Genomic DNA, 57671 nt, shown 5'->3' on the forward strand with positions numbered 1-57671 from the left:
CCCGGCCGGGCGTTTGTGGGGCAGGCGCTAGTTTTCCAGCAGTGCCCGGCGCAGGGTGTCCAGGCCTACCGAACCCAGCCGCAGGGCACGGGTGTGGAAGGTCCGGGCGTCGTAGGCGTCGCCTTCGCGGCTGCGCACTTCGTCGCGGATCTGCTCCCAGAGGCGCTGGCCCAGCTTGTAGGCCGGTGCCTGTCCGGGCCAGCCGAGGTACCGGGTGAACTCGAAGTTCAGCTGGCCTTCGGAGATGGCGATGTTCTGCTTCAGGAAGTCGTAGCCCTTCTCCGGGGTCCAGGTGCCGGTTCCCCAGCGCTCGGGGACCTCCAGCTCCAGGTGGACGCCGATGTCGAAGACCACGCGTGCGGCGCGCATGCGCTGGGCATCCAGCATGCCCATCCGGTCTCCGGGATCGGAGAGGTAGCCCAGTTCCTCCATCAGCCGCTCGGCATACAGGGCCCAGCCCTCGCCGTGTCCGGAGACCCAGCAGACGTTGCGGCGCCAGCTGTTGAGGGTGTCGCTGGCGGCGGTTGCCGTGGCGATCTGCAGGTGGTGGCCCGGAACGCCCTCGTGGTAAACCGTGGTGGTTTCCTTCCACGTGGTGAAGGTGTCTTCGCCCTCGGGGACGGACCACCACATGCGGCCGGGGCGGGAGAAGTCCTCCGACGGGCCGGTGTAGTAGATGCCGCCCTCGTTGGTCGGCGCGATCATGCACTCGAGCCGGCGCATGGGGCCGGTGATCTCGAAGTGCGTTTCGGAGAGCTCGTTGACGGCGCGGTCGGAGAGTTCCTGCATCCAGGCCTGCAGCTCGGCGGTGCCGTGCAGCTGGCGCTCGGGGTCGGCGTCGAGCAGGTCCATTGCCTCGCGGACGGAGGCGCCTTCCTTGATCTGGTTGGCCACCTTCTCCTGCTCGGCGATGATGCGGTCCAGTTCGGCCACGCCCCAGGCATAGGTTTCTTCCAGGTCAACGGCGGAACCGAGGAACTGGCGGGAGAACAGTGCGTAGCGCTCTGCTCCCACGGCGTCCTTTTCCGGGGCTGCGGGCAGCAGCTCGGTTTCCAGGAAGCTGACCAGCGAACGGTAGGCGGCGCGGGCGGCGTCGGAGTTTTCCTTCAGGGACGCCTGCAGCTGCTCGGGCAGCGCAGCGCCGTCCGGAAGGGCGGCACCGGAGGTGAAGGAATCGAAGAAGCCGCCGTCTTCGGCGTACTTCGAGGCCTGTTCCATGACGATTTTGACCTGGCGGCGGGCAGCTACCCGGTCCTGCTCGGCGCCGTGGCGCAGCGAGGTGATGTACCCGGCGACGGCGTCGGGAACGTTGTGCAGGCGGCCGGAGATGTGTTCCCAGGCTTGAACGGTGTCCGTGGGCATGAGGTCGAAAATGGCGCGGATGTCCTGCGCCGGGGAGGCGATGTTGTTCAGGTCGGCCAGGTCCCAGCCGGATTCGTGGATCTCCAGGGCCAGGCCCAGGCGTTCACGCATGGCATCCAGGGTGACGCGGTCCACGTCGTCCACCGGCTGCAGGTCCTCGAGGCGCTCGAGGGTCTCGCGCATTGCCTCGGCCATGGATTCAAGGCCGGCGGGGGAGTAGTCGGCGTACTCGGTTTCGTGGCCCGGAATGCCCAGCGTGGTGGCAAATGACGGATCCAGCGTGAGCAGATTCTGCGTGAAAGCTTCGGCGACGGCGTCAATCGCAGTGGGGGTGCGCGAACCGGCGTTGGACAGGGTATCTGATGAGTTTGTCTGTTCAGTCACACGTCCGAGCGTAGCGCCTCAGCGGAAACTGCGCCGCCACGAGCCTGGTCCGGGGGTGGGCTGCAGGCTCAGCGCACGGCGCCGTGTCCACGCCCTGCGGGTGCGTGCCGGGTCCTTTTCCGGGAACGTTCCAGAGGACAGGCCCGCCTCCGGGGAAGAGGCCCCAAGGCCAATAACGACGGCGGTGAGCGCGGCCAGCTCCTCCTCCGTCGGGTTGCCGGAGAGGACCTGCAGGAACGGCTCGGCCGGAGCGGCCGCAGCGGCAGGTTCGGGGTCGAAATCGAAGACGCTCACAGCGGAATGTTTCCGTGCTTCTTGTGCGGCAGCGCAGCGCGTTTGTCGCGCATTGCCCGCAGTCCGCGGATCAGCTGCAGCCGGGTTTCGGAGGGGGCTATGACCGCGTCCACGTAACCGAGTTCGGCTGACTGGTACGGGTTGAGCAGTTCCTCTTCGTAGGCGGTGATGTAGTCCTGCCGCACTTCCTCGACGTCGCGGCCTTCGGCGGCTGCGGCGGCCAGCTGGCTGCGGTAGAGAATGTTCACCGCGCCCTGGGCGCCCATGACGCCGATCTGGGCGGTGGGCCAGGCCAGGTTCAGGTCTGCGCCGAGCTTCTTGGAGCCCATGACGATGTACGCGCCGCCGTAGGCCTTACGGGTGATCACCGTGAGCTTCGGAACCGTGGCCTCAGCGTAGGCGTAGAGGAGCTTGGCGCCGCGGCGGATGATGCCCTGGAACTCCTGGTCCTTGCCGGGCAGGAAGCCGGGCACGTCAACGAAGGTCAGGATAGGGATGTTGAACGCGTCGCAGTGCCGGACAAACCGGGCTGCCTTTTCCGAGGCGGCAATGTCCAGGGTGCCGGCGAACTGCAGCGGCTGGTTGGCCACCACGCCTACTGTGTGCCCCTCCAGGCGGCCGTAGCCAATGATCACGTTGGGGGCGTAGAGAGCCTGCATCTCGAGGAAGTGGGCGTCGTCCACCACCTGCTCGATGACGGTCCGCATGTCATACGGCTGGTTGGCCGAGTCGGGGATGAGCGCGTCCAGGGCCAGATCGCCGTCGTTGATGTCTTCGTCCTGGTCGAAGGGCGCCAGCGGAGCTTCGGCCAGGTTGTTGCTGGGCAGGAAATCCAGGAGTTCGCGGACAAAGTCCACGGCGTCTTCTTCATCCGTTGCCAGGTAGGTGGAGGTGCCGGTGGTGGCGTTGTGCTGGCGCGCGCCGCCCAGGGTCTCCATGTCCACGTCCTCGCCGGTGACGGTCTTGATCACGTCGGGCCCGGTGATGAACATGTGCGAGGTCTTGTCCACCATCACCACGTAGTCGGTGAGGGCGGGGGAGTAGGCGGCGCCGCCGGCGGAGGGACCCATGATCAGGGAGATCTGGGGTACGACGCCGGAGGCATGGACATTGTTGCGGAAGATATCGGCGAACATCGCCAGGGACGCAACACCCTCCTGGATGCGGGCGCCTCCGCCGTCCAGGATGCCGACGACGGGACATCCGTTGCGGAGCGCGAACTCCTGGACCTTGACGATCTTCTCGCCGTTGACCTGGCTCAGGGAGCCGCCGTAGACGGTGAAGTCCTGGCTGTAGACCGCTACGGGTCGCCCGTCGACGGTGCCGTAGCCGGAGACCAGACCGTCGCCGAGGGGCTTCTTCTTCTCCATGCCGAACGCGGTGGAACGGTGTACGGCCAGGGCGTCGAATTCAACAAACGAGCCTTCATCCAGCAGCAGGTCGATGCGCTCGCGGGCGGTGTGCTTTCCCCGGGCGTGCTGCTTTTCAACAGCTGCCTCCCCGGAAGGAACCCGGGCCTGGGCCTGGCGGCGCCGGAAGTCGGCGATCTTCCCGGCGGTCGTCTGCAGATCGATGTCCTGGTCGATGCTCATTTACTCTCCGGTGCTGGGTCTGACGGATGGCAGGCGGATCGCCACCCCGAGGGCCGCACGGCGGGTTCAGTAGGTTTCTTACAAGCGTGCGGGCGATTCACCCAGTCTAGTGAGCACCAACACGCATCCCCGGTGTAGGAAACCTACAATTTGTGTCTGCGTGCCTTGGCTTGCCCAAGAGCTGTCTGCGGGTTGATGGCTGGATGCCGGCGGAGCACCGCAAAAACCTTCGGACGACTCGGATCGGTGCGCCAGGCGGCTGTGTCACCCAGACCGCCCTTGCTGACACGGGAATCGAAGGTTCCTCCTCGTCCACCGGACTGATGGCTCTTGCCCTCGGGGCGCTGGTTGCCGGTGCCGCGGCCCTGGTGCTGACAATGCGTCCGCGGGGAAACCACAGCTAGTCCACAAGGGTGCTGCACCCGCGGATGTTACTCACCAGTAACATTTTCTCCGCGGGTGCATTACCCTGTCCGTATGACTTCGAACACAGCATCCTCTTCCCCGCGTTCGCTGGCCGGACGCACGATCCTGATGTCCGGCGGCAGCAGGGGAATCGGTTTGGCCATTGCCCTTCGGGCCGCTGCGGACGGCGCCAACGTCGCGATGCTCGCCAAGACCGGTGAGCCGCATCCCAAACTGGAGGGCACGGTATACACCGCGGCAGAACAACTGGAGGCTGCCGGCGGCAAGGCTCTGCCGATCATCGGCGACGTGCGGCGTGACGAAGACGTTGCCAGTGCCGTTGCTGCCACCGTGGAGCAGTTCGGGGGAATCGACATTGTGCTGAACAATGCGTCCGCGATCGACCTGCGCAACACCGGCGACGTGACCATGAAGAGCTACGACCTCATGCAGGACATCAACGCCCGCGGCACGTTCCTGCTGTCCAAGACTGCGCTCCCGGCCCTGCGCGAGTCGGACAACGCGCACATCCTCACTCTTTCCCCGCCGCTGAACATGGACCCGAAGTGGGCCGGCAGCTACCTGGCCTACACCATGGCCAAGTACGGCATGTCCCTGACAACCCTGGGCCTGGCAGCAGAATTGAAGCAGGACGGAATCGGCGTGAACTCGCTGTGGCCGTGCACTTCGATCGACACCGCTGCCATCCGGAATATGCCCGGCGGTTCCGAACTGGCACGGGTGTCCCGCAGCGCAGACATCATGGCCGACGCCGCGCACGCAATCCTGACGCGCTCCGGCCGCGATGCCAGCGGCAACTTCTATACGGATGAAGAAGTGCTGCGCCAGGAAGGTGTCACGGACTTCACGAAATACAGTCTTGGTGCCCCCGAAGACCAGCTGATGGCCGATTTCTTCCTCTAAGCTGCCTGGCTGCCAGCGGGTCCCCGGAGGAGCGGGGGAGGAGGCGCGTAAGATCGGAAATATGCACCTGCACTACTCCAGCATGGAGCGCCCGCCCCTGGAGCCGGAGCGTCTCCGTGCAAGCCTCGTAGCTCCCGCCGGCCCGCTGGCACGCCTGGATGTCGTAGCGGAAACCGGCTCCACCAATACTGACCTCGCTGACTCCGCACGGCTGGTGCCCTCCGAGTATCCGGACTTGTCCGTGCTGACCGCTGAGCTCCAGACGGCGGGCCGCGGACGGCTGGGACGATCCTGGCAGGCCCCGGAGCGCTCTTCGCTGTTTGTCAGTGTGCTGCTGCGTCCGGTCAACCCTGCTGGACGGCCGCTGCCCACGCAGTCCTACGGGTGGCTGTCCCTTCTGGCAGCACTGTCGCTGACCAAGAGCGTGGCAGCGCGAACCGGCGTCGAACCGCGCCTTAAATGGCCCAACGACGTCTTGGTTGACGGACGGAAACTCGCAGGGATCCTGGCCCAGCTTGTCCCGGACAGCTCGGGCAACCCGCCCGCCGTCGTAGTCGGTACGGGCTTGAATGTCTCGCTAACGGACGAGGACCAGCCGGTTCCCACTGCCACGAGCCTGCTGATGGAGTACGCCTCCACCACCGACCGGAACGTCCTGCTGCAGGATTTCCTGCTCCAGTTGAACCTGGATTACCGCGCGTTCTGTGCCGTGGACGGCGACGCCCTGGCGCCCTGGTCCGGCGGTGGTTCCCTGCGGGAAAACATCGCCGAGCGAATGGTGACCCTGGGGCAGACGGTGCGCGCGCACCTGCCCGGCGGCGGGGAGCTGGTTGGCCGTGCCGCCGAACTGGCTGCCGACGGCGGACTGGTGGTCGTTGATTCTGAAGCCGGATTCCGGCAGACAGTTACTGCCGCCGACATCATCCACCTGCGGCCGTTGGAAGCATGAGCAGGCGATTCACCGGATCCCGGTGCGGATGAGGCTTCAGCCCGGCGAACAAGTGATCGTTTCAGCACGGCCGCACGCGGGGCCGCTGGCTGGTCCCGTGCTGCTCGCCGCAGCTGTGTGTGCCGCGGGCGGGTTCGTGCTCGGGTACCTGGGACGGGACAGTGCTCCGGCTGAACTGGTTGACTGGGCGCCGGTGCTGGGTCCCGCCGTCGTCCTGCTCGTTCTCCTGGTCCTGCTGCGCTTTTCCCTCCCGGCCGTGCTGCGCTGGAACGCGACCCGATACGTGCTGACCAACCGCAGGATGATCCACCGCCGCGGAGTGCTGAGGCGGCGGGAACACGACCTCCCCCTTGCCTCGGTCTACCAGCTGGAAGCGAGGCAGGGGATACTGCAACGCATGCAGCGTGCCGGAACCCTGCGCATAGACCTGGGAAGGGGGCGGGTCATCGATTACCCGTCGGTTCCCGAAGTCCACCGGTTCAAGTCGATTGTGTTGGCCACCATAGAAGACCTGCCCATGACCGTAATGTTTGATGGTGTAGATATTGAAGGAAGCGCGGTCTACGACGAGGAATGGAGCACCGATGAGTGAGCAGGGCCAGGACGCACCGGACGGTGCCGCCGAGCCCGAGCCGCTGACACTGTCGATGAACGCAGTGCCGATGCCGGAGAAACCCGTGATCCCTGCATCACCCGGTTCCATTGACCGCGAAGATGTCCGCCGGCTCGAAGCGCAGCTGATCGGCGGGCCCCGCACGCTCAAGCGGCGCGAAGCCGCAGCGGGGGCAGGCGTGTCCCTGCTTTCGGCACGCAAACTCTGGCGTGCGATGGGTTTCCCCAACCTCGACGACGACGCCGTGTTCTTCACCGAAGCGGACAAGGATGCGCTGAGCACCGTGATCGAGCTGGTCCGCGAGGAACGGCTGACGGAGGAAGCAGCGATCTCCATCATGCGTTCGATTGGCCAGATGACCGACCGGATGGTGGTGTGGCAGATCGAAGCGCTGGTCGAGGAAATGGTGGTCCAGCGCGGAATTACCGACGCCGAGGCACGCAAGCGGCTTGTTGCCGCGATGCCGGACCTGATCGAACCGCTGGAAAAGACCCTGGTCTACGCCTGGAAGCGGCAGCTGAACGCTGCCATCCAGCGGCTGGCACTGCGGGCCGAAGCCGGTCTTGCCAGCCACGAATCGGACACCACGGATGACAATCCGCTGCCGCTGGCCCGCGCCGTCGGCTTTGCCGACCTGGTTTCCTACACCAGCCTGTCGCGGCAGATGAATGAGAAGACCCTGGCGCAGATGGTGCAGCGTTTTGAGCACAAATGCTCCGAGATCATCTCCGTCGGCGGCGGCCGGCTGGTCAAGACCATCGGCGATGAAGTGCTTTTCAACGCGGAGACTCCGGAGGCGGGGGCCGAGATTTCGCTGGCCCTGGCCAAGGCGTTCACGGAGGACGAGCTGCTGCCTTCTGCCCGGGTTGCCATGGTGTGGGGCCGGGTGCTTTCCAGGCTGGGTGACATTTACGGGCCAACCGTGAACCTGGCATCCCGCCTGACGTCGCTGGCCGAACCCGGCACCGTGCTGACTGACGCGTCAACGGCCGCAGCGCTGCGCAACAATGACCGTTTTATCCTCATCCCGCATTCGCCGCGCAACGTCCGCGGCTTCGGCGAGATCCATCCGGTGACGCTCGCCCGGGGGACGGGCCCGGGCCTGGTCCTGGACTAAGGCTTCCGGCTCCATCCGCCTTGCTCAGGCCGGGGGGTCTCCAGCGGGAATTCGACAGCACCCTTAACTTTTTGGGCAGGAACCTTAGCAATATGCGACACTAGGTCCGTCTGCCTGCCGTTCTGCTGCCGTGCGACTGGACACCGCACATCAAAGGCGCCTGGAACCGGCACGGATTTGGGGAACGCAACGGGGGGAAGCACGTGTCAGCATTGAGGGGGGCTGTGCCTGCGCGTCTGCGTGCGCACCGAAAAGCCATCTCTGCCGGCGCCGCTGTGGCAGCCGCAGGAGCATTGGTGGCCACTGCCATCCTGTACCCCGGTTTTGCCCGCGCGGACGTTGATCTCAACGACGGCGGCGTTTGGGTTACCAACCAGACCCAGGGCATGGTCGGCCACCTGAACTATCCGTCCCGCATGCTCGACGGCGCGTACGCGGCCAACAGCGACCGTTTCAACGTCACGCAGCACGAAGGCACCGTCTTCCACGCCAACACGGACCAGTCCAAGGTCTCGCCGGTGGACGTGGCCAATGTGGCCCGCGGCACCGAAGTTCAGCTCCCGCCGTCGGCCGTGCTCAGCCAGGGTGGAAGCGCCGTTGCCGTGACGGACCCGGCTGCAGGAAACGTCTGGCTGACCAGTACCGGTTCCCTTCCCTTCTTCAGCGACACCGAGCTGGAACCCGCAGTGCAAAACGCACCCGGAGCCGCTGCGGACGTTTCCCCCGAGGGCACCGCCGTGGTCGCCGACCCGCGCGGCGGACGCATCTACAGCTACCAGGTGGGGCAGGACGGAAGCTACGGCGATCCGTCGGTGACCGAAGCCCAGGAGCTCAAGGGATTCGGCGACGTCCAGGTGGCTGCGGTGGGCAGCAAGCCGGTGGTGTTCGACGCCGAATCGGGAACCCTGGTGCTGCCCGGCGGCCGCACCGTGGAGTTTGAGGACACCCGCGGCGCCCAGCTGCAGGATTCGGGTCCCGAATCGGACGTCGTCGCGCTGGCCACCGCCACCGCACTTATCGAGCAGCCGCTGAACGGCTCAGAGGCAACGATCACCCGGATCGACGGATCCGGGACTCCCGCCCCGCCGGTGCTGGTGGACGGCTGCGTTCACGCCGCCTGGGCCGGCGCCGGAACCTATCTGCGGAACTGCGCGCAGGAAGCGGACAACCTCCGCGAGGAAATCCCCGGAATCGGTGCCTCCTCCGACCTGGTGTTCCGCGTTAACCGCTCCGTCGTAGTCCTGAATGACATCAACGGCGGCAACGTATGGCTTGTCCTGGAAAACATGCAGCTGGTGGACAACTGGGGCGACGTGATCCCGCCGAAACAGGATTCCAGCGACGATGAAGAGGAATCCGCCAGCGAGAACCCGGTCAATACCCTCCCGGACCGTACCGGGGAGAACCGGCCGCCGGTCGCCTCCGACGACCGCTTCGGTGTGCGGGCAGGCAGGACCACCATCCTGAACGTCCTGGACAATGACACCGACCCGGACGGTGACCTGCTGACCGTCAAGCCAACAGGCGAGCAGCCCGCGGCCGGTGTAGTCCAGGAAATCTACAACGGCGCCGGACTCCAGGTGGTGGTTCCCGCGGAAGCCTCCGGCACGAGCACCTTCAGCTATGAAGTCAGCGACGGGCGGGGCGGAACCGCAGCGGCCACGGCTACGGTCCAGGTCCGCAGCGCGGGGGAGAACGCTCCGCCCGAGCCGCGCCGCTCCACCCGGATCCTGGTGGAACAGGGCAAGTCCGTCAGCCAGAACATCCTGAACGACTGGATGGACCCGGACGGGGATGACCTGGTTCTTCTCTCCGCAGAACCAACCGCCGACGGCGACCAGGTGCGCAGCCGCTCCGACGGGCTGCTGACTTTCCGCGACATTGGCAAGACGCAGGGCGTCAAGGACGTAGCCGTCACCGTCTCGGACGGCACGGAAACGGCTGCCGGGACCATCACTTTCGACGTCCGCCCCGCAGGCGTCCTTCCGCCGGTGACCAACTTCGACCACTTCACCGCAACCGTCGGCGAAGCCGTGACCCTGTACCCGCTGCAGAATGACCTGGATCCGGCCGGCGGCCAGCTCAGCCTGGCCCGCGTGGACCCGGAGCAGGAGGACGGCTCGGTGCTGGTGCCGAACTACGAAACGGGAGCTGTTTCCTTCACTCCCGCGGCGGCGTCGACCTATTACCTTCAATACCTGGTGACCAACGGGCCGCAGAGCGCATCCGGGCTGATCCGCGTGGATGCCGCCGAATCCGGACGGCAGGGGGCGCCGGTTGCGGTCCGCGACGTCGCGCTGCTGCCCCGGGGCGGAAGCGTGCTCGTGGACGTGCTGGGCAACGACACCGATCCCACCGGCGGGGTGCTGGTAGTCCAGTCGGTCAACACCGGCGCCAGTTCGCCGCTGGACGTCGAGGTGCTGGACCACAACATCCTGCAGATCCATGACGTGCGCGGAATGCAGGCGCAGGGAGCCATCCGCTACACGGTTTCCAACGGCTCGGCCAGCGCCAGCGGGGAGGTGAGCGTGCTCCCGGTGGAACCCCCGGAAACCCTGCTCCCGCCCGCCGCTTCCGCTGATACCGCAACGGTGCGGGTGGGCGACGTGGTGGACATCGCGGTGCTTGAAAATGACACCTCGCCCACCGGCGACGAACTGACCCTCAGCCCGGTGCTCCCGCAGGGTGTGGATCCCGCGGACGGGCAGCTGTTCGTCTCGGAGAACACGCTGCGCTTCGTCGCCGGAGAAACCGCCAAGACCGTCTACGCCATCTACGAAGTCCGTGACTCCACCGGCCAGAGCGACTCGGCCCAGGTGCGGATCAATATCCTGCCGCGTGACGATGACAAGAACACCCCGCCGGTTCCACGCAACCTGGAAGGCCGGGCGATCGCCGGGACCACCGTCCGCATTCCGGTGCCCCTGAACGGCCTCGACGCGGACGGCGATTCGGTGTTCCTGGATGGCATCGCCGCCGCGCCGGCCCTGGGCGCCGCAGTTCCGGGTCCTGACTACATTGACTACACCGCCTCCGCTTCGGGCGCCGGAACCGACTCGTTTACGTACACCGTGCGGGACCGGCTGGGACTGGTGAACTCCGGGACGGTGCGGGTGGGCATTGCTCCGGCTGCGGAAGCGAACCAGAAGCCGGTGGCGGTGAACGACGCCGTCAGCGTGCGCCCGGGCCGTGAGGTGGCCGTTCCGGTCCTGGCCAACGACTCAGACCCCGACGGCGACCCGCTCTCACTGGACCCTGACGGCGTGAGCGCCCAGGAACCGTCCATGGAAGCCCGCGCCGACGGACCCCGGGTGCGCTTCACCGTGCCCGACGAAGCCGGAACCTACAACGTCCGTTACGCCGTGAAGGACAACCGGGGAGGAGCCGCGAACGGCAACGTCGCCGTTGTCTCGGACCCCAATGCCGAACTGCTGGCGCCGATCGCCCGCGATGACCGCGTTGAGGTTGCCGAAATCCGGGGCCGTACGGCGGTTGACGCTGCGGTGCTCGAAAACGATGAGGATCCCGACGGCGTCGCCGAGGACCTCCAGGTGTCAGTGGACCCCTCCCGCACCACCGCCTCAGTTGCAGGGGACAGCGTGCGGGTGGAACTTACCGAGGAAGCGCAGGCCATTCCCTACACCGTCCAGGACATGGACGGCGGGACGGCGACGGCGGTGCTGTGGGTCCCCGGGCTGAGCGCGCAGTATCCCACCCTTCGCAGCTCCGCGGTCCAGGAGGTGCAGGCGGGGGACACCCTTGACCTGGAACTGGGGAACCTGGTGGAGGTGCGCGAGGGCAGGACGCCCCGCATTACCGAGACCGCGAAAGTGAGCGCCATCGGCTCCTCCAACCGGGATACGTGGGTCACGGACGAGGATACGCTCGCCTACACGGCGGACGAGGATTACGCAGGCCTGGGGGCGATCACCTTCGAGGTCACCGACGGCTCGGGTCCGGATGATCCTGAGGGGCTGAAGGCCACGCTCACCGTCTTGATCAAGGTGACTCCGCTGCCGGAACAGAACCTTCCGCCGGTGATGAGTCCCGGATCGCTGGAGGCCGCCAAGGGAGAAGACTCGGTGAGGCTGGACCTGGCACCACTCGCGTCGGACCCGAACCCGGAGGACGCCGGGCGACTCGAGTTCGCCCTGGCCGGACCGGTTCCGGAAGGCTTCGAAGCACGGCTCTCCGGAACCGTCCTGGAGGTCTCCGCTGCTGAGGGCGCCGCCGTTGGAACCCTGGGCCAGCTTGCCGTTTCCGTCACGGACGGACGCAGCGAACCGGTGCCCGGACGCGTTGACCTGACAGTGCTTGCCTCAACCCGCCCGCTGCCGGTCGCCGCAGACGATTCCGTGGACGACGCCGTGCAGGGCAAGCCCGTCACAGTGGACGTCCTGGCCAATGACGACAATCCGTTCCCGGAAACACCCCTGCGGATCCTGGAGGCGTCCGCGGACGGCAACGGTACGGCACAGGTCAGCGGCGACTCGATCGTGGTGACGCCCAACGCGGACTTCGTGGGAAGCATGAGCGTGCAGTACCGGGTGGAGGACAAGACCCGGCAGGCGGACCGGCAGGCTTCCGCGCAGATCCGGCTTTCCGTGCAGGGACGCCCGGACGCGCCGTCCACGCCGGTGGTGGAGAGCACCCGCAGCCGCACGGTTGTCCTTTCCTGGGACCCGCCGGCCGCCAACGGTTCACCGATCACCGGCTACACAGTCACCGGCAGCAGCGGCTTCAGCCAGGCCTGCCCTGCCACCACCTGCACCCTGGCGGGACTGACGAACAACGTTGAGTACACGTTCGCCGTGACGGCCACGAATGCCAACGGCACTTCCGACCCGTCACCCCAGTCAGCCCCGGCCCGGCCGGACACCCAGCCTGCCCAGCCGGCCCCGCCGGTCCTCGCCTTCGGAGACCGGCAGCTGGATATCTCCTGGACCGCACCGGCGAATGACGGTTCTCCCATCGAGAGCTACGACCTGCAGATCTCCCCGGCCCCGCCCGGCGGCACCGCGCAGAAAACCGTGCCCGCCTCCATGACCCGCACCACCTGGACCGGCCTGGCCAACGGCACCAGCTACCGGGTGCGGGTCCAGGCCCGCAACGCTGCCCCGGAGCCGTCCGGGTTCAGCGACTACTCGGCACCGGAGATACCAGCCGGCGTGCCGGGGGCGCCCGGAACACCCACCACCGCCAAAGCCACTTCGGTGGGCGTGCAGAGCCAGCTCACCGTGGACTGGTCCGACGCCGCACCCAACGGTGCGGAGGTGACCGCCTACCAGCTGCGCGAATACCGCGGCTCCACGCTGGTACGGACCCTGGAAGCCGGCGCCGCCTCCACCATGACCGTCCGGGTGGATAACTCCGAGCAGGACTACTCCTACTCCGCCCGCGCCTACAACAAGGCCGGCTGGAGCGATTGGGGCGCAACCTCGGCGCCCCGCCGCGCCGTCGGATCTCCCGATGCCCCGGCCGCGCCGGCACTGGCAGCGTCGCGCACCGGAGCGGAGGGACGGGCCGTGACCATTACCTTCACCCCGCTTGCTGCCGGTGCCCGCAACGGAGCCCGGGCCGAGGAAATCAGCTACCGGGCCAGCTTCAGCGACGGCCGTTCCATGACGGTCAGCAACGGCCAGGAAATCGGCGGCTTCAGCAACGGTGCCACGATCACTGCGCGGCTGACCGCCGTCGTGAATTCCGACGGTTCCTCCTATGACAGTGCTGCCTCCGCGCCATCCGGCGGCGTGAAGGTCTACGGCAGCCCGGGCACGCCCTCGGCGTCGGGCTCCAACGGCGGGCAGGGCAGCCGCACAGCCAAACTGTCCTGGAACCCGCCCAACCAGAACGCGCACGACGTCGCGCAGGTCCAGATTTCCGTCGACGGCGGCGGCTGGGAGAACGTGGGAGTTTCCGGCAGCCGCGACGTTGGCAACGGGTACAACCAGACGGTGAGCATCCGGGTACGGGTGCTGAACTCGCAGGGGACCGCCGGCGGCATCGCAGAAGCCTCAGCCCGCACCGGCGGGGAGCCGCCGCCGGAAACCTGGACCCTCACCGTGGGCAACCAGCTCGACAGCGGTGACCGGCGCACCTGCATGGACCCCGTTGGTTCCACGAACTTCACCGATCCTGGGTGCAGGGGCGAGCACTGGGCCTACCTCAACGACCGGATCGACACCCGGTGCTACATCGTGCGCGGCGGGGGAGAGATCTGGTACCGCCAGCACTCCGGCCGCCCGGAAAACGACGGCCTGCACATCAAGGGCATCCACACCAGCTTCGGCAACAACCCGCCCGGCAGGATGGGCCAGTGCTGACCGGCGCCTCGACTACTTCATCCGCACCACCTAGGGGAAACACCACCATGTCCATGACCGAAGAACAGGCCGCCTGGTTCGCCGAGACCTTCGCCAAGCTGGTCACCAACGTTGGCCAGGCAGTGCTGGGAAAGCCGCAGGCCGTGCGGCTGATCCTCACCTCCATGCTGGCCGAGGGGCACGTGCTGCTCGAAGACGCCCCCGGCACGGGCAAGACCATGCTCGCCCGCGCCCTGGCCGCCACGGTGCAGGGAACCACGTCCCGCATCCAGTTCACTCCCGACCTGCTGCCGTCTGACGTCACCGGCATCACCATCTACGACCAGAAGACGCAGGCCTTCGAATTCCACCGCGGACCGATCTTCGCGAACGTGGTCCTGGCCGACGAAATCAACCGCGCCTCGCCCAAGACCCAGTCAGCGCTGCTGGAGGTCATGGAAGAATCGCGCGTCACCGTGGACGGCACCACCTATACGCAGGAACGTCCCTTTATGGTGATCGCCACGCAGAACCCGATCGAGCAGGCCGGTACCTACCGCCTGCCCGAGGCGCAGCTGGACCGTTTCCTGATCAAGACGTCCATGGGCTATCCGGACCATGCGGCCACCGTTGAACTCCTGGCCGGATCCGCTACCCGTGACCGGTCGGCCGCGCTGACCGCCGTCATCACCTCCGCCGCCGTGCGGGACATGGCGGACCTGGCCGCGACCGTGCATACCGACACTTCCGTGCTTGAATACATCGCCCACCTGGCTGCAGCCACGCGCGATGCTCCTGAAACCCGCCTGGGCGTCAGCGTGCGCGGTGCCCTGGCCATGGTCCGGGCCGCCAAGGTATGGGCTGCGGCCGAGGGCCGGAACTATGTGCTGCCCGACGACGTGCTCACGCTGGCACCGAGCGTCTTCACCCACCGCCTGGTGATGGATCCCGAAGCCGAGTTCGCCGGCGCCACGGCTTCCGCCGTGCTGGACCAGGTTCTTGGCTCCATTGCCGCGCCGCAGCAGCGCGTCAACGCCTAGGACTGACCGCATGCCCAGTTTCCCCCGGCTTCCCGCTGCCGTTCCCCGTGCCCTGAAGGCAGCCTTCTCCAGCGTCACGGCGCTGGGCTGGACCGTGGCAGCCCTGGCCGGGGCATGCTGGCTGACCGGGGGACTGCTGGGCTGGCGGGAAGCCCTGATTGCAGCGCTGGCGCTGTCGCTGGTGCTGGGGGCAGGCCTTGTGTTCGTCCTGGGCCGGCAGGCCTATTCGGTGCGCCTTGATCTAACCCGCACCCGGGTGGCCGTGGGGGACGACGCCGTCGGGTCCCTGACCGTGGGCAACCCCGGTGCGCGGCTGCTGCTCCCGGCCCTGCTGGAACTTCCCGTGGGCGCCGCGACTGCCGTGTTCGAGCTGCCCCGCATGGCGCCGGGTGCTGAACATGAGGAACTGTTCCGGATCCCCACCCAAAAGCGCGCAGTGATTGTGGTGGGTCCGGTCGAATCGGTTCGCCGGGATCCCTTTGGCCTGCTTGGCCGCCGGCTGCGCTGGACGGACCCGGTGGACCTGTTCGTCCATCCGCGGACCGTGAACCTGCAGGGCTCGGCCACCGGCTTCATCAAGGACCTGGAAGGCCTCCCCACGCGGGTCCTGAGCACTGCCGACGTGTCCTTCCACGCGCTGCGGGAGTACGTGCCCGGGGACGACCGCCGGCACATCCACTGGAAAACCACGGCACGGACCGGCACGCTGATGGTGCGGCAGTTCGAGGAGACCCGGCGCTCCCACCTGGCCGTCGCTCTCTCCGGGCGCCGGGCGGACTACGGCAGCGACGAGGAATTTGAACTGGCGGTCTCCGTTGCCGGATCGCTGGGCCTGCAGGCACTGCGCGAGCAGCGTGACCTAAGCGTGCTGACCCAGGACGGCGTGATGCGCAGCGGGAGCGGAACGATCCTCCTGGACGGCCTGACCCGTCTTGAAAGCGCAGACCGCCGGCAGGGGACACGGGAGCTGGCAGGCCTCACCGCCGACGCCGTGCCCAACGCCTCCGTGGTCATCCTGGTCACCGGTTCGGTTCCAGGCGCCGGGGAACTGCGTTCCGCGGCGGCTGCCATTCCTCCGGGCATCCGCACCCTTGCTGTCCAGTGCACCGAAGCCGTCGCCCCGGGCCGCCGGGACATCGCCGACCTGACGGTGCTGACCTGCGGCAACCTGGATGACCTTCCCGCGCTGATCCGGAAGGGTACGGCGTGAGCACTGAAACACCCCTGCGGCCCCGTGAACGCAACCGGCCGCGCAGCAGCAAACCAGCCGCGGCGGAGCTGCTACGCCCCGAGGCGCTGCGGCGGATCCTCGAAGCGGCGGCGCTGGCGCTGCTGCTGACCGCCGGTGTGCTGGGCTTCGGCCCGAGCTTTGGCGCAGACCCCCGTTATCTGGTCGCCGGACTGGGCGGGGTAGTCCTGGGTCTTGGCCTGGCCGCGGCTGCTGCCGCCCGCCGGTGGGGCATGTGGGCTACCGCAGGAGCCGCCGGCGGCACTTACCTCGTCCTCGGGTCCGCGCTGGCGGCACCGGTGGAAGCAGCGGGCGGTGTACTGCCAACCCTTGGCTCGCTGCGGGTGCTGGTCCTTGGCCTTGTCTTCGCATGGAAAGACCTGCTGACCGTCGCTCCGCCGGTGGGAACGGCAGGCGGCATGCTGGTGGTGCCGTTCCTGCTCAGCCTGCTGGCCGGGCTCACCGCCGGCCTGCTGTCCTGGCGGGCCCGCGGCGCGTACTGGCCGGCGCTTCCTGTTCTTGCCCTCTTCGCTGCCGGCATTGCCTTCGGTACCAAGGACGTTCCGCTGCCGGGCCTGCGGGCGCTCCTGCTCGCCGCCGGGCTGCTGGTTTTCCTGTCCTACCGCCGGACCCGGGCGCAGTCAGCTTCCGCTGCTCCGCAGGCTGCCCTGAGTTCGGCGCCGGCCCGGGCCGCCAGGCTGCGCCGGCGGATTTACGGTGCGGGAGTCATTGCCGCGGCGGCAGTGCTCTCGCTGGCAGCGGCACCGCTGCTCGGGACGGACCTGGACCGCAGGGTCCTCCGCGACACCGTGGAGCCGCCCGTAGACCTCTTCAACTTTCCGAGCCCCCTCACCGACTTCCGCCGCTATGTGAAGGACAACGCGGACACCACGCTGTTCACCGTGCAGGGGCTGCCGGAGGGCCAGCGGGTCCGTCTCGCGGCGATGGATGCCTATGACGGCGTTGTTTACAACGTCAGCGGCCAGGCCGCAGGCGGGTTCGCCAGGGTAGGTGACGCGGGCACGCTTGGCGGCGGTCCTGCGGACGGAGCGGCGACCCTGCAGTTCGAGATCCGTGACTACAACGGGGCCTGGCTGCCTTCCGGCGGGGATGCCCGGGCCCTGCGTCCGGCAGGGGACCGGGCACGGGAAATAGCAGCCGGGCTGTATCACGACGCCGGGACCGGCACGATGCTCTCCACCTCCGGTGTGCGGTCCGGAGACAGCTATGAGACGGCCGTGGTGTTCCCGGAGGAATACGATGACGCACAGCTTGCTCAGTACGGTTTTGCCCAGACCGCAATGCCGCGCCTGCAGCAGGACCCGCCGATTATCGGCGCCAAGGCAGCGGAGTTCGCCGGCGAGGAAACCACCCCCATCCAGCGTGTCCGGCAGCTGCAGCAAATCCTCGCCACGGAGGGGTACTTCAGCAACGGCAAGGACGGACAGACTCCGTCGCTGCCCGGACACGGCGCCGCCCGGATGGTCAGCCTGCTCGACGCCGAGCAGATGGTCGGCGACGACGAACAGTACGCCGTTGCCATGGCACTGATGGCACGGAAGCTGGGAATCCCGGCACGTGTGGTGATGGGTTTCTACCCGGACTGGGATGAGCTCGAGGGAACGCCGGGGAAGATCGACATCACCGGCGACGATGTCCACGCGTGGGTGGAAGTTGAGTTCGAACGGGTCGGCTGGGTGCCGTTCTTCCCCACCCCGGACGAAGACAATGAACCTGTTCCGCCCCAGCAGCAGCCCAAGTCCACGCCCAAGCCGCAGGTTCTCCAGCCCCCGCCCCCGCCCCAGGAACCGGCTGAACTGCCGCCGGACACGGCAGCAGATCCGCAGGATGCCGAGGACAAGGACGAGGATCTCTGGAAGAGCGTCTCCGGGTTCCTGCGCATCCTGGGACTGGCGTCATTGCCCCTGGTCATCCTGTTCGGACCGCTGCTGTTGATCCTGGCGTTCAAGCGCAGGCTGCGCATCAAACGGCGCACCTCGGGAGGCACCGCCCAACGGGTGGCGGGAGGCTGGCGGGAAGTACTGGGCGCCGCAGCGGACCTGGGGGTGACGGTCAGCGGCCGGCGCACACGCCGGCAGGACGCCGCCGCCCTGGGCCGGGCCTTCCCGCTGGGGGCGGACGCCACTGCCGCATTGGCCCGCCGGGCCGACGCCGGCGTCTTCGGCCCCGGTGACCCCACCGAGGAAGAGGTGGGCGCCTACTGGGAGGACGTTGAAAGGGTCCGTGCGTCCCTTACCGGCACGGCCGGCTTCTGGCAGCGCCAGCGCGCCCGGTATTCGCTGCGTTCCCTCCGCCTTGAACGCCGGCTTGCATCCCGGTCCGGCACGGTCCGCGGACGGTCCGGAGGACTGCTCCGGCGCCTGCGGGGCGAAGCGGCAAAAGTGACCCGCCGCACCGGCGCTGCTCAAGACCCCCGGGGTCCGTTAGGGTAATGAAGAGAACAGGTAAGACAGATCACTACAGTGAGCAGCTTCCGGATAGGGCGTGAATGAACTCCGACGAAAACACAGCTGAGCCCCTGGAACTGGAAGCGGTCTTTGGCTACGCCTCGGACCGCGGACTGCGGCGGGAGCTGAATGAAGACTCGCTGATCGCGGCCGACCCGGTGTTTGCCGTGGCAGACGGCATGGGCGGGCACGAAGCCGGCGAGATCGCCAGCAGCATCTGCGTCCGCACACTGGGAGACTCGCGGCTGGTGGGCGAACACCTGCCCGAGGTTCCCGCGGCCGAGATCGAGGAACTGCTGGCCAAGGCAGACCGCCAGATCCGTGAAGCCACCGGCGGCCGGGCAGGTACCACCCTCACCGGTGCCGTGCTGGTGCAGGAAGAATCCCGCCCGTACTGGCTGGTCTTCAATGTAGGCGACTCACGTACCTACCGGCTCTCCAACGGGGCGCTGGAACAAATCACAGTTGACCACAGCGAAGTGCAGGAACTGGTTGACCTGGGCCAGATCACCCCGGACGAGGCACTGGTCCACCCCCGCCGCCACGTCGTCACCCGCGCCCTGGGCACGGGCAATGACACCAATGCCGACTTCTGGCTGATCCCTGTAGAACCGGGGGACCGGCTGATGGTTTGCTCCGACGGTCTCACCGGTGAAGTCAGCGACGGGCACATCTTCCAAATCCTCTCCTCCGTGAGCAACCCCCAGGACGCCTGTGCGGCCCTGGTACAGGCGGCCCTGCGGGCCGGCGGCCGGGACAATGTCACCGTGCTGGTCATCGATGCGCACTCCGGGTCGGCGAACCCCGATTCCGGAGCGATTACGCTGCCCGGACTTGCCTCGCCGAACTCCGCGGGCAGCACTCAGGCAACCGACGCGGCGGAGCCGGCAGAAAACGGACAGTGATCAGCTGATGGACGGACTGCGGTATCGGCAGCACCCCGGGGCGGCCTGGCTGGTGCTGGTACGCGGCACCCGGGTGGTGCTCCTGCCGGCGGAGACCAGCCAGCAGCGGCTGGATGAAGTCTGGGCGTCTCTGCAGGGCAGCGCACCGCTCGAGGAAGTTTTCGACGCCGTCACGGGCGGGCTTGCGGGTTCACTGAGCCGGCTGCCCTCATTTGGGCTGGTCTCGGTGGAGAGCCAGGTGACCGTCCTGCTGCGCGGCCCGCTGGAGCTGGAGATAGACGGAGTTCCGGCTGCCTCCGGGAGCAATCTGCGTACCTGGAGTGAGCAGGTCTTCCCCGCCGCCGGCACGCTGGTGCTGCGCTCGGCGGCGGACCACGGACAGGATCCGGCGTCGCCGCTGCTGCTGCTGCGCGAGGGCATGGCAGCCGTGCAGGGCATCGAGATCGACCTGGCTGCTGTGCCCGGTGCCGCATCGCCCCGGCCAGCCGCGGCAGTCCCCGGAGAAGCCGCAGCCGTGGACATTCCGCCCGCTCCGGTGGGACCGCCGCCCGTTCCGGCCGAACCAGCACCGGTCTCACCGCCGGCTCCGGCTGAACCGCCAGCCCCGGCCGAACCGCCAGCCCCGGCCGAAACCATCGCGCCGGCTGCCGGTCCCGACCTCAGTGCAGCTGTTCCCTGGCTGAACCTCACACCTCCTCCGCTGTCCCCAGACGCCGCGGCGCTGACCCGGGAGCCTGAACCCGAAACCACCCCGGACAGCGGCGAACCCACAGAGACCCTTCCGCCCGTGGACCATGACGGCCATACGGTCATGGGGTTCAGGCCCCAGCCCGGCACGGCCCTTCCGGGAACACCGCTGCCAGGCACGCCGGCATCGACTCCGGCGGCCGCACCTGCTGCGGAAGCCCTGCCGGCGGAGGAGGACGATGACGGCGAGACTATCCGTTCCGCTCCGGCGGGACCGCGTCCCGGCGCCTCGTCAGCGGGATCGGCACCAGGCTCCGATACCGGGCCCACCGTACTTGCCCGCACCTGCCGCCAGGGCCACGTGAACCCTCCGACTGCTGCGGCCTGCCGTTTCTGCGCAGCGGAACTTTCCGGGGATCCGCAGCCGGCAGTCCGGCCCAGCCTGGGGATCATGCGGCTCTCCACCGGTGCCGTGTATGAGCTGGACCGGAACATCATCATCGGACGCCAGCCATCGGCGTCGCGCGTGGCCGGAGCGGCGCTGCCCAGGATGGTGCAGGTGCCCAGCGACAGCGGAGATATTTCCCGCTCCCACGCCGAGGTCCGGCTGGAAGGCTGGCACGTGATGCTCCGGGACCTGTTCTCCACGAACGGGACTGTGCTGATCCGCGAAGGCGCCCTGCCCCGCCGCCTCGCGCAGGGTGAAGCGGCCATCCTCCTGGACGGCGACGTCGCGGAACTGGGTGACGGCGTCACGCTTCGCTTCGAAGGGCTGGCATGACAAAGCGGCCGCCCGCGCCGCCGCCCAGCATTCCCGGTTTCAGTTTCCTGGAACATCTGGGTTCCGGCGGCTTCGCAGATGTCTACCTTTACGAACAGGACCGGCCACGCCGCCGCGTGGCAGTGAAGGTCCTGCTGTCCGACCTGCGCGGCGACGCCTCGCGCTCCGGGTTCGAGGCGGAGGCGAACCTCATGGCGCAGCTTTCCTCCCACCCGTACATCGTCACGATCTACGAGGCGGACACCACGGCCGAGGGCCGTTCCTACCTGGCCATGGAATACTGCTCCCGTCCCAGCCTCGACGCCAGGTACCGCCAGGGCGGACTCCCGCTGGCTGAAGTCCTGGCCGTTGGGGTCCAGGTGGCATCGGCCGTTGAAACCGCGCACAGGGCTGGAATCGCCCACCGTGACATCAAACCGGCGAACATCCTCACCACGGACTACAACCGGCCCGCGCTCACGGACTTCGGCATTTCCGGGACGATGGACAGCGACGAGGACGGCGATGTGGGAATGTCCATCCCCTGGTCGCCTCCCGAAGCACTCTCCGGAGCCCGCGTGGACGGCATCCGAGCCGATGTGTACTCCCTGGGCGCCACTCTGTATACGCTGCTGGCCGGCAGGTCCCCGTACCTGCGTCCCGGGCGGAGCAACGCCCCGCGGGACCTGGTGGACCGGATCATTTCTGAACAGCTCACCCCAACCGGGCGCAGCGACGTACCGGAGTCCCTGGAACTGGCCCTTGCCACAGCCATGGCCAAGAGCCCCGAGTCCCGGTATTCCTCCGCTTACGCCTTCGCGCTGGCGCTGCAGCGGATCCAGGCGGAGCTGAACCTGTCCGTCACGGAGTTCGCGGTGCTGGACGACGCCGGGCGCCAGGCACCTGAACAGGACGACGGCGAACGCACCCGGGTGCGGCGGATCGTCTCGATTGATCCGGCAGCAACCACGTTCCCGCCGACTCTGCGACACGGCGGGAACCTTGTTGCGCCCCTGCACGAGGCCGCCGGGGACACCGCTGACGGGACCGTGCTGCGTGCACCGGCTGCGCTGCCTGCCGGTGCGCCCCGGGGTAACGCCGGAGCGGACGCTGCCGGAACACAAACAGCGGCCCCGTCCGGGACGGCCCTGCCGGTCGGAACCCGGACACACGCAGGAACGGGCAGCGCGCCCTCCCAAACCGCGGGGGGAGAGCCAGTCCCCAATGATCCCGGCGCCGGGGTACCTGTTGCCGGAAGCCGCGGCCGCGCCCTGCGGGGACGCCTGATCGCCGGACTTGCCGGGGCCGCGCTGGTGGCTGCCGTGGCGGCAGCACTGGTTTTGGCACCGGACCCGGCACCGCCCCGGGACGCGGCGCAGCGGTCCCAGCCGCCGTCGAACGCCCTGGGCGGGCTGGAAGGTTCCGTGGCACCGCCGTCGGACCTCACCGGCGTGCAGGAGGCCGGCAATGCCGTGTTCCGGTGGGAGAACCCCGAGCCGCAGGAAGGGGACATCTACCTTTGGCGAAGCGTCACCGCCACGAGCAAGGGCGAATTGGTCCGCACGTCTGCGGCCGAGGCCGTCATACCCTCAGCAGGGTCACAAACCTGCATTGAGGTTCAGGTAGCCCGGGCCAACGGAAGGGCCTCGGAACCGGCAGCAGTGTGCACCGGATAAGGCGCGCGCCGCGCTGCAGGTGCGCTGGCGCAGGGATGTGCTGAGGATGGGACATAATAAGCCGTTGAGGAGCGCCAATGCCGGGCTGCTCAGGCAAGGCTTCCGCTGCAGGGGATGCGCCGGGGCCGCTACGAAGGAGAGGGATCTTGGGGGATCTGGCGATCGATTTTAGCGGGGAATGGTACGAACCCGATGACGGAACAGTGTTCCGGATTGGGCGCGAGGGCGACCTCGCCATTGATGACAACCCGTACCTTCACCGGCAGTTCCTGACGATTTCCCAGGAACACGGAATCTGGTGGCTAACCAACATCGGAAGCCGGATCTCAGCGACCATCTCCGATTCGAAGGGCGGCATGCAGGCCTGGGTGTCGCCGGGTGCCCGCATCCCGCTGGTGTTCGAGCAGACCCGTGTCATCTTTACCGCCGGTCCCACCACCTATGAATTCGACGCCCACCTCAAGACGCCTGCGTTCCGGCCTGACCCGCTGGACGGATCGGGATCGGGGGAGACCACCATCGGCCCGGTAATGTTCACCGAGTCGCAGCGCGCGGTGATCGTAGCGCTTGCCGAGCCCATGCTGCGCCGCGACGGCACGGGCTACAGCGCACTGCCCACCTCAGCGGATGCTGCGGCCCGGCTGGGATGGTCCCAGACACGGTTCAACCGCAAGCTGGACAACGTGTGCGACAAGCTGGACCGGGTGGGAGTCGCGGGGCTTCGGGGCGGGCCTGGAAAGCTGGCGGTGAACCGCAGGGCCCGGCTGGTGGAGCACGCCGTGACATCCCAGCTGGTGACGTCGGCGGACCTCGTCCTGCTGGACCAGGTCTCCGCTGACCCTGAGGCCTAAAGCGAGAGCTGTTCCCACCCCGGGCACGCGGAGAGAAATGACGCTAGGAACGAAGAGGCAATGGTGACCAACCCGAATCTTGTGAACGCCACGGCAGGCCAGCGGCTGGCAGCCCGTGCGGTGGACAGCGTGCCACTGGTGGTTCTCGCGCTGGTCGCAGTGCTGGTTCCGGGCCGGCTGGCCGTTGGGCTGTGCGCTGCCGGCGCTGCGGCATACCTGGCCTGGACCTGGCTGTGGGAAGCAGGCAGCGGGCAGACTCCAGGTAACCGGGTCCTGGGGCTTCGGACCGTAAATGAAGACGGCCTGGCTCCGGGCTTTGCTGCCGTCCTGGTACGGAACCTGCTCCTTGCCGTCTCAGCCCTCACAGTGGTGGGCCCCTGGATCATGACGGTCTCCAACCTCTGGGACCATCCCACCCGCCGCCAGGGCTGGCATGACAAGGCCGCCCGTACACTCGTGGTCGACATCCGGGCCGGCCGCGATCCGCTTCTGACCGGCGGACGCTGGGCCGGTGCAGCAGCCCCGGCACCGGTCCCGGCCGCCGCACCAGCCCCGACCGCCGCGCCAGCCACCGGGTGGGTGCCTGGACCTTCGACGCCGGCGCCTGCCGCACCGGCTGGGCCACCAGCTCCGATCAGCAGTGTGCCCGGAGTAGGCGCAGCCGCAACGCAGACAGCGGTGAGCAGTCCTGCACCGGAAGAGGAAGAAGACGTTGAACTGACCCGTATCGTCTCCCGCGGGCAGGGGACCGGCTGCCGCCTGGTGTTCGACGACGGCGCGGCTGTCCGGGTCACCGGCACCGCGCTGCTGGGCCGCAACCCCGCGCCGGCCATCGGTGAGAAGGTGAGCCAGCTGATCGACTTCGCGGATATGGGGCGGTCCGTGTCCAAGACCCACCTGCACCTGCAGTCAGACGGTTCAACCGGGCTGTGGATCACTGACCGGGGCTCCACCAACGGCAGCTCGATCGTGGCCCCGGACGGCCGGCACGAAGCCCTCGCGGCGCACAGCCCCGTGCTCGCGCCGTCGGGCAGCACCGTGTACTTCGGTGACCGGCACTTCACCGTCGGCTAGCCCTAGGCGGGACGTACCACCGCCCCTGACGGGACGCTTCGCCGCCCCTTAGCGTTACAGATCCTGCCCTCCTCCTCGCAAGCTCGGAGAGGGGCCCTGGATCTTCCACTAACTCGGTCGTTCCTCGCTCGGCGATGCGGGGCTACACGAAACGTCCCGTCAGGGGCGCCGCGGCTCGGGAGCCAGCTCGACGGCCAGACGGGCGTAGGCCTCCAGCGGGTGCGGTTCGCCCGGAACCGGTTCCAGCGAATACCGCACACCCAGGGACTGGGCCGGTGCGGCGCCGATGAGCTCCGCACGGGGACCGGCGGAGGCCAGCACGGATGAAGCTTGCCGTCCGGCGAGGGCCTCCGGGCCGAAGAGGGCTGCACCGGGAACAGCAGTCCCGGTGAACCGGGCCGGGCGCAGCAGATCGCGGTATCCGAGGCCGTAGGCCAGCACTGCCGTCCGTGCCCGGGCACGGTGCATGGCCGCGAGGAAGGTGTCCAGCCCAGCGTCATCGAGAGGGGCCCGGGCGCCGGCCAGCAATTCGACGCTCTCCACCACACCGGAACGGGTGCGCTCCACGGTGACGACGGCGATAGATCCTGCCGCCAACCCCGGACTGCCGGGGGCGCCGGGTGCGGAACCCAGGACAACCAGACGGCTGGGCAGCGGCGCACGCCCGTAGCAGTAGTCGGAGAAGGCAGCGGCGTCCCATGTTTCGCTTACCGGTTCATACAGTCCCCAGCCCACGGGCGATGATCCGGTGACAGCTTCAAAGACGCGTTCGGTGAACGCTCCCGCCCGGGTAGACAGCGACGCCGGGTGCAGGACGCTGGCACGGACGTGGAAGTAGGCGCCGGGGCTCCGTTCGGCAGCCAGGAAGTCATCCGCCACGGATCCGGCGGGCTGCAGGGTGCCGCCGTCCCACACCTGGGCCTGGCCGGTCACGGCGTCGAAGAACCCGCCGTCGGAGCCGGTTGCCATCCAGGACGCGCTGTCACCGTCAAAGAGGGCGGACAGCGGAAGCGTGAGGGAAGAAGCGGAAGGAGTCAGCAGCACAAAGCGGCGGCCGGACTCGACCGCTCCGGCGTGGGCGCGGGCGAGCCAGGGACTCAGGGCGGCTACCGGCTGGTCACAGAAAACCATCGCGGTGGACGTGGTGAGGAAGTCGTACGCAGAGTCGTGCATCAGGACCGCACCCCGTCAGGCATCAGGACTACGCCGCCGGTCAGCCGAGCCAACGCGTGGCTGAACGCATCAGCCAGCCTGCCGCCGTCGGGCACCCCGCCGGTGGCATAGACCTCGAGCCACCACAACGGTGCAGCGGATCCGGTTGCCTCGGCAGTGAAGAACCCCGGAATGGCGGACCCGGCCGGTGCGCTGACCTCCGCGCCGGGGTGCAGCCGCAGGATCTCTCCCGGCAGCTGAATGAGGCGGGGGAGTTCGATGGCCAGCGGCACACGCTCGCCGTCCAGTATTTCAAGGACCTCCCCGGCAGCGGCTTCCCGCATGCTCTGCTCCGGCATGGTTTCGGCCAGGGCCTGGACCACGGTGCGGCGGTCCGGTTCGCCGGTGCTGACCACCACCCACCGCGCGCTCACTGGCCACCCACGGGTGCCACAGCGCTGGCCGGATCATTGAGGAACAGCTGGAGCATCTGCACCGGACGTCCGGGCTGGATCAGCTGGGCCCGGCCTGGCGGCAGCGTGCGGGCGCGGACACCGTTGATGAGGCCGCCCTCGGTCCGGTCGCCGGAGAGGATCAGGGCGGCGCTGCCGGAGTCCCGCAGCGCGGTGAAGAAGGATTCGTACATGCCGCGGCTGGCGCCCCGCACCCGGCGGGACAGCACTGCGTGCAGCCCGATCTCCGGTGCAAGGGGCAGGTACGGGGTCAGCCGCGCGAGCGGTGAGGAACCGCCCGCAGTCAGCACGTCGTAGTCGTCGATCACCAGGACAACGCGCGGCGCGGCGGCGACTTCCTCGGGGGAGGCCCCCACCCGCTTCTCCAGCTCGGAGGCGACGGCCGCGGCCAGTTTCTCGGCCAGTGCCGCGCTGGTCGCGTAACCGCCCAGATAGTCTTCCTGGACCTCGCCGGCCAGGGCACGGCGGGGGTCGAAGACGGCAAAAACGATGTTCTCGGCGGTGTGCTGGGCGGCGAGGGTGCGAACCACGCTTCGAAGCACATTGGACTTGCCCGAGGCGTCATCGCCCATGACCACCAGGTGGTGCTCGCGGCCCTGGAGATCCAGGTTCTCGGTGCCCAGATCGGTTTCCCGCAGTCCCAGCGGCACCAGGCCCGGAACGGACGGTACCGCTGCGGGATCCGCAGGAGCGACGGCAGGAAGCACCCGGACCGCCATCGCCCGGCCGTCGGTGGAGGCGGCTACGGCTGCCACCAGATCCCGTGTGCCCTGGATTGCGGAGCCCTCATCCGGGTCGCCGTCGATCCGCGGCAGGGCGATGTGGCCCTGCAGTTTGCGGTCGGTCAGCGCCCGGCCCGGTGTGCCGGGACTCAGGGCCTCGGCTAGCTTGCGGCCGTGCGCGGATTCGCCGGGATCGGCCAGGCGCAGCTCGATCCGGTTCCCAAAGAAGCTCTGCTGCGCAATCCGGATTTCATTCATGCGCGAGCAGGTGACCACCACATGGATCCCGTAGCCGCCGCCGCGGGAGATCAAGGCGTGGACGGACTTTTCGATGTCCTCGAACTCGTCGGAGAGCTGCCCGTATCCGTCGACCAGCAGCACAATGTCCGCGCTGGGTAGCTCGGGAATCCGGCCCTGGGCGTGCAGGGTGCGCAGTGTTCCGAGCGAATCGATCTGGTGCTTCTCAAAGATCCGTTCGCGCTGGGTGAGCATGCCCAGTACCTCGTCCACGGTCCGTCGGACAACTTCCCGGTTGGTGCGCACGGCCACCCCGCCCACGTGCGGGAGTCCCTCCAACGGGAGCAGCGAGCTGCCGAGCAGGTCCACGGCGTAGATACCGGCTTCGGACGGCGTGTGGGTCAGGGCGAGCGACGCCGCGATGGTGCGCAGCGCGGTGCTCTTGCCGGTGGAGGGCCCGCCCACAATGGCGGCGTTCCCGCCGTTGGCAGCCAGGTCCAGGTTCCAGATGCCCTGCCACTGCTTCGCCGGGTCATCCAGCAGGCCGATGGGAATGGAGAGGTTCCCGCCGGCGTTCAGCCGCAGTCCCTGGCTGGTGGTGAGCACTCCGCCGGCCGCGGTGTCCAGGGCCAGGCCGCGGGGCAGCGGCGGCAGCCAGATCGGGTCCACGGCGCGCGGGAAGCGGGCCAGGGTGTCCATGAGCGTGGACAGCACGGTGGGTCCGGTGGTGCGTTTGGATGACGACGTCGAGGCCGGTGCCGGAGCGCCGCCGTCCCGTGAGGACTCCAGTGACGCCGCGTAGCGGGGTACTTCAAGGACCGGCGGCTGTTCGTCCACGTCCTGCTCTGCGGGGGCTGCTGCGTCTTCCAGCGGGCCGGAGACGTACCCGGCCTTGAACCGGGTGTAGGTGGTGGTATCCACCTTCAGGTATCCGAATCCCGGCACGGGCGGAAGGTGGAAGGCGTCCGGAGTGTCCAGGACAGTCCTTGATTCGGATTCGGAAAGGGTCCGCAGGCCGATCCGGTAGGAGAGGTAGGTGTCCAGCCCGCGCAGCTTGCCGCCTTCGATCCTCTGGCTGGAGAGCAGCAGGTGCACGCCGATGGACCGCCCGATGCGGCCAATGGAAAGGAAGAGTTCGATGAAGTCCGGGCGTGCGGTGAGCAGCTCGCCGAACTCGTCGATGATGACCACCAGGTGCGGCAGCGGCGGGAGCTCTTCGCCCTGGCCCTGCCGGTGTTTGCGGTGCAGCTGGTAGTCGGTGATGTTGGCCAGGTTGCCGGCGTCCTTGAGGACTTCCTGTCGGCGCTGGATTTCGCCGGAGAGGCTGGCGTAGACGCGTTCGATGAGGCTGACATCGTCGGAAAGGTTGGTGATGACGCCGGTGACCTGCGGCGCGTCGGCGAACGGTGCGAACGTGGCTCCGCCCTTGTAGTCCACCAGGACCATGGCCAGCAGTTCCGGTGGATGTGTGGCCAGCAGGCCGACCACCAGGGAGCGCAGCATTTCGGACTTGCCGGAGCCGGTGGCACCGACGCAGAGGCCGTGCGGACCGTGGCCAAACTGGGCGGATTCCTTCAGGTCCAGCAGCGCGGGACGGCCGCGGTCGTCAGCCCCGAGCGGTACCCGGAGGAAGTCCACCTCGCTGCGCGGCTGCCAGAGCCTGCGGATGTCTGCTTCATCCAGCTGGGGGGAGAGGCCAAGCATGTCCAGGAATCCTTCGGAGCTGCCGGTGCTCTCGTGTTCCAGGGAATCGGGGGAGAGCCGCAGCGGAGCCAGGGTCCGGGCGAGTGACTCGGCCAGCGCCACGGGAAGTGAATCCAGTGTGCCGGTATCCAGGCGCGGCTGGACCGGATCTTCGCGGTAGTTCTCCAGCAGGAACCCGGAGTCGGTTTCAGAGATGCGGACAGCTACTTCCCCCGGCTCCTGTCCTCTGTCTGCAGCAAGGTGGAGGGTGGTGATGCCCAGCTGGCCCGGAGCGGCCTGCCGGTCCGGTAAGGGCAGCTCGGACGGCAGCGTCCCGTAGCTGTCCGAAACCACCAGCAGGCGCGGGAGTGCTGAGCCGATTCCGCCGCGCAGGAAGTTCTTTCGGGCCTCAGCGGCCATGTTGGAGCGGCGGGAGAGATCGTCCTGGACCAGGTCGGCCAGCGTGTCCATGCTGGGCGCAATCCGCCGGACGGGACCGGTGCGGTGGGTTTTGTCCTGGTCCGCCAGGTGCGGGAGCCAGGTGGCCCACTCCCAGTCTGCGCGGGTCTGTTCGGGGGAGACCACCGCCAGGTTCAGGTCTTCGGGTGAGGAGAACGCCGCGGACTGGAGCAGCAGCAGGCGCGAGACCTGGAGCACGAATTCCCGGGAGCCGACCACGCTGACCGTTCCGGCGCCGTCCAGCGGAACGGTGACCGGCAGGTCGGGGCTCGCCTCGTAGCGCCGCTTGAGGATCTGCAGCTCGGCGGTCATGAAGGTATCATCGCGGGCCAGTGCCGACCCCGAATCCATGATCGTGATTTCCCGGTTGCTCCGGGTGCCGGTGCCAATCCTGGTGCGGAGGAAGTCCTCGTTATGCCGGCGGCGTTCCCAGACCCGGCGGTGGTTGCGGACAATGTCGAAGAGCGCCTCGGGCGGCGGGTTGGCCGCACGCGCGACGGCGGCTGCCTCCTGTTCCTGGACCCGGAGCGTGGTGCGGCAGCGCTCCAGGTACTCGAGGTAGTTCTCCCGCTGTTCCCGGCGGGCGCGTCCCTGTTTCCCGCGCTGGCTGACCATCATCACGATCGAGGCGAGGATGGTCACGATCATCATGAGCGCGCCGACGGCAGCGAGCGGCGAGCCGCGGAAGAGCATCATCACGGTCATGGAGACGCCGGCGCCGAGCAGCGGCACCAGGGACATCATGTTCATCCCGCCCTTGCCGCCCTCGATCTGCGGCGGCGCGTCCAGGGTGAACGCTTCCATGCTGCGGGCCGGCGGGGTGGTGCGGGCGGGGCGGTGCAGCAGTTTCACGCTCATACCCGGGCCCTCCTCCCGGAACCGTTTTCGGCTTGCCTGGCGGCGGCGGGCTTTCCGGGCCGGCCGGGCGCGGAAGACGCAGCCGCGAGGACCCGGGCAGCCAGTTCGGCGGACTGCAGGCGCGCGGCACGGGACAGCAGCCGGGGCTGGATTTCGACGCCGGCGGCCAGATGGGCGTCATAGTCCAGCACTGCGGTGTCTATCCCGGAACGGGCGAGCCTGCGGGCTTCGGCCACGGGATTGAACGGGCTGCGGGAGGAACGGGTGAGAAGCACCAGCAGGGGCACCTGTGCCATGGCCGTGTTGCTGCGCCAAAGCTCGGCGGCCTGCCCGGCATCGTCGATTCCGGCCACGCTGGCCGGAGTGACGAAAAGGGCCAGATGGGATTCGGCCAGGGCCCACTGAACGGCGTCGGATCCGAGACCCGCCGGGCAGTCAAAGAGGGTGACCGGGCAATACCGGGAGAGTACCCGGGAGAGGTGGGTGGCGTCGTCGTTCGTGGCTTTTTGGGTTCCCGCAGCGGACCGCCGCCCGGTAACCAGCAGGTTGTCCGGTCCGGGGGAGGCCACGACGTTCCGCACCTCGGCGAGCGAACCGGGGATGGTGCGTGCCAGGCGGGCTGCCGCGGCGTCCAGGGACGGGGCCACCGGTGCCGCAAGGCGGAGCGCGAGCGTTCCGGCTTCAGCCAGGTCAACCGCTGCTGCGGCGTCGGTGCGCAGGGACGCGTAGGTGCGTGCCAGCAGGGCTGCGGCCGTGGTCCGTCCGGCACCGCCGCGGAAACCCATCACCGCGATCCGCCGGCCGGTTGTCACTGGACGCTGCACACCGGCAGCGGCTTCTGCGAGGGACTGCGGGTAGTCGTCCCCGCGTAACATGTCCGCCGCCTGCAGCAGCAGCCGGCGTGCGGGTCCTTCCGCCGGGCGGGTGCGCAGCGTGCGCCGCAGGCGCTGGGGCGTGGACTCAAAGCCGTCGTCCTGGGCTGCGGCAGGCGCCCCGAAATCGGTCCCGGGAGTTATCTGTGTCATCTAGAAGCTCTCCAGCAGTTGCGCGAAGATACCGAACATTCCGGCCGCGAGCGGGACGGAGGCGAGGATCGCGAGGGTTTCCAGCCGCTTTGCCGCCAGCCGGAACCTCGCCTGGGCATGGTCCGGAAGGTTCAGGGACAGTGCGATCCAGACGGCGGCCGCGAGCACCAGCACCATAACCCCGGTAGCCCAGGGCTGGTCGCTGAACCACCTGCTGCTCCCGGACGCGAGTGCGGCAAGCCCGACGGCGGTGGCAGCGTAGAGTGCCAGCCGTTCCGGGGCCAGCGGGAAGGCCCGGGCACGCAGGAATACCGCCAGGGTGAGCACTGCGAGCAGCGGCAGCGACCAGGCCTGCTGGGCTGTATCCGTGCCGAGGGTCCACAGCGCGAGGGCTGCGGAAGCTGCGGCGGCCGCGGTGCCGGCTACCAGTCCGCCGTGCGCCGAGGCGACGGCCTCGAGGGCATCCGGGCGTCCCACCTGGCTGCCCTTGGCCCTGCGGTCATCCAGCGCCGCCAAGCCGGAAGCGGCGAGAGCCAGGCCGGGGAGCAGGCCGAGCAGCAGTACGCTGGCGATCCCGGCGAGGGCTGCTGCCTGGACAGCTGTGCCGGTGAGAACCACCGAGGCGCTCCAGACCGCTGCAGTAAGAGCTGTTGCCAGTGCGCCGGTGTACATGGCCTTGGGCCGGCGGTTCGCCGCACCAAGGGCCAGGAGCGTCACCGTGGTGGACCCGGCGAGAAGCAGTCCGGCGCGCGCGTAGTCGCCGTCGGTCCCGCCGAGGAATCCGGCTGCATGAAGGGCGGAGCCCAGTCCGGCCAGCCAGGCGGCCCCAATGGCGGCGGGCCCCGCGGGAGAGGAGGGGCTGCGGCGGCAGAGCAGGATGCCTGCGGCCGCGGCCAGCACAGCGAGGGCAGCGAGCAGCCACCAGGCTGCCTGCGGAGCGAGGGCCGCGATGATCAGTTCGGCACCTGCCCAGAGACCGGCTGCTGCAAAGACACCGGCGGTGGCGTTTTTCCAGGTCCTGGTCCATCGGCCGCGAACTGCCTCGGTTTCGGCGACCACCAGGTCGGTGACGTCGTAGACGACCGGAGCGGGCGGGGCCTCGGAAGCATTGCAGAGCTGAAGTGCGGTGCCATCGAGCACCTCGGCCTGGGCAAGGGTGTCCGTGGGAGTGAGCTCGGATCCGTCCGGGGTGACGAGGACCTTGGCGGCCACGTCCGCGGCGGGTTCGTCGCCCAGGAGATCCAGCACCTGCGGCATGAGCGCCGCCACCGGCTGGTCCGAGGGCAGCAGCAGATCCAGATGGCGCTGCCGGCCCACCAGCGTTACCCGTGTGTAGGCATGCGCCATGGCTGCCAGGCTCCTGTCTCGTGGCTCAGGTGATCGATGATTGTGTGTTCGGTGACGCTTGTGTGTTTGGTGACCGGACTGCCGCCGGCGGCACCTGCTGCGCTCCCGCCGTCGTTCAGGGGACCTGCGGCGGTGCTTTGCTGCTGCTGTTCCTGCTTGGCCCGGTTCTGCTCGAGCAGGTTCGTGACGAACGAGTAGCCGACGCAGACGGCTGCGATCAGGGCCGCCACGGCAACGCTGAACAGGAACAGCTTCACGGTGTCCGCCCAGCGGCGTTCGTTAGGGTTCCCCCCGTAGAGCAGGGCTGTGAGCAGCCGGTTTCGGCGGACAGCAACGGACTCAATGAGCTGGTTGTCGTAGTCGCTTGCCATGATGCATGTTCCCCCAATCACAAGTACGCTACATATCCTTACATGCCCCGGCCCTATTCCCGGCGGCGGCGGGCGGTTATCCACATGGGTAGTTCTCCCCATTGCGGGCCTCGGGAAGTGCGGCTTGTATAAGGGGGTACCGCGCGGAAGCCGGGCCGCTTTGGGCGGCCGGAGGACGGCAGCGGGGGGAATGACCGGACGATTGGCACGCAGGTGCCGGAGGTGGTAGACGAATGAAATTCGATATGGGGTCCTCGACCCTCGGCACACTGACGCAGCAGACGGGACACTCCAATGAGGATCTGGGCCAGCTGGTCCGCAACCTCATGGACGCTGTCACCCCGCTCCAGGGCAAGTTCAACGGCCAGGGCCGGGTCCGCTTCGACGAGTTCAAAGCCCGCACCGATGAGATCGCCAACGAGCTCAACAGCTCGCTGTCGGCGATCCTGATGGGCCAGTCGGAAATGGACCGTTCCTTCCAGATGGGCGACCAGGAGTCAGCGGACAACGCAGCCCAGCAGCAGGGCGCGGCCAGCTTTGATGCCGCACGCTTCGGCTCCTCACGCTAACTCCCGCCCTTTTACACAGTCTTAGAGAAGGAATTGCCATGTCCCAGGACCGTTTGAGCTATGACACCGATACTTCCGCTGCCGTACAGGGAGACATCCAGGCCATTGTTGCCCGCCTTGAGTCCCTGATCGGCGAACGCGAGAAAGCCGTGAACGCGGCCATGTCCGATTTCCAGGCCGACGGCGTCTCCGAGGAGTACCAGGCGGTGGAGAACCGCTTCCGCAACGCCGCCAACGAGACCCGCAACATCATTGCCCTGGTCAAGCAGACGCTGAACCTCAACGACCAGACCGCGTCCAGCGCCGGCTCCCGCGCCAGGAGCGCTGTCCAGAACATTGGCTAGCCGGTGAGCTACAACGTCAACCCCGGCGCCGTATCGGGAGTCCTCCAGCAGGTAGCACCCCTGCTGGAGGAATACGGTGCCGAATTCGCTGCCGTGGGGGAGAAGATCAGTGAGCTGGCCACGGCCTGCATGGCTGAGCCGGTGGCCGCTGAACTGGGAGCCCTCACCGAGAAGCTGATCAACCCGGCCTTCACGAACATTGCCGGACGCTCCTCGAACGCCGTGAACGCGGTCAACAACGTGTTGGCCATCCTGCTCGAATCCGACGCGCAGATGGCCGCCGATGCCCGCGAAGCGTCCATGCGTGCCGCACAGTCTGCGGCGGACGATCCGCCGCCGGCGCCGGAACCTGCAGCCCACTACGGGCCTGGTCCGCAGGCCGTCTAGGCCAGCCGCAGGCCCAGCAGCACTCGTATCCAGTTCAAACCGGGGGAAACCATTGAGCATCGACATCGCAGCGTTCGAGGCTGTGCTGCCGGATCCGGAAGTGATCCGCGCAGCGGCCGCGGCGCTGGTGAGCGCCGTCGGCGACGTCGTGGACACCGCTGAGGAATCCGCTACCGCGTGGGGACATCTGCAGTCACCGGACGTTTATGACATTGCCGGTTCCGAAGTAGTGTTCAACGCCTTCCGCCCGGTCACTGTTTCTGCCACGGATCTCGATTCGGACGTTGGCACCGTCGATACAGCTGTCCTTGCCTACGCGGATACCGTGGATGCCCTAAAGCTGCGGCTGGATGCGGTGAAGGCGGATGCTGCCAACTTCTTTTCCCGGACCCGCGGACGGAGCCAGGACGACTGGGATGACGACGAAGGCCTGATCCAGGCCGAGCAGAACATCATCGGCGATCTCAACCGCCTGTATTCGGATCTGCAGGAAGCCCAGCGCGTCTGCGCCAACGCGATCAGCGCGATCTACGGCGGCCCGAAGTATGTGCTGACCACCGAAGAAGGCGCCGGGACCGGCGAGGTGGAGTTCGGCTTCAGCGGGGAACAGCTCGACGCCGCTGCGGTGGAGGGAAACGTTCCGTGGGGACAGCCCACCGAATGGGACAAACCCTGGTACCGGGACGCCTGGGACGGCGTTGCCTCCTTTGGCAAGGGTGTTTGGAGCGGCGTTACCGGCACAGTCACCGGGCTCGGCAACATGGTTGGGCTCGGCGGTGCGGAGGCCTTCGAACAGACCTGGAAGGGCCTGGGGAACCTCGCAGTAAACCTGGTGATCATGACTACCCCTGCGGTCCAGATTGCCCTGCACGCCAGCGGCAACAGTGACCGTGTTCGGCAGGCGGGGGATGAACTGCTGGCGGTTGGCAAAGCTGCCATCCACTGGGATGAGTGGCAGACCGATCCCGCGTACGCTGCCGGAGCGACGTCGTTTGACCTGGCGTCGATCCTGCTGACTGCCGGTGCCGGTGCAACGGCGAAGGTCGGTTCTGTGGCCGGGAAGATCGGCGATGTAGCCAACGCCTCGGGCAAGGTATCCGCGGTGGTAAATGCCTCGGGCATCGGCAAGGTGGCCGGAGTGACGGTGAAGGTCACCGACGCCGCGCAGGCGTTCAAGATCAACGCCATCACCACCGTGGTGGACACCTCCCGGGTGACCGTCGGCAAGGTCGGAGATGCGTGGCAGGCGGCGGATCAGTTCGTGATCGATTCGAGCAAGTCAGCGCTGGACTCAGGCCGGGCGGCACTGAACTCAGCACTGAACAGGGTGGATACCGTGCTGGCCACTGCCGGCCACGGCCGGTTCGGCACTCCCGCGCTGGCCGGTGCCGGCGGGGCGGGCCCCCGCGTCGTGGCCTTCACACCCGACACTCCACCGGCCCGCACCGGTGGCGGTTCGGGTGCCGGGTCCAGCGTTCCTCATTCAGCGGCGACGCCGGATGCCCCGGTGCGCACGAACGTTCCCGAGCCTTCCGGGAACGGCCGGTCATCTGCACCGGATGCCCCGGTGCGCGGCAACGGTACTGGTGCTGAGTCGCCGTCAGGTAAGCCCGGGCACGCCGTGCCGGAGGACCGCACACCGTCAGGAAGGACAACGGATACTTCTGCTCCCGCGGGACGTGTGGATGGCGACGACACCCGTGCGGGTGGAAAGGGCGATGAGCCCGCTGGTCCGGGAGACCATGGCGGTGGCAGGGACGATCGTCCCGGACGGGTCGTCAAGGACGAGACGGGACAGCCCACGGAGGCAGTTTTCCGAGACGGGACCAGAATTCCGATCGAGTTCCCGAAGACCACCCCGTTCGTCAGCGCGCTGGAGGAACTCCGCCCTGGACTGGAACGGTTGGGACGGGACGAGGATTGGATGCGCCGTACCGTAGAGACCCCGGTCGAGGACCTCACGACTCGCGACCTTCAGGATCTGATGGAACTCAGGCATTCGATTCCTGAGCCGGACCGCAATACAGTTATGCAGAAGATCATCCATGGCAACGATGCCAAGGGCCAGGGGAATGCCCTCAGAGCTTTGCTGGAAGACACCAACCCCTACGGCCGCTCAGCAGGAGGCTACATCAGCAAAGCCTCCCATGTGGCAAATCTTCGCACCCCAGAGGACGTCTACTGGGCCTTGCGGCTCGATTATAAGGACACCCCTTACTTCCCGAACAATGAGCATGCGGTCTATGCCATTCAATTCCGAACGAATGACGTGAACCTGGTGCAGGTTCCCGACGGGCGCGCACAGGATGCACTGGTCAGGCACGACGCCCCAACGACGGACTCAGCCGGTAATCCTTATCCCGAGCCACACATCGAGAGGCTTCCTCAGCCGAATATGGGCAGCGGTTATACGGGGAGTATGGTGGATGACACGAAGGTGGTTCCCGAATATTCCGTAGAGAAGAATGCTGGAGCGGTCTACCACCATGGTGCGGTGATTTGGGAAATCAACAAAACGGGAGAACGCGTCCTTGTTGCTATCTTCGACAGCAACAAGAAGGGGATCACGGGAAAGCAGGGTATGTGGCGAAGGGTGCTGAGTTCAGTTGACTAAATTGCGGTTGGTACCCCCTCTCCCTGATTCAGAACGTGGGGATGCCAGGGCCGTTCCCACCCCCAGGAGATTCGAACTTTTCATGCCCAATGGGATGCGAGTCCCGGGTATGTATGGCGTTTTGCAGCGGGAGTGGTATCTGGCCAACCCGTTGGGCCACGGACGGGTGCTTCTTTACACTTCTGCCGAAGCATCTCCGGGGGAACAGTGGCAGCCTTCTGATGATGCGGACGACGAGGGCAGGCCCTTGTCCTGGTCCAGGGAAGTCGCTGAAAGCGACCTGGACCGGTTGGTGCGCGTTCTCGTGTCCGCTAAATGGCGGAGTCTCAATGTGGGCATCCAGGAATACATCGACGGAACGGTATATGCCTTTGTCGACGGCGGTCCCAAGGAGGAACAGATTCGCCGCGGCGAAATCCCGGAGATCACGATTGCCGGACGGGGTGAATATCATGGAAAGCTGCGCTGGGAAGACATCACCGACCTCGTTATGTCAGAGCGGGAGTTGTTGAAGTAACCAAGCCCTGATTGAAGATTCCGCCTCGTTGAAAGAAGATGGAATGATTTTCCAGAAGCCGTTGAGCCCCGCACACGTGCGGAGTCTCGTGGAGACCAACCGAGATACGGTGGCCGGGTATGTGCTTAACGTTGCTGACGTGCAGCACGTGAAATCACCTAAGGACTTGTACGAGGCTCACGGACTTGGTTTTCCGGGCTCTCCCTGGGATCCGGACGCGGAGTTCTTGGATGTGCTTCGGTTCCAGGCGCCGCCGTCGCCGTATGTACACACCGCTATTGCTCCGGAATTCGTTGACCGTCCACCATTCTCGGGGACCGGTTTTGCGCAGTGGGGCGGCGGGGTGGCGCCGGTGTGGTTTATTGACGAATGCCGAATCCCGCCGCGTGCTCAACTGTGGAGGATCCGCGAGGGTCACGAGGAGCAGCTGCTCGCCGTCTACGTCGACGTGGCAACAGGCTGGGGAGTTATGGAAGGCGCTGATATCGCCACGCCGAAGCACACGGTACCCCAGTCTGTTCTTGGGTGGGTTGCCATGTGGGACGGGTACCAGTTCCCTGCGGATCTGATTGGAGATCAAATCGTTCTTGCCGCTGCGTCGGCACCGCCGGAAGAGGTCACGGGTTTCCGGCCGACTATGCGCGGGTGCTGGTCAAGGGAAGTTCCTGTGGCGGAGGTCCAGGATTTTTTCGAAGTGAATGCTGTGTGCCGTTGGCGGGATCAGCCTTTCCGGATCACAGATGTTATCCATGGTGAGAATGAACGGATTTTCCGGTTGTTCTATACCGGCCATAACGCTGATGTTGCCGAGTCGCTGGGCTTGAATAAAGCGGACGCAGGTGTTTACTGGACCGTTCAGCCTGAGAGCCTGGTGACGGACGTCGAAATGTTCCAAAGCCGAATGCGAGCTGCCAGGTAGGCCTTCCTGATGGGGTAAGCGGCCGTAACGGGCTTCGGCCCTAGCTACCCGCCCTGGCCTACGCTGCCGGAGCGACGTCGTTCAACCTGGCTACGATCCTGCTGACGGCCGGTGCCGGTGCCACGGTGGAGGTTACCGACGCCGCGCAGGCGTTCAAGATCAATGCGCTCACCACGGTGGTGGATACCTCCCGCGTGACGGTCGGGAAGGTCGGCGCTGCGTGGCGGGCAGCGGATCAGTTCCTTGAGCGGGCAGCGACTGAAACCCCGACGGAAAGGCTGGCCACTTGGCGGGGACTAAGGCTGGGCATCCACGACTATGTCGGGGAGACGGTGTACTCCTTTGTTGATATGCATTCCGCTGGGAAGACCTCAGCGACGTCGTGCTGACCGAGCACGACCTGCTGAAGTGGTGAAGCGCCTAAGTCAAGACTCGGCCCGGAACTTGACATTGATGGTGGTATTCGGCTGAACGACGGGGCTGAGATGTGGCGTATCGACCGCTACGGCAATGAGGTTCTAGTTGGCATTTATACAGGCCAGAAATGGGTTAACCTCTAGATATGTGGAGACGAGACGGAACGAAGCTGACTGGCGACTATGGGACATGGAATGACGTCGAACATGAGCTTCATTCCTGGGTTCCTGCCAACGGCACCTTAATTCTTGTTAAGGAAGGCGGCGACTCTCCGGGACCAGAGTGGGATACCACTGTTTTCCCCCATCGTTTTGCACGGACTCCTTATCACCATTTCCGCAGGGTACCGGCGCTAGAAGTTTCTGATGTCAATTCTGTAAAAGTAACAGGATTCATGGGGCCGGGGCGCGAATTGGTAATCATCAGTGAAGATGATGAAGGGAACTTGGCCGTTGAGGCTTCCAACCGAATGGCTGCATTATACAAGCGGCAACTGAGTAGCAATCACGGGTTTAAGCCCATGTATGAAAATGAACCGCTTGAAAGGACTATGGTTTTTGGTTGGCTTCCGGCGCAGCGTATAACCAACATTGAGAGCCGGACAGTTTTGCATGATACCCCAGAATAATAGTCTATTGGTTCACAGTCGACGGTAACCGGTCACGTTTACTGTGGTTGTGGTTTAGGTCCGGTGCCCGAGCGGCTTATGGGCACGTGGTGGAAGGATGCCAGCTAGGTCCCGGCGACAACGCGGGGACATGAAGAGGGGGGAACACCTTGGTTTTCATGCAGAAGGCTTTGAGTCCGGGGCAGGTTGAGTTCCTGGTGGGTGGTAACCGGGACACGATTTCGGGGTTTGTGGTGAACGCCGGGGATGCGGTGAATGCGCGGACGCCTGAGGACTTGTTTGCGGTTCATGGTCTGGATTTCCCGGGGACGCCGTGGGACCGGGCGGCCGGGTACGTTGATGTGCTGCGGTTCCAGGTGCCGTTGTCTATTTATGTGCACGATGCTGCGGGCCCGGAATTTGTGGACCGTCCGCCGTTTACGGGGACGGGTTTCGCTGCGTGGTCCGGTGGTGTGGTGCCGGTGTATTTCCTGGATGAGTGTGCGCTTCCCCCGGGAGCTGAGCTGTGGAGGATCCGGGCCGGGCAGCCCGATGAACTGATTGCGGTCTATTTTGAGGTGGCGACCGGATGGGGTGTGGCGGATACCTCGGGCATTTACCGGCCTGGTGCGCATATCCCGTCACACATTATGGGCTGGTCGGCGGTGTGGCAGGGGCAGGTGTTCCGTGCTGATTTGGTGAATGAAGGCCGTTCCGTTGAAGTGGCGGCTGCGTCGGATCCCGGAGTGGAGGGTTTTGAGCAGACCCCGAAGGGGGTTTGGCGCCGGACGGTGGGACTGGGGGAGATCCAGGACTTCTATGAGCTGCTGGCGACGTGTTCCTGGCAGGGTGAGCCGTTCCGGATTACGGATGCCGCCCAGGGGGAGGATGGGCAGGTGTACCGGTTGTTCTATACGGGGCATAACGCGGACCGGGCTGAGGCGTTGGGGCTGAACAAGGCTGATGCCGGGGTGTATTGGACTGTGGTGCCGGAGTCGCAGGTGCAGGATCTTCAGGTGGTCCAGAACCGGTTGCCGTCCCTGGCGTTCCGGGGGTGACCCCGTGACTAGATTGCGATTGGTCCCGCCTCTTCCCGATACCGGAGACGAGCGAGGGGCAGCCGAGCCAGAGTACCGGCGCGCACAGCGATACTTGCAAAATGGGATGCGGGTCCCGGGTCTGTACGGTGTGCTGCAGGGTGAGTGGTTTCGGGCCAACTCATTGGGTCATGGACGCTTGTTTCTTTATACGCATGCCGAAGAATCCCCGGGGGAACAGTGGCAGCCGTCTGATGATGCGGATGACAGGGGCAGGCCCTTGTCCTGGACCCGGATAGTCTCTGAAAGAGAGTTGGACCGGTTGGTGGACATCTCAGTGCTAGCAACTTGGCAAGGGCTCGGGGTAGGCATCCAAAAATACCGCGAGGGGACGGTGTATGCCTTTGTCGATGGCGGCCCGAAAGAGGACCAGATCCGCCGCGGAGAGATCCCGGAAATCACTATCGCCGGACCGGGTGAGTACCACGGAGAGTTTCGTTGGGAAGACCTATCGGACGTCGTTCTGACCGAGCACGATCTATTGAAGTAGTGAAGCCCCTAAGTCAAGACTCCGCCATATTGAAAGCAGAGGGCATGATTTTCCAGAAGCCGTTGAGCCCCGCACACGTGCGGAGTCTCGTGGAGACCAACCGAGATACGCTGGCCGGTTATGCGCTGAACGTCGCTGACGTGCAGCACGTGAAATCACCAAGAGATCTGTACGAGGCGCACGGACTCGGTTTCCCGGGCTCTCCCTGGGACCCGGACGCGGAGTTCTTGGATGTGCTTCGGTTCCAAGCGCCGCCGTCGCCGTATGTGCACACCGCTATTGCTCCGGGATTCGTTGATCGTCCACCATTCTCGGGGACCGGTTTTGCGCAGTGAGGCGGCGGGGTGGCGCCGGTGTGGTTTATTGACGAATGCCGAATCCCGCCGCGTGCTGAACTGTGGAGGATCCGCGAGGGTCACGAGGAGCAGCTGCTCGCCGTCTACGTCGACGTGGCAACAGGCTGGGGAGTTATGGAAGGCGCTGATATCGCCACGCCGAAGCGCACGGTACCCCAGTCTGTTCTTGGATGGGTTGCCATGTGGGACGGGTACCAGTTCCCTGCAGATCTGATTGGAGATCAAATCGTTCTTGCCGCTGCGTCGGCACCGCCGGAAGACGTCACGGGTTTCCGGCCGACTATGCGCGGGTGCTGGTCGAAGGAAGTGCCGTCGGCAGAGGTCCGGGATTTATTTGAAGTGAACGCTGTTTGGAATCAGGTGCCGGATCGATAAGAACGGTAACGAAGTGCTGATTGGTGTTTTTCCACGCCGACAACGGATGGACTAGCCTGTAGAGATGTGGAAACAAGACGGGACCAAGTTAACCGGAAATTACGGTACTTGGCAGGGTGAAGAATTCGAGCTTTGGTCCTTCAAGCCGTACCAGGGGATGCTGACACTTATAAAAGATGGTGGAGATGTCTCGGGCACAGAATGGCAGACTAAGTTTCTCCCTAACCGCTTTGCCAGGACGTCCGTGTCACATACTTTGAACGTGCCGGCCGAAGAGGTCACTAACCGCCACGAGGTCTGGGTTAAGGCGAGTTTTAGTCCAGGGTGCGAGCTTATGGTCATAGCGGAAGACTTAGATGAACATTTCGCTGTGGAGAGCATTGACCCTATGTCAACGGTGCGTAAGCGTCAATTAATCGATAACTACAACTTTGACCCTTTTAGTAGGAATGAACCATTAGGGCACACAATGGTGTATGGCTGGCTTCCTGCTGATCAATTATGGGATTTTCAAGTGGAAATCATCCTATTCGGCACGGACTGAGTGACCTACCGAAGGGTCGAAGGAAATACGCTATTGCAGGACGGGGCGGAGATGCGGCGTATTGACAGGCAAGGTAACGAGGTGCTGGCAGGGATCTACGATAGGGACTCCGGCGGGTGGATTAGCCTCTAATCATGTGGAGAACGGATGGAATGAAACTCAGCGGTAAGTACGGAACCTGGGACGGCCAAGAATTCGAACTGAGAGGGACTGGCCCCAATGACGACGGCACCCTGACGCTTGTCAAAAGCGGGGGAGACTCGCCGGGGCCCGGCTGGCGGACCCACGACCACAAAAACCAGTTCCCAGGACCCCGCTTCTCACACACACGGAGAGTTCTGATGGATAACGTGACTAACATTCATGCCGTCTTGGCGACCGGTGAGATAAGGCCAGGGAAAGAGGTGGAAATCGTCGGAGAAGATACTGACGGGAATCTGGCGCTAGTAGCCGACAGGGGTTTCTGGACCGAAGAAAAAATGGACCTTATGGAACAGCATGGCTTTCAAACCTTCGTTGAGAGTGAACCTGTGTCTCGCCAGGGTGTTTTTGGGTGGCTACCCGCGGACATGGTCCACAACATCAGTTCCGTAGTGCGCTGGCGTAAGGATGCCGGCTAGGTCCCTGCGAGAGCGGGGCATTAACAAGGAAGACCTAGGTTTTCACGCATAGGGATCTGAATTCAGAGTAGGTTGAGTTCCGGGTCGACGGGAGCAGAGATACGTCGGGGGCTTCGTGGTGAAGGACGGGAGTGCATTGGACGAGCAGACGCTGGGGTCCGTTCAGAGATTCACGGCCTTCGCCCCCCCCTATACCACACAGCGCCGCAGTAGGAGGGGAGTCTATAGTTATGTGGAAAAAAGATGGAACGAAACTCACCGGGAATTATGGGACATGGCGAGGGCAGGAAGTTGAGCTTTGGTCCTTAAAGCCTTATGAAGGAATGTTGACCATAGTGCACAACGGCGAAGAAGCGCCCAGCCCTGCCTGGCATACTAATGCGTGGAGTCCTTCTAAACATACTTTGGAAGTACCTGCTGATGAAGTAACCAACCGACACCGTGTACGTGTTACGGGCAGTCTTGGGCCGGGACGCAATGTAATTATCGATGCTGAGGACATTGGTGGAAAGCTCTCCGTCGCGAGTATCGACCCCATGGATACAATGTACAAGCGCATGCTAATTAATAACCATGATTTCGTTCCTTTCGGCGAGAACGAGCCGCTGGAACACGTGTCAGTGGCGGGGTGGATTCAGGCTGACCGCCTACGGAATATTCACGTCAAAATTACTCCGTTCAGCAGCGATTAGGAGAGATGGGGCCTTGTGGAAGAGCACGGTTTTCACACGCTCCATAACGAACCGGTTCGGTTGGCTGCCTGCCAGCATGATCCACAACATCAAATCCAAGGTGCGTTGGCGGAAGGGCGCCAACTAATCCGCAGCGCATCCACAGCCCGGCAGCGCGGCGCTCCAGGACCTCCCGCTCCCGGTCGTTGCGCGCCAGCGGAGCAGCAGCACTGAATTCAGTCCGTGCCTCTTCCGCCCGGCCGAGGCGGGACAGCAGTTCACCCCGCACGCTGGGCAGCAGATGCGAGCCGCGGAGCGCACCCGTGGCAGCAAGCCGGTCCACCATCTCCAGCGCCGTCGCCGGACCGGTCGCCATGGATACCGCCACCGCGCGGTTCAGCTCCACTACAGGAGACGGTGCCAGCCGGCCCAGCGCCTCATACAGCAGCACGATCCGCTGCCAGTTCGTACCCTCGACACTCGGCGCAACCGCATGGCACTGCGCAATCGCAGCCTGCAGCGCATAGTTACCCCGGCCCCGCCTCAGAGCATCAGATTGAGCCAGGGCGGCCCGCCCGCGCTCAATCTGGGCGCGGTCCCACAGCGTGCGGTCCTGGTCGGCCAGCAGCACGGGTGATCCATCCGCACGCGTTCTGCCGCGGAACCTGGATGCCTGGAACTCCATCAGCGCCACCAGGGCGAGAGCCTCCGGCTCCCGCGGAACGAGCCGGGACAGCAGCCGGCCCAACCTCAGTGCCTCTGCTGCCAGGTCCTGGCGCATCCACGATTGCCCGGCGGACGCAGCGTATCCCTCCGTGAACAGGAGGTAGATCACCGCGAGCACCCCGCCGAGACGGGCTCCCCATTCATTCGGTTCCGGCACATCGAAAGGAACCCGGGCGGCGGCCAGGGTCTTCTTTGCCCGGACGATCCGCTGCTGCACCGCAGCCACGGGAAGCAGGAACAGCCGGGCGATTTCCCCGGTGGACAGCCCGCCCACAATCCGAAGGGTCAACGCCACCTGCGCTTCACGGGAGAGCACCGGATGACAGGCCACAAAAACCAGTTTCAGGACGTCGTCCGGCAGGGGATCCCACTCCGGATCGGCAACGTCCTTCAGACTCCTGCCCAGATCCGCGTAACGGTCCTGAAGGCGTTCCGCCCGCCGCCAGGCATCAATCGCGCGGCGCTTGGCGACGGCGGTCAACCACGCAGCCGGGTTCCGCGGCACGCCCCCAGCTGGCCAGGAGGCCAGCGCCTCAGCCACCGCTTCCTGGGCAACGTCCTCCGCCAGACCCAGATCCCCGGTGGCACGGGCCAGGGCCGCGACAATCCCGGCACCGTCAATCCGCCAAACGGCGTCTATCCGGTGGCGGACCGCCGCGGCGGTGTCCTCACCAGCCCAGTCCATGGACGCCATGACGCTAGGGGTTCTCGGCCCGGAGCTTTTCTTCCTGCTCGCGCCAGCCTTCTTCCTTCTGGATGTACTCGTTGTCCGCGAAATCCTCGAAGTCGGAGGCATCGGTTACCCGCCGGACTTCCAGCTTCGATCCGGGGCCAAGCGGGCACCGGCTGGCCCACTCCACAGCTTCCTCCTTTGAGGAAGCCTGAATGATCCAGAATCCGTTGAAGAGTTCGTGTGTCTCGCCGTACGGGCCGTCGGTGACCAGCGGCGGCTCCTGGGAGAAGTCGACGACGAAGTTATTGTCCTCCGTGACCTCGGCCAGCCCTTCTCCCGCCAGCAGGACCCCGGCGTTGATCATCGATTCGTTGTAGGCGCCCATGGCGTTGATGATTTCTTCAAACGGCATGTCCTTGGAAGCTTCAACGGCCGAATCAGTGGTCCGCATAATCATCATGTACTTCATGGCATTCTCCTGATCTCTAGGGGGAGCGCTCCGTGCTGCTCCTACTATGCCGTCGAACGGGCCGCACGGATATCGACAGCCATTGGGAATTTATTTCCCGAGCCGGGGACGCGCGGCAGCCGGCAGGTCCCGCATAGCTCCCGCCGCCGTCATACATACGGCAAGATTGGGTAGGTGAGCACAGCCAAGACATCCCCCGAAGAAGCCGTCGACGCCGTCAGCACGGACACACCGCCCAGCGACAGCCTGCGCGAAGAATATGAGACTCTCTCCGACCAGGTGCGGAAGTACCGCTTCGCGTACTACAACGAGGACGCGCCGCTGGTCTCCGACGCCGAGTTCGATGAGCTGTACCGCCGGCTCGAGAAGCTCGAGGCACTCCACCCCGAACTGGTGACCAACGATTCCCCCACCCAGGAAGTCGGCGGCGAAGTATCCGCAGCGTTCGCGCCGGTGGAACACCTCTCCCGGATGTACAGCCTGGAAGACGTGTTCTCGCTGGATGAACTCGATGCCTGGGTGAAGCGCGCCGAAGCCTCCATCGCGTCCATCGCGCCGGGGTCGAAGGTCCGCTGGCTGACCGAACTGAAGATCGACGGCCTGGCGGTGAACCTGCTGTACCGCAACGGGGAACTGGTCCGCGCGGCAACCCGCGGCGACGGCACCACCGGTGAGGACATCACCCACAACGTGCTCACGATTGACTCCATCCCGCGCCGCCTCCAGGGCGAGAACCTTCCCGCAGAGGTGGAAATCCGCGGCGAGGTGTTCATTCCGTCCAAGGAGTTCACGCGGCTCAACGAGAAAATGGTCGACGCCGGGAAGGCGCCGTTCGCGAATCCGCGCAACGCTGCGGCCGGGTCGCTGCGGCAGAAAGACCCGAAGGTCACCGCCGAACGCCCGCTGCGCATGTACGTGCATGGCATCGGCGCCCGGGAAGGTCTGGGTGCCGCCAGCCAGTCGGAGACCTACGAGCTGCTCAAGGCCTGGGGCCTGCCCACCTCGCCGTACTACAAGGTGCTGGACACCTATGACGAGGTGCTGGAGTTCATTGCCACCAATGGCGAGCACCGGCACAGCCTGGCCCACGAGATCGACGGCATTGTGGTCAAGGTGGACGACTTCGCGCTCCAGCGCGCGCTCGGCCACACCTCCCGGGTTCCGCGCTGGTCCGTGGCGTACAAGTACCCGCCGGAGGAAGTGAACACCAAGCTGCTGGACATTCGGGTCAACGTGGGCCGCACCGGCCGCGTCACCCCGTACGGCATGATGGAGCCGGTCAAGGTAGCCGGCTCCACCGTGGAGATGGCCACCCTGCACAACCAGGACGTAGTGAAGGCCAAGGGCGTGAAGATCGGCGACACCGTCGTCCTGCGCAAGGCCGGTGACGTCATCCCCGAAATCGTGGGACCCGTCACCGCACTCCGCGACGGTTCCGAACGCGACTTCGTGATGCCCACCCACTGCCCCTCCTGCGGCACGGAACTGAAGCCGGCAAAGGAGGGCGACGTCGACATCCGCTGCCCCAACGCCCGCTCCTGCCCGTCACAGCTGCGCGAGCGGGTGTTCCACCTGGCCGGCCGCGGCGCCTTCGATATTGAAGCCCTGGGCTGGGAAGCGGCGATCGCGCTGACCTCGCCCGCCGAACCGGAGACCCCGCCACTGACCAGCGAGGCCGGTCTGTTCGATCTCAAGGTCGAAGACCTGGCCGACGTCCGGATCGAACGGCCCAAACGCTCCAAGGGGGTAGTGGTCGGTACTGAACTGGTGCCGTACTTCTACACCAAGGGCACCGCCAAGAAGCCCTCCGAACCCTCCGCCAACACCCGCAAGCTCTTCGAAGAGCTGGAGAAGGCCAAGTCCCAGCCGCTTTGGCGGGTCCTGGTGGCACTGTCCATCCGGCATGTGGGCCCGACGGCGGCACGCGCCCTTGCCACCGCGTTCGGCTCCATGGAGAACATCCGGGCAGCCACCGAAGAGCAGCTCGCGCACGTGGACGGCGTCGGCCCGACCATCGCCGCGGCGCTGGAGGAATGGTTCGCCGAAGACTGGCACGTTGAAATCGTCGATTCCTGGGCCCGTGCGGGCGTCCGCATGGCCGACGAGCGCGACGAATCCCAGCCCCGCACCCTGGAAGGCCTCACGATCGTAGTCACCGGCACCCTGCCGAACTTCAGCCGGGACGAGGCCAAGGAAGCGATCATCACCCGCGGCGGCAAGGCATCAGGCTCGGTCTCGAAGAAGACCGACTACCTGGTGGCAGGGGAGAATGCCGGCACCAAGCTGGACAAGGCTGAGTCGCTGGGAGTTCCTGTGCTCGACGAAGACGGGTTCCGCCAGCTGCTGGAAAACGGACCGCTGGAGCCAGATTCGGCGGCCACCGATTCAGCGGACAACGCAGAGGACGAGGAAACCACGCCATGACGAAAGCACCCGCCCCTGACCCGCTGGAACTGCTCGACGTCGCCCGGCAGGCAGCCGCCGCCGGCGCCGCTGTGCTGGCCAAACGGTCGGAGGCGGGGCTGCACGTCGAGAACAAGGGAGCCTCCGGAGACTGGGTCACCGCCTATGACACCGAGGCCGAGTACGCCGTCCGGGACGTGATCAACCGGATGCGTCCCTTCGACACAGTGACCGGCGAGGAACTCGAAGCCAGCGTTCCCGAGCAACCCTCCGGCGTCCGCTGGTCCGTGGACCCGCTGGACGGGACCACCAACTTCATCCGCAGCATTCCCTTCTACGCCACGTCGGTGGCCGCGGTAAACGCCGACGGCGAGTGGCTGGCCGGGGTGGTCCACGCACCGGCGCTGGTGCGCGTCTACTGGGCAGCGAAGGGCCACGGCGCCTGGCTGGCCGAGCACGGCAACCTGCGGCAGCTGCACGGGCCGGACCCCGAGCGGACGGGCAAGCTGCTGGGCACGGGCTTCTCCTACGAACCGGAGGTCCGCACCGAACAGTACGCAGCGCTCGCGGACCTGATGGACGGCTACGCTGACGTGCGCCGGCTCGGCTCGGCGGCACTGGACCTGTGCATGGTGGCCGACGGAACGCTGGACGCCTACGTGGAGCGGGGCCTGAACGAGCACGACTTCGCCGCCGGCGCGCTCATCGCCGAGGAAGCGGGCCTGACGGTTCGCCGTCCCGGCTCGCCGGACCGAAAAATGGACGACGCCGAGCGGCTGGCAGCCGTGACCACGGCCTGGCTGGTGCCGCTCGCCTAGGCAGGCCCCGGCACGCCGTGTGTGCGTGAATGCTGATCGCTGTGGTCCGAATGCGGCGCCCCAATGACGTGCAGCAGCTGGTGCAGGGAATCGTCCACAATCCGGTAGCGGTGTTCACGCCCCACCTTGGCCGCCTGAACCCATTCCCTGTCCCGCAGCCGGCGCAGGGACTGGCTTACCACCGTCTGGGAAACCCCCGAAGCAGCTGCCAGCCGGGTCACGGTGATGCCGGGACTGAAATGCAGGCAGAGCAGCAGCTGCAGTCTCGTGGGATCTGAGATCAACTCGAACCGGGTACACCACGCCGCAACATCCACTGCGCCCAGCGCGCGGGCTGCGGAGTCTTCTGGAGCCTTGCCGGTAGCGGATCCCATGAACCCTTCCCTTACAGATTGAGGCTGCGAAACCAATTTCGGTTTGAAGCGCCCCTTCGATGCCTGAACCCTAGCTGTGCCCGGCGCAGGAATCGAGAATTGATCCACCAATAGCTGCACACGTATGCATACGTTGAGGGGTTTCCCTATGCCAGCAGGAAAGCATCAGAGCAGGACCTTGGCGGCCGGCACCATACTGGTCTGCGGAGTTGTGGCCGGCTGCAGCGGCTCACCGGGGGAGACCACCGGAATCATCCTGGCGGATGCAAACGAACCCGGACAGTTCAACCCGGTTGGCGGTCACGGAGACAGCGGTCAGTCACAGATCTACGACGGACTGCTGCGCCTGTCTCCTCAGGACGGGTCTTCGGCGCTTCCGGAGCTGGCGCCGTGGCTCGCGGAAGGCATGCCGGAGAGTAACGCCGAAGGAACCCAGTGGACAGTCCACCTCCGCCCCGGGGTGAAGTTCACCGACGGCACGGACCTGGACGCCGGGGACGTCGCGGCGACCTACCGCGCCGTCGTAGATCCGGCGTCGGCATCCGAACTGGCAACGTCCTATGACATGCTCCAGGATGTCGAAGCCTCTGAGGACGGCACGGTCACCTTCACCCTGAAATACCCCTATGCGGGCTTCCCCAGCCGGCTCCTGCTGGGGATTGCACCGTCCGAACGGCTGACTCCGGGACTGGCGGCAGAGTCCACCCTCAACACGGATCCAGTGGGAACCGGACCGTACAGGCTCACGTCGCTCCGCCCGGGCGAAGCGGTCCTTACGGCCAATGAAGATCACTGGAACGGCGCTCCAGAAGTTGAAACCGTCACCATCATCCACGTCCCGGATGACAATTCGCGGGCCCAGCGGCTCCAGACCGGGGAAATCAACGGTACGGTCCTGCCGCCGCTGCTGGCAGCACAGTATGAGGGCAAGTCCGGATACATTTACGAGGCCGTCAAGACGGCCGACTGGCGCGGGCTGTCGCTGCCGGCGGACAGTGCCTTTGCCACTGACCCGGCCGCAGTTATGGCCATGAACATGGCTGCTGACCGCCAGGGCATGGTTGACCATGTCCTGGGCGGGCGCGGCAAACCCGCCCATACTCCGGTGGCTGACATTTACGGGGAAGCCTTCGACCCGGACGCGGTGTTCGATTACGATCCCGAGGCAGCCGGTCAGCTGCTGGACGATGCAGGCTGGCTGCGCGGCGAAGACGGCATCCGGACCAGGGACGGAGAGCGCGCCGGGTTTGAGGTTGCCTACAACGCCACTGACACACTGCGGCGGGACCTCGCGCTCGCGTTTGCCTCGAACATGTCCGAACTCGGTGTGGACGTCACACTTCTCGGCACGGACTGGAACGTCATCGAGGAGCGGCGCGGAGAAGTGGGCATCCTGCTCGGCGGCGGCGACAAGCCGTATGACCTGGACACACAGCTCTTCGAAACCCTCCACAGCCCGCTTGAGGGCGGCTCGCCCTTTGCCAATCCCGGCGGCACCGGAAGCCCGGAAATGGACACCCACCTTGAGGCCGCGCGCAGCAGCCTGGACGCGGACGAACGCACGAAGCACTATTTGGCCGTCCAGGACCTGTACATCCAGGACCCCGGCTACGTGATGCTGGCCTTCATCGACCACAACTACGTGCAGGAAGACCAGGGCTGGAACAACGTCCAGACCGTGCTTGAACCACACGCCCACGACGTCGGCTGGGGCTTCTGGTGGAGTCTCCGCCACTGGACGCGGGACTAACCCGTGCCGGGCATCGAAGCCGCGTCCCGGCCGGCGCGACGGCGCAGGCGCCTGCGCCAGACGCGGGTGATCGTCCTGAGGCGTCTGGGCCTGGGCATGCCGGTGGCCGTGGGCGTCTCCCTCCTCGTTTTCCTGCTCGCCAGCATCTCGCCCTTCGATCCGCTTGCCGCGTACCTGGGAGACCGCTTTGCACAGACCTCCGCGGAACAGCGCGAGGTGCTGTCCGAATCCCTCGGGCTGGGCACCTCGTGGATCCAGGCCTGGTGGCACTGGGTGACATCCGCGCTGTCAGGAGACCTTGGCTACTCCCGTGTGTTCCGCCAGCCGGTGGCGTCCGTGATTTCTGAACGGCTGCCCTGGACGCTGCTGGTCGCGGGAACCGGCCTGCTCCTGGCAGCCGTCGGTTCGCTGCTGCTGGCTGCCCGGTGCGCCCGCCGCCCGGGCGGTCTCCTGGATCGGATCACGGCAGCGGCGGCAACCCTGCTCCAGGGGCTGCCGCCGTTCGTGATCTCGCTGGGGCTGCTTATGGTTTTCGCCCTGGCCCTGGGGCTCCTGCCCGGGGGAGGGCTGAGCGATCCGGGCACGGAGCCAACTGCCGGGCAGGTGCTGCGCCATATGATCCTCCCCGTTACGGCTACGGCGCTTTCACAGCTTCCCTGGCTGGCACTTTCCCTGCGGGCTTCCACCAGGGAGGCGCTCGCATCCGACGCCGTGCGCGGAGCCCTGCTGCGCGGACTGTCCGAAAGGACCGTCGTCCGCCGGCACGTCATGCCTGCCGCCCTCGCTCCGTTCATCGCCGTCCTCGGCACCCGGCTGCCGGAAGTCATCGTGGGGGCGGTGCTGGTGGAGACGGTGTTCTCCTGGCCGGGACTGGCGGCAGCGGTGGTTTCCTCGGCGCAGGCCCTGGACTTCGCGCTGCTGGCGGCCTTGACGGTGCTGACAACCGCAGCAGTGCTCGCCGGTTCGCTGATCGCAGACCTGCTGTATGTCTGGATTGATCCGAGGGTGTCCGCCGATGTCTAGCACCGTGGAAGCTGCAGATCTCCGTCTCACCGGCCCCGCCGTCCGGAGGCGGGGACTCCGTGCAGCCGGCACGATCCTGGGTGTGGCTGTCCTGGTGCTGATTGCGTCCTACGCCGTCTTTGTTCCGATGCTTGCCGGCACGGACGAAAAGCTGACCGACTTCAGCTCCGCCCGGCTGCCGCCGTCGGCCGCCCACCCCTTCGGAACCGACCACGCGGGCCGTGACCTCTTCATCCGGCTTGCCTCCGGGCTGCGTGTCTCACTGCTCATCGCTGTTCTCTGTGCGCTTGCCTCGATGGGACTCGGGATGCTGATAGGGGCCGTGTCGGCGGCGCTCGGCGGCCGGACGGACCGAATCGTCATGCGGGTGGTCGATGGCATCAACGCTGTGCCCCACCTGCTGCTGGGGGTGGTCATTGTTGCGATGTTCCGCGGCTCCGTGACAGCCATCATCGCGTCCATTGCGCTCACGCACTGGACGCAGGTCGCGAGGATTGTCCGCGCCGAGGTCCTGTCCCTGCGCAGCCGGGAATACGTGGAGGCTGCCTACCTCCTTGGCTCGACCCGGCGAGAGGTACTGCGGCGGCATTTCCTTCCCGGGACGCTGGCACAGGGGGTAGTGGCCACTGTCATGCTGCTCCCGCACGCCATCTGGCACGAGTCCACGCTCTCTTTCCTGGGGCTGGGCCTGTCTCCGGACCAGGCATCCCTGGGAACGCTTCTGAAGGAAGCGCAGTCGGAAGTGATGCTCGGCGGCTGGTGGGCCCTGGTTTTCCCGGCGCTGCTCCTGCTGGTTACCACCCTGGCTGTGGCCGCCTGCGGGAACGGCATCCTCTCCCGGACGGAAGGAAGACAATGAACAGCATCGCGATCCGCGCCGAGGGGCACACCGTACGCATACCCAGCCGCACGCGGCGGGGTGCAGCCTGGGTCCACGCAGCCACCGACGTGGCCTTCAGCGCGCACCGGGGCCGGGTGCATGCCCTTGTTGGTGAATCCGGCTGCGGGAAGACCACCTTCGCCTCAGCCATCCTCGGTATGCTCCCGGCCGGCACGGTGGCCGGGGGCAGGCTGGACTACGTGGATGCCTCCGGCACCCGGACCCCGCTGACTGCGGGGCGGGACGGAGCCGCCCGTGCGGCCAAACTGCGCGGGCGGGTCATCGGCTATGTTCCCCAGTCTCCGGCCACCTACCTGACACCCGTGCGGACCGTGGGATCCCAGCTTGGGGAAACGGTCCGCGAACTGGGCGGAGCCAGGAACCCGCAGGATCTGCTGGCGCAGGTGAACCTGGAGACGCAGGCGCTGGACGCGTTTCCACACGAGCTCAGCGGCGGCATGCTGCAGCGGGCAGCCATCGCCTTTGCCCTGGCCGGCGGTCCGGACGTCCTGCTGGCCGACGAACCGGTTTCCGGCCTGGACCCTGACCTGGCACAGCTGACGCTGGGGCTGCTGCGCCGCGTCGCCGACGCCGGCGCCGCCGTCGTCCTCATTACCCACGATCTGCAGCGCCTGGCCGATTCAGGCACTGCGGACGAAGTCTCGGTTATGTATGCCGGGCGCATCGTGGAGACCGGCCCGGCGTCCGGAGTCCTGGAGCTTCCGTCCCATCCGTACTCACGGGATCTGCTCGCAGCCCTGCCCGCCAACGGACTTCAGGCGATGCCCGGCACCTCCCCGGAGCTGACGGACCTTCCCCCGGAGTACAGCTACGCCGAGCGGCTCGCGGCGGCAACGGAGGCCGGCTATGCCCGCTGAACTGAGCGCGGTGGACGCCGGATTCAGCTACGGCGGCACAGCTGTCCTGCGCAACGTCACCATCAGTGTCCCGGCCGGAGGGCAGGTCGGCCTCACGGGGCCCTCCGGCAGCGGCAAGACCACGCTGGCCCGTATTCTGGCAGGCCTCCTGCCGGCGGGGGAGGGAACGGTGACGTGCAACGGGCAACCCGTGCAGCGGCCCTGGAAACAGAAAGGACACGGCTGCGGCATCGCGATGCTCTTCCAGTCTCCGCGGGCCTCCTGCAGTCCCAGGCTGACGCTGCGGCAGATCATCGCGGAAGGGGCACGGCGAACAAGCCGGGGCGGGAGGGCGCACCTCGTCGAGCAGCTAGCCGCGCAGGTGCAGCTGACCCCGGACCTCTTGGACAGATACCCCCGCGAAGTCTCCGATGGGCAGCTCCAGCGGGCGTGCCTGGCAAGGTCACTCGCGGCAGCGCCCGGTTATCTGATCTGCGACGAAGCGACGGCGATGCTGGACGCCGCCACCACTGCGTCGCTGGTTCGCGTCATCAGCAGCGAGGTTGAGTCCCGCGGCATGGGGGTCCTGGCCCTGAGCCATGACCGGCCGCTCCTTGATGCGTGGTGCACCTCCGTCACCAGCCTGGCGGAGCTGTCTGCTGCTCCCGGAGAACGATGAGCCTCGGGGCATCCCGCCCCGCGGGCCGCAGTGGCAGGCTTAGTAAGCGCCGGTCCAGGACGGCACGGCGGTTTTTGAATCCACCGTGATCTTGTCCCGGTCCATCACAATCACGTGGCCTTTCCAGTAGTGGAAGTTGTCCACCACGGCGTCTTCCATGACCTGGACTATGACGCCCATCTTGCTGCAGCCGTCGCAGCGTGAAGCTCCCATGACCCGCAGCTTCACGGAGCTGATGCCTTTTTGGCAGCTGACGATCATGCCCGGAGCGAGCCGGATTTCCTGCTTCATGTCTACCCCCAGTGCTAGAACTCCGTTACGAGACCAATCAGGAACGGTGAAGTGAGACTAGCTAACACATGTGTGAAACGGGCCGGTCCCGGCTACCTGATTTTCGCTGGGACCGAGAATTTCGTCTTTCCTGCGCCTGGCTTGAGGCAATCTTGAGCTTTGATGCTCTCCAGCCACTCTGGGCACGTGTATTACGGACGTGGCAGAAAGGTTTAAGCCCTGAGGAAAGCGGGGCCTGCGGGGGCGGGTAAAAGAAGCTTCCGCGCGGATAATTGGTGGAACTGATCGAACGGCCGGAACTGTTCGAGCAGCCGGAACTGAGCGAGATCCATGGACCCGGAAGGACGCACCATGCCCCGTAAAGTCACAGCGGCATCGCGCAAGCTGGCACCAGCCGTCACAGCACGTGTCCAGGAACCGAAGCCCCAAACGCCCAAAGACCTGGATACCGCCCGCTTCGCTGCCATTCTCGACGAGCACATAGATTCAGCCCGCGCGAAAATCGACACGGTGCTCGCAGATATTCGGGAAGTGACTGCGGCGGCAAAGGACACGCCTGCGGATGACGAGCACGACCCCGAGGGCACCACCGTCACGGTTGAACGGGCCAATGAGGTTTCAATGCTTGCGGCCCTCGAAGCTTCGCTCGTGGAACTCCTGGACGCCCGGGTGAGGCTCGACGACGGCGCCTACGGAGTCTGCGAACGCTGCGGAGAGCCCATCCCCGAGGCGCGGCTGGAGATCCGTCCGGAAGCACGCTTCTGCGTTGCCTGCGCAGCCGCCGCCCGCCGGCGCTGACCCGCGCCCGGGACCTGCGAACCGGTCCACCCGAAGCCGTTGTGGGCGCCGTCACCACCGGCGCCTGAACAGGCGGGTGCGCGGATAGAATCAACCGTGGAAATCAACCCCCACGTAAGGATTCGTAACACCAATGAGCATCACCGTCCGGCGGGCAACACCGGCTGACTATGAAGACATCCGCCGGATTACCCGTGAGGCGTACCTCAAGGCCGGGTTCATTGACGCCGACAATCCCTACGTCCAGGAACTTGAGAACGTCGAACACCGCGACCAGCATGCCGAACTGTGGGTAGCGGAGAAGGACGGCGTGGTAGCAGGCTCCGCGGCCGTGACGTTCGCCGGCCAGCCCTACACGGACATCGCCGTCGAAGGTGAACTCGAGTTCCGCATGCTGGCGGTGGATCCCGCCCTGCAGCGCGGGGGAGTGGGACGAGTCCTCGTCAACGCCATCGTGGAGCACGCCCGCAGCCTCGAGGGAATCCACGCTGTTTCCCTGACCAGCATGACCAGCATGCTCGGGGCGCACAGCATGTACCTGTCCCTGGGCTTTGAGCGAGTGCCGGAACGCGACTGGACCGTTCCCGGCGAAGACTACGTTCTGTGGGTCTTCCGGCTGGAACTCTGAGCGCAGGCGGAACACACCCTCCGGCGTCGGACGCTGGGTTTCCGCGCTGCGTGAAGCAGCCGCGCCCTGTATGTCCCGGCCACCCGAACCGAAGGCCCAAACGCCGTAGACTGGTACGGATACCGGCGTAAAGGCCGAAAATACTGCATAAGACGCATGGGAGACTCATGTCTGAGATCAATCGTGAGGCTGTGGCGCATCTGGCGCGGCTGGCCCACATTGAGATGACCGATGACGAGCTGGACAAAATGGCCGGCGAGCTTGACGTCATCGTGGATTCGATCAAATCCGTAAGCGAAGTTGCCGGCGAGGACATCCCGGCCACCTCCCACCCGATCCCGCTGGCGAATGTGTTCCGCGAGGACGTCGTGGGGCAGACGCTGACCAATGAGCAGGCCCTGTCCGGCGCGCCGGACAACGCCGAAGGCCGCTTCAAGGTCCCTGCCATCCTGGATGAGGAGTAAAGACTTCCATGAGTGAACTGATTACCTCTCCCGCTGCCGTCCTGGCGGAGAAACTGGCCTCCCGCGAGGTTTCCGCCGTCGAGGTCACCCAGGCGCACCTGGACCGTATCGCCGACGTCGACGGGGACATTAACGCGTTCCTGCACGTCAACACTGATGAGGCGCTCGAAGTTGCCGCCGGTGTGGACAAGGCCCGTGCCTCCGGTGAAGAACTGCACACCCTGGCCGGCGTGCCCATCGCCATCAAGGACCTCATTGTGACGGTGGGCCAGCCCACCACTGCCGGGTCCAAGATGCTCGAAGGCTGGATGAGCCCCTACGACGCCACCGTGATCTCCCGGATCCGTGCCGCCCGCATGCCGATGCTCGGCAAGACCAACCTGGACGAATTCGCCATGGGTTCCTCCACCGAGCACTCCGCCTACGGCCCCACCCGCAATCCCTGGGATCTGGACCGCATCCCCGGCGGCTCCGGCGGCGGCTCGGCTGCGGCCGTTGCCGCTTTCGAAGCACCGCTGGCCCTCGGTACGGACACCGGCGGTTCAATCCGCCAGCCCGCATCCGTCACCGGTTCCGTTGGCGTGAAGCCCACCTACGGCGGCGTCTCACGCTACGGTGCGATCGCCATGGCCTCCTCGCTGGACCAGATCGGCCCGGTGTCCCGGACCGTGCTGGACGCCGCGCTGCTGCAGGAAGTCATCGGCGGACACGATCCGCGCGACTCCACCTCGCTGAGCGACCCTGTGGGCAACCTGGCTGAGGCAGCCCGCAACGGCAGCGTCGCGGGCATGCGCATCGGCGTCATCAAGGAACTGCAGGGCGAGGGCTACCAGCCCGGCGTGCAGGCCCGCTTTGACGAGTCGCTGGAACTGCTCAAGGACGCGGGAGCGGAAATCGTTGAGGTCTCCTGCCCCAACTTCAAGTACGCGCTGGGCGCCTACTACCTGATCATGCCCTCGGAGGCCTCCTCCAACCTGGCGAAGTACGACGGCGTCCGTTACGGCATGCGCCGCCTGCCCGCCGACCCGCCGCTCACCATTGAGCGCGTTATGGGTGCCACCCGCGCCGCCGGTTTCGGGGACGAGGTCAAGCGCCGCATCATCCTGGGCACCTATGCCCTCTCGGCCGGCTACTACGACGCTTACTACGGCTCGGCCCAGAAGGTCCGCACCCTGATCCAGCGCGACTTCAACGCCGCGTTTGCGCAGGCTGACGTGCTGATTTCCCCGACCTCGCCGAACACCGCGTTCAAGCTCGGCGAAAAGCTGGATGATCCGCTGGCCATGTACCTGAACGACGTCGCCACCATTCCGGCCAACATGGCCGGCGTTCCCGGCATCTCCATCCCCGGCG

General features: G+C 66.2%; 52 protein-coding genes (1 of these 52 cut by a window edge). 39 read left to right on the forward strand and 13 right to left on the reverse strand.

The features are described 5' to 3' along the window. Positions 1 to 27 precede the first annotated feature (27 nt). From ABFX29_RS14570 to ABFX29_RS14580, 3 genes are read right to left on the reverse strand one after another with little or no spacing between them, the layout of a single operon-like run. Entirely contained in the window at positions 28 to 1746 is a 1719-nt protein-coding gene (locus ABFX29_RS14570; protein ID WP_152228616.1) for a DUF885 domain-containing protein, read from the reverse strand. Between the two features lie 18 nt (positions 1747 to 1764). Continuing rightward, positions 1765 to 2040, reverse strand: a complete 276-nt coding sequence (locus ABFX29_RS14575) for an acyl-CoA carboxylase subunit epsilon (RefSeq protein WP_152228615.1) — start codon at positions 2038 to 2040, stop codon at positions 1765 to 1767. After that, on the reverse strand, positions 2037 to 3632 hold the full coding sequence (locus tag ABFX29_RS14580; protein ID WP_152228614.1) for an acyl-CoA carboxylase subunit beta: 1596 nt from the start codon (positions 3630 to 3632) through the stop codon (positions 2037 to 2039). The genes ABFX29_RS14575 and ABFX29_RS14580 overlap by 4 nt, the downstream gene beginning before the upstream one ends. 170 nt (positions 3633 to 3802) lie before the next feature. On the opposite strand from ABFX29_RS14580, the gene ABFX29_RS14585 reads away from it, so the two are divergent. The 14 genes from ABFX29_RS14585 (at position 3803) to ABFX29_RS14650 (ending at position 24631) form a co-directional block, all read left to right on the forward strand. Beyond that, a complete protein-coding gene (locus ABFX29_RS14585; RefSeq protein ID WP_346038501.1) occupies positions 3803 to 4036 on the forward strand; it encodes a hypothetical protein in 234 nt (77 codons plus the stop codon). 73 nt (positions 4037 to 4109) lie between these two features. After that, entirely contained in the window at positions 4110 to 4961 is an 852-nt protein-coding gene (locus ABFX29_RS14590; protein WP_152228612.1) for an SDR family oxidoreductase, read from the forward strand. Positions 4962 to 5022: 61 nt separating this feature from the next. Continuing rightward, entirely contained in the window at positions 5023 to 5910 is an 888-nt protein-coding gene (locus ABFX29_RS14595) for a biotin--[acetyl-CoA-carboxylase] ligase (RefSeq protein ID WP_152228611.1), read from the forward strand. Positions 5911 to 5962: 52 nt separating this feature from the next. Next, a complete protein-coding gene (locus tag ABFX29_RS14600) occupies positions 5963 to 6502 on the forward strand; it encodes a PH domain-containing protein (protein ID WP_170287771.1) in 540 nt (179 codons plus the stop codon). Beyond that, positions 6495 to 7640 carry an adenylate/guanylate cyclase domain-containing protein gene (locus tag ABFX29_RS14605; RefSeq protein ID WP_152228609.1) on the forward strand — a complete coding sequence of 382 codons (1146 nt, stop codon included), beginning with the start codon at positions 6495 to 6497 and terminating at the stop codon, positions 7638 to 7640. The genes ABFX29_RS14600 and ABFX29_RS14605 overlap by 8 nt, the downstream gene beginning before the upstream one ends. Positions 7641 to 7936: 296 nt before the next feature. Further along, positions 7937 to 13963: an Ig-like domain-containing protein gene (locus tag ABFX29_RS14610; protein WP_152228608.1), complete on the forward strand. Its 6027-nt coding sequence runs from the start codon at positions 7937 to 7939 to the stop codon at positions 13961 to 13963. Positions 13964 to 14010: 47 nt separating this feature from the next. Next, positions 14011 to 14982 (forward strand): AAA family ATPase, encoded by a 972-nt coding sequence (locus tag ABFX29_RS14615; protein WP_152228607.1) that lies wholly within the window; start codon positions 14011 to 14013, stop codon positions 14980 to 14982. A 10-nt stretch (positions 14983 to 14992) separates the two neighbouring features. Beyond that, entirely contained in the window at positions 14993 to 16192 is a 1200-nt protein-coding gene (locus tag ABFX29_RS14620) for a DUF58 domain-containing protein (protein WP_152228606.1), read from the forward strand. Beyond that, positions 16189 to 18663: a transglutaminase-like domain-containing protein gene (locus ABFX29_RS14625; RefSeq protein ID WP_246167571.1), complete on the forward strand. Its 2475-nt coding sequence runs from the start codon at positions 16189 to 16191 to the stop codon at positions 18661 to 18663. Before ABFX29_RS14620 ends, ABFX29_RS14625 begins: the two co-directional genes overlap by 4 nt. A 56-nt stretch (positions 18664 to 18719) precedes the next feature. Continuing rightward, positions 18720 to 19583 carry a PP2C family protein-serine/threonine phosphatase gene (locus tag ABFX29_RS14630; protein ID WP_152228605.1) on the forward strand — a complete coding sequence of 288 codons (864 nt, stop codon included), beginning with the start codon at positions 18720 to 18722 and terminating at the stop codon, positions 19581 to 19583. 7 nt (positions 19584 to 19590) lie between these two features. Then, positions 19591 to 21051 carry an FHA domain-containing protein gene (locus ABFX29_RS14635; RefSeq protein ID WP_152228604.1) on the forward strand — a complete coding sequence of 487 codons (1461 nt, stop codon included), beginning with the start codon at positions 19591 to 19593 and terminating at the stop codon, positions 21049 to 21051. After that, positions 21048 to 22706: a serine/threonine-protein kinase gene (locus tag ABFX29_RS14640; protein ID WP_152228603.1), complete on the forward strand. Its 1659-nt coding sequence runs from the start codon at positions 21048 to 21050 to the stop codon at positions 22704 to 22706. Before ABFX29_RS14635 ends, ABFX29_RS14640 begins: the two co-directional genes overlap by 4 nt. A 146-nt stretch (positions 22707 to 22852) precedes the next feature. Then, entirely contained in the window at positions 22853 to 23557 is a 705-nt protein-coding gene (locus ABFX29_RS14645; RefSeq protein ID WP_152228602.1) for an FHA domain-containing protein, read from the forward strand. A gap of 60 nt (positions 23558 to 23617) precedes the next feature. Next, positions 23618 to 24631, forward strand: a complete 1014-nt coding sequence (locus ABFX29_RS14650; RefSeq protein WP_152228601.1) for an RDD family protein — start codon at positions 23618 to 23620, stop codon at positions 24629 to 24631. Positions 24632 to 24790: 159 nt separating this feature from the next. On the opposite strand, the gene ABFX29_RS14655 is transcribed toward ABFX29_RS14650, so the two are convergent. From ABFX29_RS14655 to ABFX29_RS14680, 6 genes are read right to left on the reverse strand one after another with little or no spacing between them, the layout of a single operon-like run. After that, positions 24791 to 25804 (reverse strand): DUF6177 family protein, encoded by a 1014-nt coding sequence (locus tag ABFX29_RS14655; protein ID WP_152228600.1) that lies wholly within the window; start codon positions 25802 to 25804, stop codon positions 24791 to 24793. Next, entirely contained in the window at positions 25804 to 26217 is a 414-nt protein-coding gene (locus ABFX29_RS14660; protein ID WP_152228599.1) for a hypothetical protein, read from the reverse strand. The genes ABFX29_RS14655 and ABFX29_RS14660 overlap by 1 nt, the downstream gene beginning before the upstream one ends. Next, entirely contained in the window at positions 26214 to 30215 is a 4002-nt protein-coding gene (gene eccCa / locus ABFX29_RS14665) for a type VII secretion protein EccCa (protein ID WP_152228598.1), read from the reverse strand. Before eccCa ends, ABFX29_RS14660 begins: the two co-directional genes overlap by 4 nt. Continuing rightward, positions 30212 to 31240: a MinD/ParA family ATP-binding protein gene (locus ABFX29_RS14670; RefSeq protein ID WP_152228597.1), complete on the reverse strand. Its 1029-nt coding sequence runs from the start codon at positions 31238 to 31240 to the stop codon at positions 30212 to 30214. Before ABFX29_RS14670 ends, eccCa begins: the two co-directional genes overlap by 4 nt. Continuing rightward, entirely contained in the window at positions 31241 to 32587 is a 1347-nt protein-coding gene (gene eccD / locus ABFX29_RS14675; protein ID WP_152228596.1) for a type VII secretion integral membrane protein EccD, read from the reverse strand. It lies immediately after the preceding gene. Next, positions 32563 to 32958 (reverse strand): hypothetical protein, encoded by a 396-nt coding sequence (locus ABFX29_RS14680; RefSeq protein ID WP_211372398.1) that lies wholly within the window; start codon positions 32956 to 32958, stop codon positions 32563 to 32565. The genes eccD and ABFX29_RS14680 overlap by 25 nt, the downstream gene beginning before the upstream one ends. A gap of 233 nt (positions 32959 to 33191) precedes the next feature. Here ABFX29_RS14680 and ABFX29_RS14685 point away from each other — a divergent pair, with 233 nt between their 5' ends. From ABFX29_RS14685 to ABFX29_RS14750, 14 genes are all read left to right on the forward strand, one after another. Further along, positions 33192 to 33527 carry a hypothetical protein gene (locus tag ABFX29_RS14685; protein WP_055240353.1) on the forward strand — a complete coding sequence of 112 codons (336 nt, stop codon included), beginning with the start codon at positions 33192 to 33194 and terminating at the stop codon, positions 33525 to 33527. A 38-nt stretch (positions 33528 to 33565) separates the two neighbouring features. Further along, positions 33566 to 33871 carry a pore-forming ESAT-6 family protein gene (locus ABFX29_RS14690; RefSeq protein WP_055240354.1) on the forward strand — a complete coding sequence of 102 codons (306 nt, stop codon included), beginning with the start codon at positions 33566 to 33568 and terminating at the stop codon, positions 33869 to 33871. A 3-nt stretch (positions 33872 to 33874) separates the two neighbouring features. Beyond that, positions 33875 to 34258, forward strand: coding sequence for a DUF6507 family protein (locus ABFX29_RS14695; RefSeq protein WP_152228595.1), 384 nt, complete (start codon positions 33875 to 33877; stop codon positions 34256 to 34258). A gap of 52 nt (positions 34259 to 34310) precedes the next feature. Then, on the forward strand, positions 34311 to 36872 hold the full coding sequence (locus tag ABFX29_RS14700; protein ID WP_152228594.1) for a hypothetical protein: 2562 nt from the start codon (positions 34311 to 34313) through the stop codon (positions 36870 to 36872). 82 nt (positions 36873 to 36954) lie between these two features. Further along, positions 36955 to 37389 (forward strand): hypothetical protein, encoded by a 435-nt coding sequence (locus tag ABFX29_RS14705; protein ID WP_152228593.1) that lies wholly within the window; start codon positions 36955 to 36957, stop codon positions 37387 to 37389. A 43-nt stretch (positions 37390 to 37432) separates the two neighbouring features. Then, positions 37433 to 38308: a hypothetical protein gene (locus tag ABFX29_RS14710; protein ID WP_152228592.1), complete on the forward strand. Its 876-nt coding sequence runs from the start codon at positions 37433 to 37435 to the stop codon at positions 38306 to 38308. Positions 38309 to 38433: 125 nt separating this feature from the next. Then, entirely contained in the window at positions 38434 to 38697 is a 264-nt protein-coding gene (locus tag ABFX29_RS14715) for a hypothetical protein (RefSeq protein WP_152228591.1), read from the forward strand. A 173-nt stretch (positions 38698 to 38870) separates the two neighbouring features. Beyond that, positions 38871 to 39353, forward strand: coding sequence for a hypothetical protein (locus ABFX29_RS14720; protein ID WP_152228590.1), 483 nt, complete (start codon positions 38871 to 38873; stop codon positions 39351 to 39353). A gap of 158 nt (positions 39354 to 39511) precedes the next feature. Next, positions 39512 to 40390: a hypothetical protein gene (locus ABFX29_RS14725; RefSeq protein ID WP_152228589.1), complete on the forward strand. Its 879-nt coding sequence runs from the start codon at positions 39512 to 39514 to the stop codon at positions 40388 to 40390. Between the two features lie 304 nt (positions 40391 to 40694). After that, complete coding sequence (locus tag ABFX29_RS14730; protein WP_152228588.1) at positions 40695 to 40919, forward strand: hypothetical protein; 225 nt, start codon at positions 40695 to 40697, stop codon at positions 40917 to 40919. Positions 40920 to 41263: 344 nt separating this feature from the next. Continuing rightward, positions 41264 to 41650: a hypothetical protein gene (locus tag ABFX29_RS14735; RefSeq protein WP_170287770.1), complete on the forward strand. Its 387-nt coding sequence runs from the start codon at positions 41264 to 41266 to the stop codon at positions 41648 to 41650. Between the two features lie 64 nt (positions 41651 to 41714). Continuing rightward, positions 41715 to 42194: a hypothetical protein gene (locus ABFX29_RS14740; RefSeq protein WP_152228586.1), complete on the forward strand. Its 480-nt coding sequence runs from the start codon at positions 41715 to 41717 to the stop codon at positions 42192 to 42194. Between the two features lie 134 nt (positions 42195 to 42328). After that, positions 42329 to 42814: a hypothetical protein gene (locus ABFX29_RS14745; RefSeq protein ID WP_152228585.1), complete on the forward strand. Its 486-nt coding sequence runs from the start codon at positions 42329 to 42331 to the stop codon at positions 42812 to 42814. 230 nt (positions 42815 to 43044) lie between these two features. Continuing rightward, positions 43045 to 43506 (forward strand): hypothetical protein, encoded by a 462-nt coding sequence (locus tag ABFX29_RS14750; RefSeq protein ID WP_152228584.1) that lies wholly within the window; start codon positions 43045 to 43047, stop codon positions 43504 to 43506. Here ABFX29_RS14750 and ABFX29_RS14755 read toward each other — a convergent pair. Together ABFX29_RS14755 and ABFX29_RS14760 are read right to left on the reverse strand one after the other, a co-directional pair. Further along, entirely contained in the window at positions 43493 to 44896 is a 1404-nt protein-coding gene (locus ABFX29_RS14755; protein ID WP_152228583.1) for an RNA polymerase sigma factor, read from the reverse strand. The two genes, ABFX29_RS14750 and ABFX29_RS14755, sit on opposite strands and share 14 nt — an antisense overlap. Positions 44897 to 44909: 13 nt before the next feature. Continuing rightward, a complete protein-coding gene (locus ABFX29_RS14760; protein ID WP_152228582.1) occupies positions 44910 to 45353 on the reverse strand; it encodes a YciI family protein in 444 nt (147 codons plus the stop codon). Between the two features lie 174 nt (positions 45354 to 45527). Here ABFX29_RS14760 and ligA point away from each other — a divergent pair, with 174 nt between their 5' ends. Together ligA and ABFX29_RS14770 are read left to right on the forward strand one after the other, a co-directional pair. Continuing rightward, positions 45528 to 47777: an NAD-dependent DNA ligase LigA gene (gene ligA, locus ABFX29_RS14765; RefSeq protein WP_152228581.1), complete on the forward strand. Its 2250-nt coding sequence runs from the start codon at positions 45528 to 45530 to the stop codon at positions 47775 to 47777. Then, positions 47774 to 48574 carry an inositol monophosphatase family protein gene (locus ABFX29_RS14770; RefSeq protein WP_152228580.1) on the forward strand — a complete coding sequence of 267 codons (801 nt, stop codon included), beginning with the start codon at positions 47774 to 47776 and terminating at the stop codon, positions 48572 to 48574. The genes ligA and ABFX29_RS14770 overlap by 4 nt, the downstream gene beginning before the upstream one ends. On the opposite strand, the gene ABFX29_RS14775 is transcribed toward ABFX29_RS14770, so the two are convergent. Further along, entirely contained in the window at positions 48571 to 48948 is a 378-nt protein-coding gene (locus tag ABFX29_RS14775; RefSeq protein WP_152228579.1) for an ArsR/SmtB family transcription factor, read from the reverse strand. The genes ABFX29_RS14770 and ABFX29_RS14775 overlap by 4 nt on opposite strands. Positions 48949 to 49096: 148 nt before the next feature. On the opposite strand from ABFX29_RS14775, the gene ABFX29_RS14780 reads away from it, so the two are divergent. From ABFX29_RS14780 to ABFX29_RS14800, 5 genes are read left to right on the forward strand one after another with little or no spacing between them, the layout of a single operon-like run. Beyond that, on the forward strand, positions 49097 to 50698 hold the full coding sequence (locus ABFX29_RS14780; RefSeq protein ID WP_152228578.1) for an ABC transporter substrate-binding protein: 1602 nt from the start codon (positions 49097 to 49099) through the stop codon (positions 50696 to 50698). A 3-nt stretch (positions 50699 to 50701) separates the two neighbouring features. Beyond that, on the forward strand, positions 50702 to 51721 hold the full coding sequence (locus ABFX29_RS14785) for an ABC transporter permease (RefSeq protein WP_246167569.1): 1020 nt from the start codon (positions 50702 to 50704) through the stop codon (positions 51719 to 51721). Next, positions 51714 to 52580: an ABC transporter permease gene (locus ABFX29_RS14790; RefSeq protein ID WP_152228577.1), complete on the forward strand. Its 867-nt coding sequence runs from the start codon at positions 51714 to 51716 to the stop codon at positions 52578 to 52580. The genes ABFX29_RS14785 and ABFX29_RS14790 overlap by 8 nt, the downstream gene beginning before the upstream one ends. Next, positions 52577 to 53479, forward strand: coding sequence for an ATP-binding cassette domain-containing protein (locus tag ABFX29_RS14795; RefSeq protein WP_152228576.1), 903 nt, complete (start codon positions 52577 to 52579; stop codon positions 53477 to 53479). The genes ABFX29_RS14790 and ABFX29_RS14795 overlap by 4 nt, the downstream gene beginning before the upstream one ends. Continuing rightward, positions 53469 to 54137 carry an ABC transporter ATP-binding protein gene (locus tag ABFX29_RS14800; RefSeq protein ID WP_152228575.1) on the forward strand — a complete coding sequence of 223 codons (669 nt, stop codon included), beginning with the start codon at positions 53469 to 53471 and terminating at the stop codon, positions 54135 to 54137. The genes ABFX29_RS14795 and ABFX29_RS14800 overlap by 11 nt, the downstream gene beginning before the upstream one ends. A 39-nt stretch (positions 54138 to 54176) precedes the next feature. Here the strand turns inward: ABFX29_RS14800 and ABFX29_RS14805 are convergent, their stop codons facing one another. Further along, positions 54177 to 54428 (reverse strand): hypothetical protein, encoded by a 252-nt coding sequence (locus ABFX29_RS14805; protein WP_152228574.1) that lies wholly within the window; start codon positions 54426 to 54428, stop codon positions 54177 to 54179. Positions 54429 to 54779: 351 nt separating this feature from the next. On the opposite strand from ABFX29_RS14805, the gene ABFX29_RS14810 reads away from it, so the two are divergent. The 4 genes from ABFX29_RS14810 to gatA form a co-directional block, all read left to right on the forward strand. Continuing rightward, positions 54780 to 55226 carry a TraR/DksA family transcriptional regulator gene (locus ABFX29_RS14810; RefSeq protein WP_152228573.1) on the forward strand — a complete coding sequence of 149 codons (447 nt, stop codon included), beginning with the start codon at positions 54780 to 54782 and terminating at the stop codon, positions 55224 to 55226. A 133-nt stretch (positions 55227 to 55359) separates the two neighbouring features. Continuing rightward, entirely contained in the window at positions 55360 to 55854 is a 495-nt protein-coding gene (locus ABFX29_RS14815; RefSeq protein WP_152228572.1) for a GNAT family N-acetyltransferase, read from the forward strand. A 167-nt stretch (positions 55855 to 56021) separates the two neighbouring features. Beyond that, positions 56022 to 56318, forward strand: a complete 297-nt coding sequence (gene gatC / locus ABFX29_RS14820; RefSeq protein WP_091606413.1) for an Asp-tRNA(Asn)/Glu-tRNA(Gln) amidotransferase subunit GatC — start codon at positions 56022 to 56024, stop codon at positions 56316 to 56318. A gap of 8 nt (positions 56319 to 56326) precedes the next feature. Next, a protein-coding gene (gene gatA / locus ABFX29_RS14825) for an Asp-tRNA(Asn)/Glu-tRNA(Gln) amidotransferase subunit GatA (RefSeq protein WP_152228571.1) crosses the window boundary here: on the forward strand, positions 56327 to 57671 show its 5' portion. It continues 158 nt past the right edge of the window; only the first 1345 of its 1503 coding nucleotides appear in the window; it begins with the start codon at positions 56327 to 56329; its stop codon lies off the right edge, out of view.

The organism is Arthrobacter gandavensis, from assembly GCF_039528575.1.
Lineage (GTDB): Bacteria > Actinomycetota > Actinomycetes > Actinomycetales > Micrococcaceae > Arthrobacter_B > Arthrobacter_B citreus_B.

Coding starts and splice junctions, on each gene's coding strand:
- ABFX29_RS14710 (WP_152228592.1), top strand. CDS start 37,433: ATGATTTTCCAGAAGCCGTTGAGCCCCGCACACGTGCGGAGTCTCGTG.
- ABFX29_RS14740 (WP_152228586.1), top strand. CDS start 41,715: ATGTGGAAACAAGACGGGACCAAGTTAACCGGAAATTACGGTACTTGG.
- ABFX29_RS14790 (WP_152228577.1), top strand. CDS start 51,714: ATGTCTAGCACCGTGGAAGCTGCAGATCTCCGTCTCACCGGCCCCGCC.
- eccCa (WP_152228598.1), bottom strand. CDS start 30,215: ATGAGCGTGAAACTGCTGCACCGCCCCGCCCGCACCACCCCGCCGGCC.
- ABFX29_RS14590 (WP_152228612.1), top strand. CDS start 4,110: ATGACTTCGAACACAGCATCCTCTTCCCCGCGTTCGCTGGCCGGACGC.
- ABFX29_RS14580 (WP_152228614.1), bottom strand. CDS start 3,632: ATGAGCATCGACCAGGACATCGATCTGCAGACGACCGCCGGGAAGATC.
- ABFX29_RS14750 (WP_152228584.1), top strand. CDS start 43,045: ATGTGGAAAAAAGATGGAACGAAACTCACCGGGAATTATGGGACATGG.
- ABFX29_RS14680 (WP_211372398.1), bottom strand. CDS start 32,958: ATGGCAAGCGACTACGACAACCAGCTCATTGAGTCCGTTGCTGTCCGC.
- ABFX29_RS14795 (WP_152228576.1), top strand. CDS start 52,577: ATGAACAGCATCGCGATCCGCGCCGAGGGGCACACCGTACGCATACCC.
- ABFX29_RS14690 (WP_055240354.1), top strand. CDS start 33,566: ATGTCCCAGGACCGTTTGAGCTATGACACCGATACTTCCGCTGCCGTA.
- ABFX29_RS14745 (WP_152228585.1), top strand. CDS start 42,329: ATGTGGAGAACGGATGGAATGAAACTCAGCGGTAAGTACGGAACCTGG.
- ABFX29_RS14760 (WP_152228582.1), bottom strand. CDS start 45,353: ATGAAGTACATGATGATTATGCGGACCACTGATTCGGCCGTTGAAGCT.
- ABFX29_RS14670 (WP_152228597.1), bottom strand. CDS start 31,240: ATGACACAGATAACTCCCGGGACCGATTTCGGGGCGCCTGCCGCAGCC.
- eccD (WP_152228596.1), bottom strand. CDS start 32,587: ATGGCGCATGCCTACACACGGGTAACGCTGGTGGGCCGGCAGCGCCAT.
- ABFX29_RS14640 (WP_152228603.1), top strand. CDS start 21,048: ATGACAAAGCGGCCGCCCGCGCCGCCGCCCAGCATTCCCGGTTTCAGT.
- ABFX29_RS14630 (WP_152228605.1), top strand. CDS start 18,720: ATGAACTCCGACGAAAACACAGCTGAGCCCCTGGAACTGGAAGCGGTC.
- ABFX29_RS14725 (WP_152228589.1), top strand. CDS start 39,512: ATGCAGAAGGCTTTGAGTCCGGGGCAGGTTGAGTTCCTGGTGGGTGGT.
- ABFX29_RS14655 (WP_152228600.1), bottom strand. CDS start 25,804: ATGCACGACTCTGCGTACGACTTCCTCACCACGTCCACCGCGATGGTT.
- ABFX29_RS14705 (WP_152228593.1), top strand. CDS start 36,955: ATGCCCAATGGGATGCGAGTCCCGGGTATGTATGGCGTTTTGCAGCGG.
- ABFX29_RS14810 (WP_152228573.1), top strand. CDS start 54,780: ATGCCCCGTAAAGTCACAGCGGCATCGCGCAAGCTGGCACCAGCCGTC.
- gatC (WP_091606413.1), top strand. CDS start 56,022: ATGTCTGAGATCAATCGTGAGGCTGTGGCGCATCTGGCGCGGCTGGCC.
- ABFX29_RS14775 (WP_152228579.1), bottom strand. CDS start 48,948: ATGGGATCCGCTACCGGCAAGGCTCCAGAAGACTCCGCAGCCCGCGCG.
- ABFX29_RS14615 (WP_152228607.1), top strand. CDS start 14,011: ATGTCCATGACCGAAGAACAGGCCGCCTGGTTCGCCGAGACCTTCGCC.
- ABFX29_RS14650 (WP_152228601.1), top strand. CDS start 23,618: ATGGTGACCAACCCGAATCTTGTGAACGCCACGGCAGGCCAGCGGCTG.
- ABFX29_RS14595 (WP_152228611.1), top strand. CDS start 5,023: ATGCACCTGCACTACTCCAGCATGGAGCGCCCGCCCCTGGAGCCGGAG.
- ABFX29_RS14635 (WP_152228604.1), top strand. CDS start 19,591: ATGGACGGACTGCGGTATCGGCAGCACCCCGGGGCGGCCTGGCTGGTG.
- ABFX29_RS14800 (WP_152228575.1), top strand. CDS start 53,469: ATGCCCGCTGAACTGAGCGCGGTGGACGCCGGATTCAGCTACGGCGGC.
- ABFX29_RS14620 (WP_152228606.1), top strand. CDS start 14,993: ATGCCCAGTTTCCCCCGGCTTCCCGCTGCCGTTCCCCGTGCCCTGAAG.
- ABFX29_RS14720 (WP_152228590.1), top strand. CDS start 38,871: ATGTGGAGACGAGACGGAACGAAGCTGACTGGCGACTATGGGACATGG.
- ABFX29_RS14755 (WP_152228583.1), bottom strand. CDS start 44,896: ATGGACTGGGCTGGTGAGGACACCGCCGCGGCGGTCCGCCACCGGATA.
- ABFX29_RS14685 (WP_055240353.1), top strand. CDS start 33,192: ATGAAATTCGATATGGGGTCCTCGACCCTCGGCACACTGACGCAGCAG.
- ABFX29_RS14770 (WP_152228580.1), top strand. CDS start 47,774: ATGACGAAAGCACCCGCCCCTGACCCGCTGGAACTGCTCGACGTCGCC.
- ABFX29_RS14780 (WP_152228578.1), top strand. CDS start 49,097: ATGCCAGCAGGAAAGCATCAGAGCAGGACCTTGGCGGCCGGCACCATA.
- ABFX29_RS14605 (WP_152228609.1), top strand. CDS start 6,495: ATGAGTGAGCAGGGCCAGGACGCACCGGACGGTGCCGCCGAGCCCGAG.
- ABFX29_RS14805 (WP_152228574.1), bottom strand. CDS start 54,428: ATGAAGCAGGAAATCCGGCTCGCTCCGGGCATGATCGTCAGCTGCCAA.
- ABFX29_RS14815 (WP_152228572.1), top strand. CDS start 55,360: ATGAGCATCACCGTCCGGCGGGCAACACCGGCTGACTATGAAGACATC.